Raw genomic sequence first — 57,671 nt, forward strand, 5'->3', positions numbered from 1 at the left:
AAAGCGAATACGGCAGGGAAGATTGCAAGTCCTGCGAGTAATGCAAACCCTGTATCTGCCATACTGACGCCTACTGCAGCGGTAGGGAGTTTCACGTTCTGTGGTACATAACTACCATACGTAATCATCGTTCCCATCCCCAAGCTGAGTGAGAAGAATGCATGCCCTAAAGCAACCAGAACAGCTTCAGCATTTAGCGCTGAGAAATCTGGTGAGAAGAGGAATGAAAAACCTTCTCCTGATCCTGGTAGTGTTAAGCCGCGAATTGCTAACACAACTAGGAGTATTCCTAATGTAGGCATCAAGATTTTATTCCACTTTTCAATACCTTGTTTAATCCCTTTAACAACAATAATGATAACGAGTCCCATAAATAATAACTGCCATATAATTGGACCTAGTGATGCTCCGATAAAGCCACCGAAATGGTCGGCCATTTTTTCAGCAGGTACAGCGAGAAGATCTCCGCTAATAGCTTTCGTCGTATACGACAGGGCCCAACCTGCAACGACACCATAGAATGATAGAATTAAGAATGCAGACATAACACCGAATATTCCTGTAATAAACCATGGCTTTCCAGGTGTTAGTTCTTTAAATGATCCAACAGCATCTTTTTGGGTATTTCGACCGACTGAAAATTCGGCAAGCATGATCGGAATACCGATTAGTGCGATACAAATTAAATAAACGATAATAAATGCGCCGCCACCATTTTCCCCAGTAATATACGGGAATTTCCAAATGTTACCTAGTCCAATTGCCGACCCCATTGCGGCAAGCATAAACCCTGTGCGTGATTTCCATTGCTCACGCCCCTGTTGCTCCAACCCTTGACTCATGTCCAATCCCCCTAAAAGATAGTATTTTTCTCCTACATTTCTATCATACATTATTATTTAACAGAAAATTAATAAAATTTAATATTTTTATAAATATTTTTTGTATAAGCCTCAAAATGATGATCGCAAAACACCTAATCGTACTATTTGAGGGAGATTAACGATATACTGATGAAGGTGTCTTACAAGCTATACATAATTAGAAAAACAGGAGGTTACTTATGAAAGAACAAAATTACGAAAATCATGCAAAGATTGATCCGAAGTACCATAGAGTTCTTACGCTTCTCGCACTTGTAACGCTTATTTTATCGATTACGTACATCGTCAGAAATATCGGGAGTGAGTTGCTGCTTAGTCTCGTGATCTTATTTATGCTCATCACGCTGATTTTAGTGGCAGCGATTCTAAGGTTATACGCGCTTAAAGTACAGGACCGGGTGATCAGGGACGAAGAAAATTTCCGTTATTACCGGTTAACGGGGAATCTTTTAGACCCAACTCTTTCAACGAAACAGGTCATTGCGCTTCGTTTTGCTTCAGATGAAGAATTCCCGGCATTAGTCGAACGCTCGATGTCAGAGAATCTTTCACCGGACGAAATCAAGAAGGCGGTACAAAATTGGCGTGCCGACCATCATCGCGTATAATTGAGGTAGAATCTAACAGCTCTTAAAGGGCTGTTTCTTTTTTAGTGGGACATGGGAACAGGTACCTCGTCCCAATAGGAGGCTAGTTATGCAGAATGAAACAATGGTAGATGTGAAAGGTCTTGTGAAGCGTTATGGCTCTTTTGTAGCGGTTAATGGGGTCGAGTTTCAGGTGAAAAAAGGAGAGATCTTCGGACTGCTTGGCCCGAATGGTGCAGGCAAAACGACAACGATTGAAATGTTGGTTGGTCTCCGAAAGCCTGATCAAGGAACGGCGACGCTCGCAGACTTTGACGTCCGAAAACAAGTGAATAAAGTCAAAGAGGTCATCGGTGTGCAATTGCAGTCCACCTCTTTATTTGAATTATTGAAGGTAGAAGAGATCCTTCATTTATACGCAAGCTTTTATCCAAGTCATGTCGATATCAATCAGTTAGTTGAGGACATGCTGTTGACAGAAAAACGGAACGACAGAATTAAAGGACTATCTGGCGGACAAAAGCAGCGTCTCGCGATTGCGCTTGCGCTCATCCATGATCCGAACATCGTGTTTTTAGATGAACCGACAACTGGACTTGATCCACAAGCAAGACGTACATTGTGGGACATCGTGCTTCGTTTAAAGGAGCGAGGAAAGACCGTTCTGCTCTCCACACATTATATGGATGAGGCTCATGTGCTCTGTGATCGCATCGGCATCATGGATCAAGGGGAACTGATTGCGCTCGATACACCGACTAATTTGGTGAAGAAATTGCAGTCAACGAGCACCGTAGAATTCCGATTGACCAATCCACCGGAAAACGAATGGTTCATGGAAATGGATGGGGTTGAAGAAGTATCCATTAAAGATACGTTCGTGCAGCTTTATACGGACGATCTTCAGCTCGCATTAACCTCTCTCATCCAAGTTTCTTCAGAACACAATCTGAATATTGAGGATTTACAAACACGAACAGCGACACTTGAAGACGTCTTCATACATATGACAGGGAGGAGTTTAAGAGAATCATGAGAGCTTATTGGCAGTTAACATTAGCGCAACTACGCATCTTTGCTCGGAACAGACAAGTCATCTTCTTCACCTTACTCTTCCCGGTTATTTTAATGCTCGCCTTAGGCTCATTTGTTGGCGGAGGGAATTCACTATCCTTAACAGTGGGAATGGTCGATCTCGACGAAACAGATGCATCAAAGGATTTGAAAAAACTCTTCAAGGAAAATGAAGGAATTGAAACAAATCCATATGAAAAAGTGGAAGAAGGTAAGAAAGCTGTTGAAAACGGGGATATTCAGCTGCTCATTGAAATCCCTAAAGGCTATGAAGCGAAAACAAAAGCAGGAGAAGACCCTTCCTCGATACCCGTTTATTATAATGAGAAAAATTTAACGACCGCTGAACTTGGTCTTACGGTCGTGAACGGTATTATCGATCAATATAGTAAAGAGCTTGTCGACTATCAACCTGTTGTGACCGTTGAAAAAGTCGGGATAGAAGCACTTGAAATCCGTTACATCGATTTCCTTGTACCAGGTATTGTTGCGATGATGATTATGAGTAACAACATGAACGGTGTCGCAGGACAAATTTCTGCTTGGCGCGAGCGAGGTATTTTACGAAGAATGCAAGGAACAAGGTTAAAAGCATCGACCTTTATTGCAGCTCAAATTACAGCACGCCTGTTTTTGAATGGAACCCAAGCGTTGTTAGTCGTCCTGATTGCAGACCTCATCTTTAACATCAATGTGGTCGGATCCTGGGTCGCACTCATCTTCTTCATCATGCTCGGTACACTTGCGTTTATGTCGATCGGGTTCATTATTGCGGGGATTGCGAAAAACCCGGAAAGTGCTGGACCGATTGCTGGTTTCATATCGTTCCCGCTGCTGTTTTTGGGAGGCGTATTCTTCCCAATCAGCAATATGCCAGGTTGGATACAGCCGATCGTCAACGTCCTACCAATCGCCCATCTAAGCTCCGCACTCAGAGAAACGATGAACCTCGGGACATCAATTCTCGAGTTAGGAACCGAAACCATGGTTCTAGGCGTATGGCTTGTAGGTGGTTTTGCGCTCGCAAGCTACGTGTTTAAGTGGGAATAGTACAAAGACTGAGTTGAGCCATTCAACTCAGTTTTTTATATGTGTTAGAGTAGATGAAAACGGAAAAAGTAATACTAAAGAGCGCTTTAGAAATCAATTTTAAAGCAAAGGAGCGGTAAATGATGACCCAACAAGGATGGCAGTTTGATAACAGTTACGCACAATTACCGAAAGCATTTTTTTCAAAAATAGAACCGAACCCAGTACGTGAACCGAAACTGATCATTTTTAACGAAAAATTAGCAGATAAGCTTGGTTTAGATCAAGAAGCTCTTCAAGGTGAAGAAGGCGTAGCGGTGTTTGCAGGAAACGATACGCCAGAAGGTGGATTACCTCTTGCCCAAGCGTATGCAGGGCACCAATTCGGAAATCTCACGATGCTAGGGGACGGACGGGCAATGATGATCGGTGAGCACATCACGCCTGATGGAAAGCGTTTCGATATCCAGTTAAAAGGATCTGGTCGAACCCCATACTCTAGAGGTGGCGATGGACGAGCATCCCTTGGACCGATGCTACGCGAATACATCATCAGTGAAGCGATGCACGGACTTGGAATTCCGACAACTAGAAGCCTTGCGGTTGTCACAACAGGAGAACCGGTCTACCGTGAGACTGAACTTCAAGGAGCGATTTTAACACGTGTTGCTTCTAGCCATATTCGTGTTGGGACTTTCCAATACGCTGCAGGTAAAGGCGATATGGACGATCTTAAGAAGCTCGCTGAATATACGATTGACCGTCATTACTCGTATATAAAAGAAGAAGGGTCGGACAGATATCTTGCCCTTTTAAAAGAAGTGATGAAACGTCAAGCTGAACTGATCGCGAAATGGCAGCTCGTCGGATTCATTCATGGCGTAATGAACACCGATAACATGACACTAAGTGGTGAAACGATTGACTACGGACCATGCGCATTTATGGATACATTCGATCCAGCAACCGTCTTCAGCTCAATCGATACACAAGGACGATATGCGTATCGCAACCAACCAGCGATTGGGGCATGGAATCTCGCAAGGTTTGCGGAAACACTACTCCCACTCCTACATGAAGAACAAGAAGAAGCAATCAAGATCGCAGAAAATGAAATCGGAAAATTTGCCGACTACTACTATACCCACTGGCTAGCAGGCATGCGGAAGAAACTCGGGTTATTTAACGAGGAAAAAGAAGACGAAACCCTATTCGAAGACCTGCTTAATCTCATGAAAGAACATGAAGCAGACTATACGAATACATTCCTAGCTTTAACATTTGATGAGGAATATGAAGGAACAGAAAATCTATTGAAAAGCTCAGCATTTGAAGAGTGGAAAAAACGCTGGCTGGAAAGACTCGGAAGACAGGAGCAATCAAAAGAAGACGCTCACCAACTAATGAAAGACAACAACCCAGCACTGATTCCGAGGAATCATCGAGTAGAAGAAGCTTTGGAAGCAGCAGTTGAGCAAGGTGATTACAGTGTAATGGAGAGGTTGCTTGAGGTTTTATCAGAACCATATGCTCACACCAAGCAGCAAGAAGAATATTGCAACTTCCCACCAGATTCAACACGTGCGTATCAAACATATTGTGGGACTTGATTTAATAATATGATGGGGCTGACATCAAAAGGACGATTTAACGTCCATTTGTATCAGCCCCACCTTTATTTGATTTTTGGTGTAGAAGAACCAAAGAAGTGGAACGCAAGGAGCGAGAAGTGGAACGCAAGGAGCGAGAAGTGAAACGCAAGAAGCGAGAAGTGGAACGCAAGGAGCGAGAAGTGGAACGCAAGGAGCGAGAAGTGAAACGCAAGAAGCGAGAAGTGAAACGCGAGGAGTGAGAAGTTAAATGCAAGGGGCGAGAAGTGAACGCACCTTAACAATGTTAGAATGGTACTAACAAACAACCTAAAAGGAGCTCAATTTTCTATGAAGCTTAACTGATTGGCTTTTAAAGTGTAGAGATTGAAATGGACTTTTGTTCTGGGAAATGTTCATAAAGAAAACCCTTCCTTAGCAATGGAAATTTAATGGTATAATCTTACTGATCAAGTCTTTTTTAATTCAATTTGCATTTGAGGGATTTTATTATGATTAAACAGGAGAAACTCATCGTTAATTCTGAGTCTACCAATCTTTTAAAAGAGTTAGTGTCATCATTAGAAACGTGTGCTTGATGCTATACAGGAAGCAAAAATAAGAGGTGTAGAGGGTCAGATTATTACATCTACCTATTTAAACTTTACAGATCCTAAAGCATTAACTAAATTACGTGAGTTTGAGAATGTTGATTTAAGAGTATTTGTGACAGATCGTCATGTTGGTTTTCATACAAAGGCATACATATTCGAATACAAAGACTATTATAAGGTAATGATAGGGTCATCAAACATTACTCAGTCTGCTTTAAAAAGTAATGTAGAGTGGAATGTAGAAATTATTTCTAAGCAAGATGAGTTATTCATGAGACAAGTTATTACGGAGTTTAAGCATTATGGGCAAGAAGTGCAGTAGCTGATGAGCATTTCATACAAGACTATGAAAAATTTTTGAAAAATGTTAAACAGGTCGCAGCTACTACTCCTCAAATCTATGAAAAAGCTGAATATATTGTGCCAAACAGCATGCAAAAGAGAGCGATGGAAAATCTAGAAAGATTAAGAGATCATGGGGAAAATAAGGCACTTGTAATCGCTGCAACAGGTACGGGTAAGACCTATATGTCAGCCTTTGATGTGAAGAATCTTAGACCTAACAGATTATTATTTATCGTACATAGAGAAGAAATTTTAGCGAAAGCAAAAGAAACATTTAAAAAGCTATTACCGAATGAAGGAATTTCATTCGGAATGCTTACCGGTAATCGAAAAGAGAGTCACTGTGACTATATTTTTGCAACCATACAAACCTTATCAAGGTGTTACGAAGAATTTGATTCTCATTCCTTCGATTACATCATTTATGATGAAGCGCATCATGTCACAGCGGATTCCTATCAAAATGTTATAGAATATTTCAAACCGAATTTTATGTTGGGGATGACTGCAACCCCTGAAAGAGGAGATAGTCGTTCTATTTTTGGTATATTTGATCACAATGTTGCACTAGAAGTAAGGCTACATGATGCATTAGAAGATGATATTGTTGTGCCTTTCCATTACTTCGGTATAACGGACATTGACAACATTGACTTGAGTGATGTATCCATCAATGATTTTGATGAAATTACAAAACGGTTGAAGGTAAATGAACGAGTTGAATTTATTATTGAAAAAATGAACTTTTATAGCTTTGATGGCGAGAAGAGAAAAGGCTTAGGTTTTTGTGCAAGTCGAGAACATGCTCGTTACATGTCAGATGAATTTAATAAAAGGGGAATTTCAAGTACAGTCTTAACAGGAGAAGATTCAGTTTCAGTTCGGCAAGCACAAATACAAGCATTGGAGGACCATCGAAATCCACTCCAATTTATTTTCACAGTGGATATTTTTAACGAAGGAGTGGATATTCCCTCTGTTAATACTGTATTAATGCTTAGACCTACAAACTCGCCAATTATCTTTATCCAACAACTTGGACGAGGTTTAAGAAAACACCCGGGTAAAGAATTTCTGACAGTTCTTGATTTTATTGGGAATCATACTAAAACTTTTTTAATTGCAATCGCATTAAACGGAGAGAGGTATTACGATAAGGAAAGTCTAAAAGTAGCCATATCAACAGGGTTTGCTCATCTTCCAGGTGCTACCCATATACAAATGGATCGAATTTCGCAGGAGCGAATTTTAGCACAGATTGACAATGAACAATTTACTTCAATGAAATATTTAAAAGAAGAGTACTTTGAATTTAAAAAAGTAAGGGCAGGGCGAATTCCATACTTACTGATGGATTTTCACAAGTATGACGGTGCACCAGATCCAATTAAATTTATAAAAAAGGATGGTACCTATCTTCAATTCGTAGCCAAAGTAGAGAAAGATCAGGAATGAAGGGATTACTAGTATATGAACAGTTTGAGAAATCGTTGAAATGGTTGTCTAGTATGTTGCCGATTAAACGCATTTATGATTTTTGTATATTACGCTATTTAATCGATTATGAGAATATCTCTTTTGAACAAGCAAAAGACGAAATAATGAAATGGGTAAATGATGTGGATGATGATAGTGTCTATCATTCCATGGAGTTTTTAAATCAAGATTATTTTGATTCCGGACAAAAGTCTAGAATTCCAGCATTATGTGAATATCGAAGGGGGAAGTTGTATCGTACTTCTGTGTTAAATGAGTTGCTTCGAAACCCAAGACATAAAGAAATGATAGAAGACGTACTTGAATACGGATTATTTAGATATGATCGAGAGTTTGGTGAATCATATTTTGGCTTGCCACATTTTAAACTTTACGAGCAATATCAAATGATGGATTCAGCACTCTTATCCAATTATCGTAAAAGTCACTCAGCTTTCAGAGGGTCAGGGTTGCTGGCAAATGGTAATGATTACTTCCTGTTTGTTGATTTACATAAAGAGGCAGATATTGATGAGCGACTGAACTATAATGACAAAATCATAGACCGTAACTCATTTCAATGGGAGTCGCAAAACAATACGACACAACATTCAGAACGTGGGAAAAACATTATTTTTAATCAGGAGCGAGGAATTAACCTTCATCTTTTCGTTCGAAAATATCGTGAGATCGAAAAAAGTAATATAGAACCGTTTATTTACTTGGGTAAAGTAAATACAAGATCGTTCAAAGGAGAGCGTCCTATTGAAGTACAATTTGATTTAGAGCATACAATTCCACAACAACTTTACATTGAATTAACTGAGAAAGTGTAGTCTTGAATAAGAAGACTACACTTTTTCTTCTATTAGTTGGTTAACTGCAGGGATATCTGCTGGTGCCCAAACCAATGATTTGAGGTTTTCTCTTTTGAGCCAAACAAGTTTGGAGTGCTCACTTTTTGTTGGATTACCATTAATTAGCGAAGCGTTTAGGACAATGAGATGGATAATAAAATTATCATATTCGTGTACGGTTTCATTAAAAACATCATGAGCTTTAATTTCACAGGAGAGTTCTTCTTGAATTTCTCTCTCCAAAGCAGATTGTAGGTCTTCGCCTTCTTCAACTTTCCCGCCAGGAAATTCCCACATGTTCGGAATTGCCATTTCTGGGGCACGTAACGCACATAAAATCTCTTCATTTTGATTTTTAATAATAGCTGCAACTACTTTTACTGTCTTTTTCATGCTTCCCCTTCCTTTCTCTACCCCATCTTAGCATAGCAAGAAATGAGAAGTAATCTTTAGAAGATCTATTGAATTATGCTTTTTGAAATAGGTCTTCTGATATTATGAAATTACATCGGGCAACTTGCTTAAATAAATGGAAAAGGAAGTTGTATCTTTAAAAAGGTGGTGATTGTATGAAAGCAGGCTGGGAACGTTCTCACGAATTGATCATGCCAGAACTGGAGACAGTTCGTAATTTAGCATTTTTCAAACATAAAGAAGTTCATAAAATCTCCCCGTTAAGTGGCGGTTTGAATAATTCGAATATAAAGGTGACGACGGATGATGGAGTCAATTATGTGCTGAGAATCTACAGTCGTAATAAGACAAGTTTACATATTGAGCGGGAACTTATAAAAGGATTTAGTGGGGAGATTCCTGTTCCTCAGGTGCTTTATTTTGATGATTCATGCACGGACTTGGAACATCCTTTCCTCATCATGAGCTGGGTGGATGGTGTTCAGCTTTCGGAACTAATGTACCAGCAGAATAAAGAGAGAATCGTAACTGCAGCCAGGGATGTCGGTATGTATTTAGCGAAGATCCATCAAGTGAAATTCCCGCAATCCGGATTTTTCGATGAACAATTGTACATTCAAGAAACCGTTGAATTCGGTTCCGACTTATTCTTATCACTAATTGAAGAAATGCTAATCAATGGACACGCGGACAGGCATATTGGTAGAGATTTGTGCAACGAGGTTCTGCATTTCTGTCAAAATCACGCGCATCTAATGGATGAACCAGGTGAACAAAGTACGCTTGTACATAGTGATTTCAACCCATTGAATATTCTTGTGGATCAAACAGGAGCCGTTACAGGAATCCTTGATTGGGAGTATGCGATGAGTGGTTCGCCAATGATGGATATCGGCAATATGTTGAGATATGAAAAGGTTTCAGACAGTACCTTCATGTCTCCGTTCCTCTCGAGTTATGTGGCTCATGGTGGCTATTTACCGGAAAAGTGGCTACAAAAGGCAAAGCTTCATGATTTGGTCGCATTAAGTGGATTAGTCAACAAAGAGGAGTGTGGAGAGGCGAGAATTGCAGATATCAAAAGGCTAATTCTTCAAACAATGGAAGAATGGGATTTGTATGAAGACGTTCAGAAATAAGCTGTCGAAAAAAGAAAGTGGACTATAGTCAGCCTCCTGCCGATCTGTGTCGCAAATGTGCTAGGAAGTATTTGTTATTTCCCTCTGAAATTACGTTTTTTTGTTGGAAGGAGAGCGTATTTGACATACGGAAAATGGGTGAAACAACAACAATTTCATCATATCCGTATCCGTGTTAAAAGAAATCCATGCCCCTTACTTTGAAAGAGTGAACACTTCATTTCATCAAAAATCTCTCATGCATGTCTCTTTTCCGACTTTGCTCATACACTTAATGTGGGGGCGATGTTATGAGCGAGAAGCGTAGGGGTATGCTTGCCATTTATACGGTTTTGTTTTTAATGTCTTTGAGTTTACATATACAGTTTCCAATTTTTACGCCTTTTGCGGTGGCGCTTGGAGCGACAAGCTTTGTAGTAAGCATATTGATGAGTGTGTCTTCGTTTGCGAACCTATGTGGGAATTTAACCGCTGGTCCTCTTATTGATAAAATAGGCAAAAAACAGTTCATTGTCGCCCCGCTTTTTATATCTGGATGTTTAATGATCGGACATGGATTTGTGACGGAGATTGATAGCTTATTAGTGCTGCGCCTTTTCAACGGTCTGATCCTCGCGTTTATGACACCTGCTTGTTTTGCGTTACTGTCTGGTTATGCGAAAAATAGCCAACAACAAGGGCGGAACATGGCATTTAACGGGTTACTAATTACGATTGCGCATATCGTAGCACCAATTATTGGCGGCTATTTAGTTGAGTTTGCTGGTTTTAGAGGCACGTATTTCATTATCGGTTCAGCGATTTTACTTACGGGAATCTTTGCGCTCTTGTATATTAAAGAATTTGAACCGATCGTCTTACATAAAAAAGGTGCGAGTAAAAACAGTGGGTTGAAGCTGGATCAACAGCTGGTGGCTGTCTATTTTGTGGCGTTTTCCTTAATGTACGCCCAAGGAACCCTTGCATTTGAGCTGCCCTTTTTGATCGTTGAAGAAGGGATGTCATCAAGTTCAGCTGGTATGTTGTTTAGCTATGTTGGAATGGGCACGCTAATTGTCGTCTGTATGACCTGGGTTAATAGAATTTCAGCATCGATTCGATCGATGTTTGGCCTATTCATATTAGCAATTTGCTTTTATCAAATGTTTGTTCCTTTCGTACCACTCAAGCTCAGTCAGGTGTTATTTGTCGTAGGGATTGGTTTAGGTGTGCTGTTTCCTGCTCTTACAACACTTCTTACTGAGAAAATTGATAAAAGTAAGCACGGGACAGCGTTCGGGATTTTATCAGCCGTTTTCTCTTTAGGGATGATCTCAAGCTCCCTTATGGCAGGTGCTTTTAGAGACGTGATTTCACCTTACTTCTTCACCTTTATTGTGATTGGTATCGCCATCACGGTCATCGGAATGTACCTCATTAAACTAAATCCAAAGCCTGTACTCGATTAATAGGTAGAAGGGATCCACATGTGGTAAACATCCAATGTGGATTTTTATTTATTTTGATCTAGTAGGAGGATGAGCCATCGATCTAACGAAGTTGTAAGGCAAGTGAAAGCATGCAAGGAGCGGTTTTTTAGAAAAGGTGGTACATATATGAATAGCAAACGATTGTTAGAAGCGATAACGAAAACAGAGTATCAAATTATGGGTCATACCCGTCGAGACACGCAAGTTCTTCAAAAGGCTTTAAATCAGTTGGATGGCCCACTAGATAGTGATATGTACGGTCGGGGTAAGGTCATTGAGGACTTCCAGGAGAAGATGGCGAATTACCTTGGGAAGGAAAGCTCAGTCTTTTTCCCGAGTGGGACGATGGCGCAGCAGATTGCGCTTCGGATTTGGTGTGATGAAAAGGATTTGAAAAAAGTGGCCTATCATCCGTTGTGTCATTTAGAGATTCATGAGGAGGATGGCTTGAAAGAGCTGCATCAGATCGAACCGATTTTGCTTGCGGAAAAAAGCAGAGTGATTGACTTAGATGATGTTGTGAACATGGATGAGGACATCGCATGTTTATTACTAGAGTTGCCCCAGCGAGAGATAGGTGGGCAACTACCAAGCTATGAAACACTAGCATCTATTTCGGATTACTGTCGGGAAAAGGGCATAAGGCTCCATTTAGATGGTGCTAGATTACTAGAGATTCTCCCATACTATCAAAAAACAGCTGCTGAAGTTTGTGCGCTATTTGATAGTGTTTATGTTTCTTTTTACAAAGGAATTGGTGGAGTAGCGGGAGCGATCCTTGCTGGTAATCAAGCTTTCACCGAGCAGTCGAAAATTTGGAAAAGACGTCATGGGGGAGACCTGATTAGCCTTTATCCTTACATTATCAGTGCGGACTATTATTTTGATCAACGTGAATCGAAAATGGAAGCGTACTATGAAGAGGCAAAAGAGCTAGCGGATAAGTTCAATCAATGTTCGCTGATTTCAACCGTTCCGGAGGTGCCAGTATCGAATATGTTTCATGTGCACTTGCAAGTAGCGAAAGACCGGGCTGAACAAATATTAGCCGAGGTGATGGAAGAGACGGGTCTAGGATTAGCAAGCTATGTCAGACCGACAAGTGAAACTTCGTGCACTTATGAGGTCAGCATTGGAGACAGATATGCGACGATCCCAAAAGAACTTCTTACAAGTACATTTGATATGCTAGATGAAAAGTTAGCATCCAAATAGAAATATGTACGGTATGATCAAGTTGGTCATACCGTTTTCTTATTTTTTTTGGCAAGAAAAAGAAATTGCAAAGCATCAGGATAAAAAAGCTCGTAAAAAACAATCCGGGAACCATGATAAGATCCGCCCCGTCAGTTGCCAGTCCGCCAAACAAATTTCCGATGACAGCTGAAACGATGAACTCTGATGCAATAATAATGAAAATCAAGTATACTGACAAACTCGAACGTAACCGAAAGGAGATAGCGAGGACAACACAAATGATGAAAGGCACAAGAAGATATATATATGAATCGGCTCTAGAAAGCTAATCCAATAAGTCATTTTTATGTTCTCCTTTGTTAGTTGGCTTTTTATATAAAAAGGGAAATTTAACAATTAAAGTATAGCATAAGGTGTCAAAAAAACACTGAGGACTATAGTAATCCTCCAGACGGTTTTTGTCAGATTAAAGATGTAATATTTTTTGTCATCTAGTAACATATTGAAAGGTTTTCAACTTCATTTAAAGAATATGTCTTTTAATAGAATGTGGAAAATAAAACGTTAGCGAGGGATTTCTATGTTTGACCCTACGATTTTTGATAATTTGAAGGTTTCTTTTGAGAATTACGTTTATGATCTGGAGGATAACCTATCTGGCGAAGTGAAGGTAACAAACCGGGTAGACAATATGGACTTTGCGACGATGTCTCGTGAGTTTGTGCTTCAGTTCAAGCATAAGGATGCACCGGATGTAACAATGGATATTGTGTTGAAAACGGGTTTGAAAGATTTATCAGCTGAGATTTTAGAAACGATCGGTAAAGAACCCGGCTGTACGTTATTGGTCCGTTTTTACAAAGAGGTTTCGGAAGTTGAGAGGCAGTGTGCGCAAATTGAATCGACCCTGCATGATATTTGGCAACAAGAAAATTTACCGAAGCAAACGTTATCTACTGTATATGGTAGTGATCAGAACGTGTATATGAACACGATTGAAGTGACGCTTGACCAACGGATTAATGAGGATCAAATCAGTGATATCCCAGACCTTGTGGAGCATATACTAGATTCAGCTTTCCAGTTGGAAATAACCTAACACTAATCGAAAAAATGTTAGATTAAATTTAAGGGAGATTGCCATGCGCAAACAAATGACTTTCGTTATGCTTTTGATGCTTATCCTGACGGGATGTTCACTAGCTTTAACAAATGATCCAACGCAACAAGCCATTGATCAGTTTACTCCACAACACGCGAATCAGTATCATATCGTCGTTTTCTATGATCAGGAACCACCTGAAGATAAGGACGTAATCAAAGAGATTGAAGACAACTTGGCGTCGAATAATATTAGTAGCCAGGTCACTTATCAAAAAGTGAAGGACGATGCAGACTATAGTGAATTGCTTGATGTAACGGGTGGAGACATTCTTGTGTTCGATTATGATGGTATTAAGTATAATTCGGTGTCTCCTGAAAATCTATTAAAGTTGATCAAAGATACGATTGAATAAAATGACGAAGTGGGACGACGGACCTGTCCCCGTGTCCCAAAAAAAAGACACCTCCGAATGATCGGAGGTGTTTCTATTAAAGGGGAGTACGCTGTTCTATATTATTTTTAAAGCTTGTCCTTATAGAAAGGACGCTACAATAATACAGGTTTGATCTGACCTCGGATTTCACCTGTCGGGTTCTGTTCTGTGTGGACGTTGACGTAAGCTTTCTCTCTTTCCATTAAACGGATGAGATCGGCTACACATTCAACACCTGCATCGTTTGGAAGGATGTCTTTATCTGAGATGACACCTCGCACAACGCCTCGACGTGTTGAAATTCCGTTTTGTTCTTCAAGTGTCAATAGATCAGCTCCAAACAAGAAGACCAATACCGGACCGTTTTCTCCTCGAGCCCCAGCGTGGATATGGGCTTGGACAAAATTACGGATGTCGTTCACTTCCATTTCGAACTTGATGCGTGTTCGAGAACGGTTAGCGGCGAACTTCGCCATACCACTAGCATCTGTGTTGACCGGTGGTACTTCTTGTCTACCAGTTAGGTTGGCAGCAAAATATTTATACATTCTATCACCTCCTATTAAAGAGATATAATAGTTTATTCAACAAGAGACGTTTTGGTATAGATAGAATCACTAGTACTGTTTGTCCGGCATGCACAAACGCCTAGACCATTCATATACTGACTTATGAGTTATAAGGACGGAGGCGTAGGGCATGAAGTTCACAGTTCATTACATTCCGCTCAGTAAAATTAAACAAGGATCTAAGGTCAATATCACCGAGCGGATTAAAAGACTGCAAGGGATTGTTTGGGATTGCATGTACCTTATAGTCGTCAAAGAAAACCAAAAAGACGGCAGCTACACCCTCGTTAGCGGTTTAGAGCGATATGATTATTTGAAAAACTTTACGAAAAATGTGTACGCACCATGCCTCGTAGATCAAAGTACACCTACCGGCTGGAAAGGCTGGTTCTACCGCCTTCGCAAAAAGGATCAGAATGGTGATTATCCACTCATTCCAAAAAGCTGGTCAATCGTACGCACCTTTTTAAAACAAGAACCCCGCTTCAAGGATTTATCCCGATTCCAACAAATACGCGTCCTTTATCTAGGCGCAAGATACAAACGAACCGTCATATTAACGATGCAAAAACGAGTCAATCAACTAATGAAATGAGAGAGGGACAAGGGGACAGGTACCTTGTCCCAAAGCAGTAAAAATGGGTCGAGGGACCTGTCTCTATGTCCCATTTATCTGAATATTGTGTTAAAATAAAGTGAGTTGTAATCACTCGTTTGTTGTGAGGGAGGGATTGAATGGGACGTATTCACGGTGGAATGGCTGGTATCAATTCAGTCATGTATTACGGAAATGACAAGAAAGTGAAGGCGAAAAGGGGGCAGGACGGACAGATTGTTGTTAAAGAACAACGCCTTGTGCCAAATCGGTTTTTGAAAATCAAACAAAAACTCGAGAAAATTCCTTTTGTTCGTGGCGCTTGGATGATCATGAAAACGATGCTCATGACGTGGAAGGTTTATTTAGGCGTGTTAATGGTGTTTCTGTTACAGAAAATGAGTGGTGATTTAGTCAGCAGCTCAAAAGCAGAAGGACTGTTCACGAACGGGTTGGCAGTTTTCCCTGAACAGACACATCATATCGTAACGTTTGGTAGCTTCATGCTTTTGTTTGCTATGCTCGTGAAATTCACATCTCTCGGAAAGTACCACGGGGCAGAGCATATGGTGGATAATGCCTACAGTCAAACCAAAGATCTTTCAATAGAAAACGTAATGAATTTTTCAAGGATTCATAACAAATGTGGTACAAACTTAGTCGTGTTCATTTTCATGTTCTATTCTGTTCTTTACTTAATGATGAATAGCATACTCGCAATCTTGTTAGCTTTTGTACTAGGATACGAGGTGTTCATTCTTCGGAATAAAAAGGTGAACCATCTGCTAAAGCCGATTTACAAACTTGGTCATGCTGCGCAATATGCACTCTTCACGGCACAACCAGACAAAGAGCATGTTGAAGTGGCTGTCGCTGCTTATGATGGTATTGTTTTAGAAAAATAACCTGTAAGGTTTAAGAGGCTGACTCAAAAGGATGTTCTTTCGTCCTTTTAGGGTCAGTTTTTTGTTTCAGGTAGAACGATGATAAAAAATACAAGAGTATTACTAATGCAGATCGTTTTTTGCATTTCTCTAGCACTTATAGATACCTTCTTATAAGATAGAATGAACGAAAAGATCGAAAGAAGGGCAGTTATATGAAGCTTCGTGTGCAAATTCCATTTTTCATCATTGGGTTGATTCTATTTAGCTACGGGATTGCAGTCGCGATCCAGGTCCAACATTTAGGGATTCATCCTTGGGACGTCCTCAACATTGCGCTATTTGAAAAATACGGTTTTACAATTGGAACTTGGGCAGTGCTCGTTGGACTGTTCCTTGTGGTGATTTCCTACTTTCTTGATAAAAGATATATCAATATCGGAACCTTCCTGAACGCCTTGTCGGTCGGTCCTTTAGTTGATTTATTTCTATATATGAATTGGACACCGCATCCATCTTCTCTCACTTCGAGTATCTTCGTGTTAATTCTAGGTGTCGTTGTAATGGGTGTAGGGGGTGGCATGTACTCGGCTGCTAGGATTGGAGCAGGTCCGAGGGATGGCTTCATGCTATCCATTTCGGATAAGCTCGGAACGTCCATTAGTAGGGTTAGAATTGTGGTGGAAAGCCTTGTCCTTGTGCTTGGCTGGGTGCTCGGTGGACCTGTATTCATCTTTACTTTCATTTATACGTTTATCCAGAGCCCAATTTTCCAATACGCTTACCATTTGACGACAAAATGGGTGGAAATCTTATCAGCACCACTTAAAACGAAAGAAAAAGTAAGCTGAAAGTGGGACAAGGGACCTGTCCCCGCGTCCCATATTTGTAAATCTAGTACTTGTACCTATTCCTTTTTGGTGCTCGTTTAATAGAATATAGTATTCCCTTATAGAAAGGAGGGAATACGGATATGGGTTGCTCATGTTCCAGCTACGTTTCTTCTTGTAACTCTTGCTCAAAATCTTATTCCAAATCATGTGATGGATGTGCTTGTGATTTCTTTCGTGATTTGAGACCAGGTACAGTTGTACTATTATCTCTTGATGGGTCGACAATAGCCATTCGTTTTCTTTGCTTTGATCCAAAGAGCTGTTGTGTGACGGGTCAAATTGCTAAAGCAGCAGAAGACGAAGTCACCCTTGATAGTCGTGGTGTTATTACTTTCGACTGTCGTAAGGTAGGTTTTGTAGGCTTAGCTTAAAAACGTACAAAAGGACTGTCCGTTAAATAATGGACAGTCCTCTTTACGTTCAACTTGAAAACAAAGCTTCTAAGCATTACACATACGCATGTCTTTTCTATAGGGTGTCTATAGGTTCACCCACGAATATTCTGCGCCCCAGCTTTCTTTTGCGAGGTTTTCGATTCGTTCAACGATGTCATCCTCAACTGCGAAAGCATCGCCTTGTTCATACGGGTTGTAATGGAAGGCGTATAATCTCGAGACGAATTCGTGGAATGGTAAGGAAGACTCTCCTTCACGCTCACCATTTCCTGTTACGCTCGGTTCAATGCCTTGTCCCCAATTTTGTGATCCATCGTTATTTGGATTGTAGAAGTAGACACGATGATCACCACTCGGTACGCGGTCGATTCTCAAAATTGATACGGCGTGGAAGCCGAGTAATTTACCGTGCACATTCGTAATGAATATACCGACTGGATTCGGATAAATCAATTCGTAATCGTCGTTATAGTCTGGATGATGCGTCGCGTAAAATAAACGTACATATCCTTGGTAGTCAGATACTGTTCCCGTAATTGGCTCAATCACTGTGCTGAAACCACGCTGCACCCAGTTTCCGTAAAATTCAGGATTCACCCATTTGTGTCCATCTTCACCACGGAGAGCGACACGGACCATCATCTCGTTATAAATTCTATCGAGATGAGGGACCAATACGAGTGAGACAGGATCAAGCTCTTTGTGAAGCTCTGGTGCAAGTCCACCTGTCAAATCCTTTGAATGGATGGGAACACCTTCAAAGGTTAAGTCGATATCTCCATCACGTGCTGCACGTGGAATTAATTCCAGTAAGTAGCCAGGCGCATGTTGTGCCCAGAGGCTGATGCCTCGAGCGGATTGACAGGTCGGGTTCAAACCTTGACTGACACCGAGCGGTTGGCCAAGCACACTGATGACACCTGCAACTAAAATTGAGTTCGCGGTGAGACCAGAACGGTATTCATATGCATTAAATAGCTCTTTTCGAACTTCCGGTCTTATATCAAGTTCGATTAAACGGCGTAATCCTGGTGCAACAGGACTTGACGATAACACGCCACGGTCAAGCATTCGGGATAATCCGTAAATCGTTTGCGCAGTCGCAGGATAAACCGCGACTTTGATGAGTTGCTTAACGAGTTCAATATGTTCTTCTAAATTGGCTTTACCTTTGTCGGTCAGCATTAAAGCTTCTGATAGCAACTCCGGCTTGCTTTTGTTCAACGCGCGCAACAATATCGCGTGATGTGGTGCAACGATCCCTGTTTTTTGCATCGATTCAGCAAAAGCGTTTGCTTCAGCTACGAGTTCATCTCCAACGACGTTTTTCAACTCTCTCCTATAGTCATTGATGTTTGAAAACCGCTTGCTCAGTGGGGACGGCCCTTCGACAGCTTCAATATAGTCCTGAAGATCTTCAGGCTGATTTTCACCGGGCTCTGACTCGAGTAGTTTTCTTGCTGTACGGATCATAGAAATGATTCGTTTGACCATAATTGGTCGTTGTCCAGTCAGTTGGTTAATTTCAACGAGCAACGTTTTCGAGAGAGAAGATGAGGAGAGCTGTGTGAATAAGAACTGGAAGAAGCGTTGAGCACGGTCGTATTGCTCAGCGTTTTCCAATTTCTCTATACGCGTTTCTTCAGAGCCATTTGGAAACAGTAAATCTAAGTTCAAGGCCATGATTTCATTTAGAAATTCTTCCGCTTCGTCTTTTGTAACTGAATTGTGACTATACATTCCTTTTGCAACGGCAAGCATGCGCATGTCACTCATCACTTCGATGATGGAAGCAAGACCTTTAGATTTTAAAGAACCTGATACAAGAGGGGCTTGTAATTTAGAAGCATCCTCCCAAGGTCCTGAACTGAATACACCAGCTTGGTCAAAACGATGAGCGAAACTAAAGAGCGTCTCCATACCTTCCACCGTTTCCATCAATCGACCCGCTTCTTGGTAGACATCTGTTTGGTACATTGATTTTGCAAAAGTTGCAGCTTGTTCGAGCTCATCCAGTGCACTTGAGAAACGTTCTACATTTTTCTCCGTCAATTCTGAAGTCATAGTCCAACTCCTTTACTACAAAGATTCTCTTCAATTAGACGTAGAAATCGTACTTCTCATACTTTTTCAGAAGGTCGCGCATTTCTTCGCTATCCTTCCCGTAGAAGAAGATTGTACCGTAATGGTTACCGAATCCGATCCGGTCAGATACCTTTCCTTGTTCAGGTGTAAACATATCGTGTTTTTCGAAAATGGGATGGTCTTCTAGTTCTTTGGGTACGTTGAGGTCTTGGATGAAGTTTCTATGAGGATGTACCATTAAGCAGCCAGCATAGCCTTCAGGAGATTGGCTGTCGTCTGGGAAAAATGCTCGAAGTTGTTCTTCTGTGGTGTTAGGGTCGCTACATAAGATTTGTGCCTGATAAGCATTAAAACCATGAGCACGTTCAATCAAGTCGAAGATATGTCCACCAGGTACACGCGCAGCAACTTCGCCGAAATGTAGCGTACCGTCTGGTGTGATGAAATACTCTGGATGGATGACACCATACTCGATTTCAAACGCATTAATTAAATGTTCAATCGCCTGACGTATTTGAGGACGTTTTTCCTCAAGTGTTGGTGAGGCTGGAACAAAGTTGGAGTAACCGAGTTTGACGTACTCCGTAATATTTAGAAATTGGATTTTACCATTATGGATGAACACTTCACATGAAAATTCTTGACCATCCAAGTGGCTCTCCATTAGTAACGGAAAATCTTGATCATTCAATGCTTCGATTTCTTCTGGATTATCAATCGCTCGATGACCGACAGATCCAGCTTTATCAAGCGGTTTAACATGGATCGGATCGTTCTTATCGCCTTCAACTTTTAACAAAGCTTCGTTCACACGCTTCAAGAAGCGTTTAACATCATCCTTATTATGAGCTTCTTCAAAAACGCCTACCTTAATGCCGGCGATTTGTGCTTTCCGTTTCATCATGCCCTTGTCTCTTAGTAAAAGAGAGCGGTTAAACACGCGTGGTTCTTGACGGAAACGGGAGTTAAGCGCTCCAGCCCATTCGACACACTCCTCATAGAGCGGCACGGCCACTTCAGCTCCGAGTGCTTTCAGCTTTTTAAAAAGTAGATCAGAGCCTTCATTCAACCGATCGAAATCCCATCCGATGAATTGAATATCGTTTTTCTCAGCAAAATGCTCGAAATCTGGTGGTCCGACAACAACGAACGGCTTCTCTAATTTAGCGCAAGCTTCAATTGCCGGTAAGCTCCAGCCGATTAATGCTGTTAAATAAGGCTTCGTTTTGTCTTGATCATCTACTTTCATCGTACCAGGAAGATCCATTTGTTCCAGTTCCAAAGTCATCTCTCCTTTACATTCTTAGTAGTTTCATAACTTTAAAAGATTCATCTCTTTCATTATCACAGTAAAATTCTGAAAATTCAAATGAGAACTAGTGCTAAAAACCATATTATGGTCAAGTTGTGGTCTAAACGTTGTGAATTCGATTCCTATCCTCGGATTTTGTCGCTTGCTCCCGAAAGTTATGGGTGGAGTCAACAAACACAGGGGAGGAAATTGAACATGAATAAAATGTTAAAAGCGATGTTGATGGTTTTTGTATCTGCAGCTGTATTGATGGCAGCACCGTCATTTGCATCGGCACAAGTAGGCGATCGCACGTTACATAAAGGCAGCTCTGGTGAAGACGTTGCTGAACTACAAGACTATTTGATGACAAAAGGGAAGTTCCCTTACCATACTGCAACAGGATATTATGGACCAATTACAGAGGAAGCTGTGAAAGATTTTCAAGCTTCTCGTAACTTAAAGCAGGACGGAGTTGCTGGGCCAAATACAAACCATGCCATTCAAGTGCTTCGATATGGAGACATCGGTAAACAAGTCATCCATATTCAAACGCAATTGAAAAAGGCAGGTCATCATCATACAAGTGTTGATGGACATTATGGATCAAATACAATTAATTCAGTAAAAAGCTTCCAAAGTGCAATGGGATTAGAAGCTGACGGAATTGCTGGACCGAAAACACGAGCAAAGCTTGATCAAAAAGCTTCTCGCACAAATGCTGCTGCTGGAAAAGAAATGACCGTAGAAAGCACATCTTATACAGCAGACTGTGAAGGATGTTCTGGTGTAACGAAGATGGGTATCAACTTGAAGAAGTACCCGGATGCAAAAGTGATTGCTGTTGATCCGAGCGTTATTCCACTAGGATCAATCGTTCACGTAGAAGGCTATGGCTATGCAATTGCAGCTGACATCGGTGGCGGTGTGAACGGAAAAGCAATTGATGTATTCATCGCAGACCGTGACGAAGCCCTACAATGGGGACGAAAAGACGTTAAAATTAAAATAGTTGAATAGATTGTAAGATGAGAAGAAGCTGACGCAAAGGATACATTAATACCTTTGCGATCGGCTTTTTTTGTGTAAATCTTTAGTGTTGTTCCTTCAATTGAAGAAAAGCAAACGAAAACGTGGGATAACGTGTTTGAAGTAAAGCTGTTTGATCAAAATGGTAATGAAGTGATGTGGGAAGAACAGTAACAGAAGTGCCCCCGCTGAGCCAAATCGGTTTAAGAAGGAGAAAATTTCATTTAACAACTAAAATAAACAAGATAAACTTCCTATCTTACCCTCAAATCGTGCATTCCTCGATTTTGGGAGAGGATAGAGCTCCTATCTTACGCTCAAATCGTGCATTCCTCGATTTTGGGAGAGGATAGAGCTCCTATCTTACGCTCAAATCGTGCATTCCTCGTTTTTGGGAGAGGATAGAGCTCCTATCTTACGCTCAAATCGTGTATTCTTCGATTTTGGGAGAGGATAGACCTTTTATCTTACCCTCAAATCGTGCATTCCTCGTTTTTGGGAGAGGATAGACCTTTTATCTTACCCTCAAATCGTGCATTCCTCGTTTTTGGGAGAGGATAGAGCACCTATCTTACCCTCAAATCGTGCATTTTTCGTTTTTGGGAGAGGATAGAGCACCTATCTTACCCTCAAATCGTGCATTCTTCGTTTTTGGGAGAGGAAAGAGCTCCTATCTTACGCTCAAATCGTGCATTCCTCGATTTTGGGGGAGGATAGGCCTTCTATCTTACGCTAAACACTCAATTTTACTTATATTCATTCAATAAAAATAGGAGGTGCGAATTAGGGTTCTAATTCGACCTCCAATGGCTTTGTTTAGTTATGAACGGTCTTAGTTTCCGTACCAAGCTTTGTGAGCTTGGATTTCATCATCATGGTCTTGATCCCAGTAGTCGACACTGTATGAGTAGTCATAGTTCATGATGCATTCGATGCCACTACCTTGTGGGTCATGTCCTAGTCCATAGTTATGTGAGAATTCGTGTTGAGCAGCGTGCCAAGTGTTTGTTGCCCCTTGGTCAAGGTTAACTGAAACTGCGCTATTGCTCGGAGAAGATGGATATACGTAAGCAATTCCACCTGCATTGAAATTAGAATCTTTTGTAAATCCGACTAAGAAGTCATCTCCAGTACCGTTCCAGTCTCGATCTAAGTCTTGAAGGATTTCAGATGCATTCGCACCTTGGGAAGACCATTCACCTAGACCTTTTACTTGGAAGTCGATGTTGTGGTCACGTTGGAATCCGTTGTCAGCGTTCTCAACGATATCTTGGGTAAGTGTTTGCCAGTCGCTGTGTGCAGCACGGTATTCTTCGTCAGCTGCGATAAATACAGTTACGACACGTGTTGTACCAGGATCTGTTCCGCCGCCATCATCGCCGCCGCCTGGATCATTGTCACACCAGAACAAGATGCAAATACCTTCTTCACTTTGCGCCTTTTTCTTGTCATTCTTTTTTGCTTTTTTATCTACGTTCTTATTAAACTTCTTTTCTCCAACTTTGTTCTTGTTCTTATCGAAAACTTCTGCAGTAGTAGCTTGTTCAACTTGAGCAGGTTGATCGAATTTTTCTTTTCCTTTGTTCTTTGCTTTTGGTAGTGCCTCGATACTTACTGAATCGCCATGTGTATCAGTGCTTTCTACGACTTTCGCATCCGTAAGTGATGGTGCGAGTGTTAATGATAGAGCTAACGTTAATGCTACAAAACCTTTACGTTTCATTATGTACCCCCTGAGTAGTTTATTGCGCGCATCTACTAATCTAGCACAATAACTGTAAATTTATCGGGGGTCTATAGACTTGATTATCCAAAAGGTGTCTAAGAGAAAAGACCTTATTTTCTTTACGAAACCTTTACACTTAAGGTCTTGCATTCACTTCGTGTGCGGCTCTTACACCTGATTGGACAGCGCCTTCAATCCAGCCTTGGAAGTCAGAGGCGTGCTCTCCAGCAAAATGAATGCGTCCCTCTGGTCTACGAATATACGCTGGAAACGTCGCAGCTTGATTCGGTTTGAAAAGGGTAAAACATCCGGCAGAAAAGGGATTTTGACTCCAACTAAACGAAGCTCCATTCAAGAATTCATCATACACTTGATCTCCGTGGATTTTCGCGAGATCCTGAAGGGCTTGGCGAATCCGTTCGTCTTCCGTAAGTGCGTTCCAAAGCTTAGCATTATCACCCCAGCTATAGCTTGCAAGTACGACACCGGTTTGCTTTTCTGTATCAGGACTAGGGGTATACGTAAAACGATTCGGAAAGTCGGTAAGAACGTTTGCTCCAGCCAATCCTTCCTCTTCCCAGAACTTTTTATTAAACTCAATTCCGATTTTAACTGCCGCAACATAATGCAGTTCTCGAATCGCCTTCCATTTCTCAAATGAAAAGGTCTCAAATGGAGTAACTTCAATGAATTGAAAGACCGAAAAAGGTATTGTGACAATGAGTATATCGCCTGTATACGTTGTTAACTTTCCTGATTTTGTGTTCCGCGCCTGCACAGAAACGCTGTCTTTGCTTGTCGTAATTTTATTTACTTTCTCGTTGAAATGGATGTTCGGTTTCAAGTCTTTATAAAACGATTTCGGCAACTGATCGTTTCCACCTGTTATTTCATTAAATTTTAAATCCTCATTAAAGACTGTATTGACGACATCAAAAAGGATGTTAATAAAAGACAGCTCGGCAAAACCTTCAATGCCTAGCATTACTTTTACCATTCTGAGTGCCTCAGGTGAAAGGGAAGGACCAATCGGGTTGAAGCGCAAATAATTTTCAATTGAGTATCGATCAAATTGTTGTAGTAGAATCTTTCGCTGTTCAGGACTGCTGTTGTTATAGAGGGTTAAGAAAGGTTGAACAGCACTCATCAGTAATTGTGATGCCGTTTTTCCTTTTTCATGGGGCTCGACAGGATACTTAAGGATGTCTGGATTTTTATTATATTCTGCTCGTGTAGTTTTCACGCCGTTTGCATAAATGATGTCTTGATCCGTCGTATTAATGAACGAATTAGTAGGGAGATCGAACTTTTTGATTAACTCATTTACAAGATAATGGTTTTCAGGAATTCTCATTGCTCCCATGTCTAAATAATTTTCAGGTGAGAAGGGTTCACGTAACGTATACACACGACCACCAATCCGATCGTTTCCCTCAAGTATTGTGACCTTGTGACCTGCCTTCTTTAACAAATACCCCGATACTAACCCTGCCATCCCTGCTCCGATAATAATGACATTCTTAGGATTATTAGCATTTGGTAATCCATCCTCTATGATTGGGATCATATCTTGAGGATACTTTAACGGTGTATATCTCTTATATCGTTTATGAGGAGGATAAGGATTCCGTGCATATGGATACCGTCTCATGTCATCCCTCCTTAATTTCTACTCACTATAACTAAAGTATTAATAGAGGGAGGTGCATATACCATATGGTGAAAAGTAGAAAAAATGAGATCCTTCTTAACTTTATTTTTAATTACATGTCGAAATAATGAAGAGGACTATAGTCTGTCTGCCGTCGATTAATGTTAGATGAGCATGTCGTAAATAACTACTTTTTATCATGTTTTGCTGAAATTAAACAAAAAAAGCGGTTTGTAGTTTGAATATTCAGATATAATGCTAATCCTCTATTATACTTTATTGACCTTAGGAATAATACGATTTTCAGGTTGGGAAAACAGGCTTGTCGAATGCGATATTAATTGGATGTATTTACTTTTACTTTCCCAATACCGTTTTGGAAGGAATATCCTCCTATATCACTGAATTGGTTATGTAATCTATGTGAGGAGGAATTTTGATGAATTTCAAGAAACTGGCTACATTGTCACTTGCAGCAACGATGGCACTATTTCCAATGGTAGGGGAGGCTGCTACTAGCGATCAACTAGAAGCGCCGAAGAAAGTGTCCACAGTCAATGTCTCTGATGTCAAAGGTCATTATGTACAAGGAGAGGTGCTCGTCAAGTTTAAAGACAGTGCGAAGAGTGCTAGCGTAAAAAGCGCGCTAAAGAAGGTAGGCGCAAATGAACTTGCTGATACCGATGTTGTAAAATCTGATTACAAAGTACTGAAAGTCGGAAATGTAGAAGCGGTTTCCAAAGCTTTATCAAAGAATCCAAACGTTGAATACGCAGAGCCGAACTACACGTTCCAAGCGACATGGACACCAAACGATACGTACTATAGTGGATATCAGTACGGTTTCCAAACGACTGATACCGATTTAGCTTGGGACATCACGAAAGGTAGCAGTGGACAAGAAGTTGCGGTCTTAGATACTGGTGTAGACTATAACCACCCAGACTTAGATAGTAAAGTATTGTTAGGCTATGACTTCGTTGATAATGATTATACGCCTTATGACCTTCACGGACATGGGACGCACGTAGCTGGAACGGTTGCTGCTGAAACGAACAATGCACAAGGTGTTGCGGGTATGGCTCCAAATACGAAAATCCTTGCTGTACGTGTATTGAACGCACAAGGTAGTGGTTCAACAGCTGATATCGCTGATGGTATCCGTTACGCGGCAGACCAAGGTGCAGAAGTTATTAACCTATCACTTGGTTGTGACTGTGCTTCTCAAACGTTAAAAAGTGCGGTGGATTACGCTTGGAATAAAGGATCTGTCGTTGTTGCAGCAGCAGGTAACGATGGTGTAAGTACTACATTTGAACCAGCATCTTATACGAATGCAATAGCAGTTGCAGCTGTTGATCGCTACGATCAGCTAGCATCGTTCTCTAACTGGGGAGCATCTTGGGTGGACGTTGCAGCTCCTGGTGTAGATATTGCTTCTACATATCCGAATAACGGTTATGTTTATATGTCTGGTACTTCCATGGCTGCTCCTCATGTTGCAGGACTAGCTGGATTGTTAGCTGCACAAGGCCGAAGCGCTTCTCAAATCCGTGCAGCAATCGAGAATACTGCAGACAACATCAGTGGTACTGGTACGTACTTCAAGCACGGTCGAATTAACTCTTATGACGCAGTGAATTACTAAAATTAACTTTTAATTTAATAAATATAAAGCAGTTGGCTTTCAGGGAGTTAAACCTCTCTAAAAAGTCAGCTGCTTTTTTTCGTTGCATATCTTAATAATCCCTTAAATATAATACTTTTGGTTGTTTGCGTAATACAAAAGTATTACACTTAACTTAGGGTTTGGAAAAAAATGAAAAAAAGGTTTGGGGGAAATCAGATGAGGTTGTTACAACTGTTTATGGAACGGAAAATCATTGTAGGGTTGTTGTTCGTTTTCGTACTAATCACAGGTACGTTCGCAACACTCAAACTCGATAAGGAATTGATGCCGCCGGTTGACTTTGATGGTGCGTTCATTGATGTGATGGCAGGGGAGATGAATGCTGCTGAAGTCGAGCGGATCATCACAAATCCGATCGAGCAGAAGCTCTCTGGAATTGAAGGGGTAGAGGATGTGAACTCGGAAACGAACATTGGTCGAGTGAGCATGCAGCTTTCTTTCGAAAGTGGACGAGGCGATGAAGTGTATCGAGAGGTAGAGTCAGCAGTCAATGCGATGAAACCTCAACTAACTGGTGTTAAAGATATTCTTACATATAAGATGTCTACGAACCAGCCATTTGAATTTTATATGGATCTTTCCGACGGTTCAATGGAAGAGATGACAGCATTTGCAGAGGATGTGTTGAAGCCACGTCTTGAAGCATTACCGGAGGTTCGGGAAGTTGACTTTATGGGTCTCGAGAAAAAGGAAGTTCTCGTTGAGCTTAACCGAGATAAATTACTAGAATATCAGTTGGATCCTAGTCAAATCCTTGGTCTGATCCAAAGCGAGAACTCAGAAGCTACTCTTGGAACACTTTCTAATGAAGAGAACGAGCCGACGCTTCGTTGGAATACTACTTTTACAAATATAGATGAGTTAAAAAATCTGCGTATCCCTACCAATAAGGGCGTGGAGACGCTTGATACGTTTGCAAATATTAACTTGCAGCCAACTGAGAATACGACATCAGTATGGAAAGAAGGATCGGATGAATTTCTTTTTATTCAAATCGGTCGTGTGTCAGATGCAACACAAATTGAGATGGCTGAGGCTGTACGTGTAGAAGTATCAAAGATTCGTGATGATCAACTTGTGAAAGGCTTTGAACTGAACGAAGTGGTTGCTCAAGCGGATTACGTTGAAGATGCAATCAACGGTGTAACAGACAACATATTGATTGGTGCGGTCGTAGCACTCGCAATTCTGTTGATATTCCTTCGCAATATACGGGCAACAATCATCATCGGGTTGTCAATTCCAACATCGGTATTGCTGACGTTTTTATCAATGTGGTTGTTGGACTATAGCTTCAACATGTTAAGCCTGATTGCACTCGGGTTAGGAATTGGAATGATGGTCGATTCATCGATTGTCATACTTGAATCCATTTATCGTAAAAAAGAACAAGGATACGAAAACATGCAAGCTGTATTGGAAGGAACTAGAGAGGTCGCTACTGCTGTATTTGCTTCCATGCTGACAACCATTGTCGTGTTCTTGCCTATAGGACTTATGGGTGGAGAAGTCGGAAAGTTTATGATTATCCTTTCTGTCGTCATAGCGGTAACGCTAATTAGTTCCGTCTTGATTGCGTTCACGCTCATTCCAACGCTTTCTGAGAACTTCTTACGATTGAAGAAAGAGAAGGTCGGTAAGAAGGAGAACGGGTTAGTGCGAGGATACGGAAAAACGGTCGCATGGATGGGGGCGAAGAAACGAAATCGTTTCGGAATGCTAGGATTGTTCTTCGTCGTACTTGTCGGCTCTTTATTCCTTGTGACGAAAATTCCAATGACGATTATGCCAGATATGTATAATCGATACTCAGAGATTGTTGTGAACTTAGAACCTGGTGTTTCGATAGATGATCGTCAAGAGATCGTCAAAAGTATCAATGAACGATTAGAGACGGTAAAAGATGTAGAAAGTCATTTCGTTATTGATAATGGAAACTTCTTCTTCGCATTAATTAATATGACGAAAGGAGACGATATCACGCGAGAACAGGATAAAGTAAATGAAGACATCATGAAATCTCTTCGCACATTATCGGATGACCTTCCTGTAAAAGATGTTGGTGCAATGATGGGTACTGGCGGTTCGCCGGTTAAGCTCAATGTAAAAGGAGAATCATTCGAGGAATTAAAAACGATTACAGATGACCTTACTAAAAAATTGAATGAGATCGAAGGTATCGTTGCCATTACCACTACGAATGAGCGGAAGTCCATTGAGCAGCAAATCGTGTTAAAAGAAGACGCGATTGAAAAAGATGGCTTAACGTCTCAACAGATTAAACAATCGATTGAGCAATTATCGATGACGATCCCAGTCGGTGAGATGACATCTGACGGTGATACGTTACCGATCAAGCTAGGTATGAATGAAAAGCTGACGACTCAAAAAGACTTACTTGAATTGGAAATACGCACCCCTGGTGGTATGGAGAAACTGTCCAAATATATAAAGTTTGAGAATGCTGAGGTGCCGAATCAGATATCGCATGTTGATGGAGAGCGTTACGTCACCCTTTCGGCAGACATCGAAAACCGTGACCTCGGATCCATCAATCGTGACGTTCAAAAAGTGATTGATGATTATAAAGCTCCTGCAGGCTATACCGTTTCAACGGCAGGTGATCTCGAGCAGCAGCAAGAGCTGATTCAAGAGATGCTGATGATTTTGTTTATCGCGATCTTCCTCGTGTATGTTGTGATGGCGATTCAATTCAACAATCTAGTACATCCACTAGTCGTCATGTCGGTTATTCCAATGACAGTCGTTGGTGTCATTATCGGACTCTTCATCACACAGAGTGAGCTGAGTACGATGTCTGGAATGGGTGTCATCATGTTAATCGGTATTGTGTTAAATAACGCAATCTTGTTGATTGATCGTACGAAACAACTTAGGAATGAAGGGTACGATGCCGCAGGAGCGCTTGTTGAAGCTGGTAAAAATCGTATGAGACCAATTTTCATGACGACGTTAACGACCGCAGGGGCGATGATGCCATTAGCATTTGCATCTGGTGCTTCAGGGAATTACCAAGCGCCACTTGCCATTGTCGTCATCTCTGGATTGTTGTTCGCAACGATGATAACTCTTGTCCTAATCCCAGGTGTATATTTGTTATATGCAGACATCGGAAGAGGATTTAAGAAGATTTTCAGACGCAGAAAAAAAGGCGAAAAGCGCAGTAACAATTTAAAAGCAAGTTAATCTTAGTAAATTTTCTTAACCCACACTATTTTTAGTGTGGGTTTTTGTTTATACACATTTCAAAACAAAAACCGATAAAAGTATAGAGGTGATTAGTAGATGGAAATTAATAATGAAGTAATTAAACAAGTTAGTAGCAATGTTAAGAAACTCAATTTATACTTACTCCCTCAGTACATATGGTTGTCTTTATTATACTAATTTTTATGAATTAACAGGTCCATTTTTCCCAATTGTACCTGTCATTGTAGTTTTAATAAAAGAAGGGTGGGGGAAAATAAGGAACAAAAAATAAGTATTTTGTAATTTCCCTTCTAAAAATTCCACCTATAATGCCCAGCAATCGGGGTCCGGAACGAAGAAAGTTTCACTTCGGCGGCGAAGGGTTGATTGTTATGAATGACGTAAGGTGTTCCGTCCCGAGCTCGTTTATCTGAGATAAGTGCTACATGATGGAAACCGTCAAGAAACACGACGATATCGCCAGGCTGCCACTCCTTGAGATTCTCTACATCACCAGGGATTAATTCAGTCGTTAAAGACTCTGCAAACCGCTGGAAGTACACATTTTGATTGGGTACTCGTCTGAAGTCGATGTTCGAATCAGGCTTGCCATTCACTCGTGGGTAAAGTTCAGGATTTGCTGCAATGTCCTCATCCATCAAATCCTTCAATGAAATATCTGCACCAAACAGTCCTCTCCAGACAACATCCGTACAAACACCTTCATCATCGGGTGGATAACCCCCTGCATAGTAGTTACTTTCATAGGTTGTACGTTGAGTCACTTCTTTTCTGGCTGCTTTCACGACATCGACCGGGTCTGCAACCCCGTTGTTGTTCCGATCCACTGTCGAATATAGGTGAGGAACATCAACTGTTTCTATAAAAGGGTTATCAAAATGGAAGCCTAACGAATCAAGAATAATTCCGTCTCGAAATTGGAATATGAAAACTCCCACTAATCCCACAAGGAAAATCACGGTTAGAACCACTTTTCTCAGTCGAGTCATCTAGGTCACCACGCCTTAATATCTATTTTTTACCATTATAATCGATTCATCAATGTATTGGGATTCTTTTAATAAATTTCACTCAAAACTATCATTTTATTCTATTAAACTAGTCTTTTCGCCGTTCCACATCTCTTAATTCTATCTATACTAATACTAGTCAAACATAAAGGAGGCTTGAACGTATGGGCTTTTGGAATCGTAATGAGAGAGTTCGTGCTGTCATTGACCAGGCAGTAGAATCCGCGATGGAAAACATTAAAGAGGGTTCAGATGCATCAGCTGCGGTGGTGCAAGAAGATGATATTATTGCTGCGGTATCCGTTGCGATAGGGGATGACTTATCAGCATCAGCATCAGCTGCAGTAGCGGATGAAGACATTATTCCTGCTTATGCAATGAATGTTCGGACGATTACAGCACCTCCATCTTTATAAATCTATTATATAATCCATTTTTAATAGAAATGGACAAGCGCCGTTTCTATTAGATTGATGCGCAATATACTAATAGAGCAAGGAGGTGATTGTATGGGACGAAATAACAACGATGTAGCTGGTGAAATGATGAATAATGGCCGCAGAAAAGGAGCGGCAGCAGCGGCGGCGGCAGCTTCAGGAAGAGGAGCAGCAGCGGCAGCAGCGGCAGCATCTGGTAGAGGTGCGAAAGCAACCGCAACAGCATCAGCAGGACGAAGAAGAATGATGGACGACGACGCTATGGAAGATATGCTAGATGAAGAAATGCTGAATGAAAATGACTTTGATTTTGCTGACGATATGGAATAGTAATTGGACGGGACAGGCTCCTTTTGAGCCCGTCTTTTTGTTTGGGAGCTTTGAATTATATGTGTAGAAGGCTTAAGGGAAATGAAGTACACATCTAATCATTCTTTAGGCAAGCTTGAATGCATATTCTTTTACATAGTACTTTTTTTGAGGAGGTCAATTCGTGAGTAGCCTATCACTCAAGAAAACTCCTGTCGTGTTTGTTCCAGGATTGTTTGGGTCGATGAGCAATACCATTGTTCCTGGTACAGGTGATTGGAGTTTCGGTTTAGCTGGAATGGTTTATGAGCCGTTCATCTTAACGCTCGAAACGATGGGGTATCGAAGGAATCACAATTTATTTATTTGCTTTTACGATTGGAGCCAACGAATTGAGCATTCTTCAAGCCATTATTTATTAAAAACGATTGCTCAAGCAAAGGAAAAAACAGGTTCAAATCAGGTGAATATCGTCTGTCACAGCATGGGTGGACTCGTTTCTCGTGCTTATGTTCAAAGCACGACGTATAAGAATGATGTAGATAAGCTAGTTATACTTTGCACGCCGAACGCAGGATCACCACCAAATTATAGCTATTGGACGGGTGGGGAACTACCACTAAGCACGTCAGGTAAGTTTAATTTTGTCCATTTCTATATGAAGATGTATCTTACCTACTTAAGTAAACGCTACAAATCGAACAAGATCGAAGTCATTCACACCCATTTTAAAGGTCTTCAAGATATTATGCCAAGCGTTGATTATGGTAACTATTTGATTATGAACAATAATGGGGATAGGACGTTTGTTGATTATTTCGGTATGAAATCACAAAACAAGTGGCTTGATCAACTAAATGCAAATCGAGACATCATCCAAAATAGGAATATTGATGTCACACTAATTGCAGGAACGGAAGAAGAGACGATCAAGTACTTAGAAGTTGTCTCGTCCCAGTCAATCATTCAATGGGCAGACGGAAAGGTGATTGGAGGAGCTTATACCAATATCGGTGATGGCGATGCGGTTCTCGATAGTGTTTTTCTGTTAGACGGAGATCAATATACGGTTGAAGGAACGCATATTGAGACGCTATATAAGAGTGAGTCGATACTCCGCAGTAAACTTCGACAATAAATACTACTATTACAAAAAGGAAAATCATGACATATGTCGTATTTTATCCATATGTATATAAAATGACTTTGGAGGTTCCCATGCTTGCCGAAAAGCTTTTGCTGCATGTTTTGATTTTTCTTGCTCCTGTTTTAGTCTATGGTGTTTTATTTGAGAAAAGTAAGGACAAGCAATATCCCTATATTTATGGCATCCTTCATGGTGCAGCTGCTTGTCTCTGCATGGTCTTTGCTTATTTTAGTTATGATTTGTTTTGGGACTTCCGTTATGTGCCGCTTGTGCTTGCAAGCCTGTATGGAGGACCGATTTCTGGTGCAATCGTTTTTGTCGTCATCATTATCACTCGAACAGTACTAGGAGGAGATGCGCTCCTATTCGGATACATAAGTGCTACGATTGCAGCAATCGTTCCTTTTGTTTTCTCAAGGAAATTCATGAACGACCAGCCAAAGAAAAGGGTACGGATGGCGATTATCGTCGGTGCCTGGCCAGCAATAGTGATGCTCGGAATTTTAGTTTCGTATTTGTTGACTGCAGGATTTGAGACTAGTAATGAAATATGGGTGAACATCACACTTTTTGGGGCAATTCAGATCATCGGCATTGGTTTTGCTGCCATGTTGAATGAGATGGTTATTGAACGAAAGCTAATGAAGGCGGAAATTCAACGATCGGAGAAGCTGAATACCCTAGGAGAATTAGCTGCGTCGATTGCCCATGAAGTTCGTAACCCACTCACTGTCGTGAAAGGATTTCTTCAACTGATGAAAAAGGAGAATAAAGATGATCATACGCAATATATTCCACTTGTGTTAAGCGAGCTTGGCCGAGCGGAAGCTATTATTAATGATTATTTGAACTTTGCAAAGCCTGAATTCAAGAAAATTGAGGAGTGCCAGTTATCTGACATCATTTATGAAGTGTTATTTCTGATGGAGCCGCTAGCTTTAAAGCAAGGGGTGCAACTAGATATCGATCTGGATACAAGATGTACGATTAAAACCGACCGAAATCAACTGAAACAAGCCATCGTAAATTTCGTGAAAAATGCGATTGAAGCGACGGATGATGGTGGTATGGTTTCGATTAAGCTGACCAACCATCCCCAATATGCACGATTGTCTGTAAAGGACACTGGAAAAGGAATGACACCTGAACAGGTCAAGCGAATTGGTACGTTGTTTTACACGACGAAGGATAAAGGAACAGGCTTAGGAACGACGGTTTCATTAAGGATTATTGAGTCGATTGGTGGGCGAGTGAAGTATGAAAGTAAGCTTGAAGTCGGAACTGAAGTGACCGTATTTTTACCTATTATAGAGCCTACTGTCGAGCTAGTATCTGGAAATTAGGTTTGTAATTCGTATAGAGGGGTATTTATAGAGGTAACTTAAGTGAGTCGACCCATTACTTTTTACAAATGAGTACATAGCCTTTACACTATAGAAAGGATGGAGGAAATGACGCTTCCGTCTCCAAATGAGTTAAAGACGAAACAATCGGATATCTCTAGTTATGTAGGTAAATTATTACGAGATCACTTTGGTAAAGGACCAGGTTCGGTTTATGTATCTATTTCCGATCCGTTTGTCACTATTTATGTGAAAGGTTTCTTATCAGCGACAGAACGTGTTCTTTATAGTGAAAATCACGAGAAAACGTTAAAGAAAACACGGGATTTCGTGATGGACAAGATTGGTGATGAAATTAGCGCCTATATTGAAGAGGTCACAGAGATAAGTATTGAAGAATTATATTATGATTGGTCATTAGAAAATCAATCTGGTATGTTCTTAGGTGTAGGATCACTTTCAGCTGAAGACTCTCAAGACACTTTTCCTGGAAAAGACACCGTCCATGATGAGGTCATCTTAATGAGTGAACAAGTTGAGAAACGACCTGAACGAATAAGATCATGGAAAATCAACTCTCGGACGTTGATTGTTTTAAGGGAAGGCATCCTTGTAGAGATCGAAAAGCAGTTGATAAAAGATGGTCACCGAGAAATACTACGTAAATCAAAGGATAAGATTGAAAAACATATGCTGAATGTCAAAAATATCTCATCTCAGATTGAATCTGAGGTTGAAGATTACTTCATAGATTGGAACTTTAATAAAGATCAAAGCTATACTGTATTAATATTAAAGCCAAACGAATAGATGGTGGAAATGAGCCAGACAATAGAGCTGGACATAAGCCGTAGAGGAGTACAATTCCTTTGCGGCTTTTTTTGTTTTTTGAAAAAGTATGATGTTCACACCAATCCGTAGCAGTGTAACTAGGGACCGACCAGTAAAAGACATTGCTTTGTTTCGTCAAAACAGAATATACAATTGAAAAAGGGGGCTATTATGGCGAAGTATTTAATCGACCATAAACATAAAAGGATTCATCGAAGTGCGTTCGTAGGGGATAAATGCGACCTCCCGCAAATCCCATTAAACAAACGAACAGGTGAAGATTTTGAGGAAAAAATAAATATATTAATGGTAAAAGGCTACGAATACTGTCAGTTCTGTTACGATGGACCACCATTATTAGTCAACGAAGTGCATGAATAGGGACATGCACTTATTTTTTTGTGAAAAATAGCCGCTCACTTGTGTAACTTTCATGTGTACTTGGGGAACTTTCTGGTCCATTTGTGTAACTTTAATGAGTACTTGGGGAACTTTCAGCAACACTCGTGGAATTCAGTACTTTTATACTACGCAAAAGCAACATTTGGTCGAACGTGTGTTTTCAGTTAAACTAAAGAGAGATGAAATTGTTCGGTGAGGGGTATTCGCATGACTAGACAAATCCGCATGTCAGTACGGCCGTTGGTAGAGTATGTATACCGGAGTGGGAGCATCGATAATCGCTTTCGTTCTGCGAGCACGATGACGGACGGAACGATTGCACATCAAAAAATTCAGAAGACCTATCAAGACACAGATGAGAAAGAGGTCATGCTAAAAACAGCCATTGAGTATGCTGGCCTCAATCTCCAAATAGAAGGTCGGTGCGATGGCCTATTAAGAACGGAAAATGGCACGATCACAATAGATGAAATCAAATCGACACGTGGCGAATTGTCCGTTATTGAAGCGGATTCCAATCCTGTCCACTGGGCACAGGCGAAATTTTACGCGTACATTTATGCACTTGATCATCAATTAGAATCAATAAACGTCCAGCTAACCTATGTCCATGTGGAGACGGAAGAGAAAAAGCAATTCGTGCAGCAATACTCTTTTCAAGCGTTAAAAGATTTTGTTATGGATGTCATTGGCAAGTTTGAACCTTATGCAACACTCCTATTAGATAAAAAAGAAAAACGGAATGAGAGCATCCAACAGCTAGACTTTCCTTTTGGTGCTTATCGCGCAGGACAGCGGAAGTTTGCGGGTACGGTTTACAAATCGATTGCTGATCAGCAGGACTTGTTTGCGAATGCACCGACTGGAACAGGTAAAACAATTTCGACGATTTTTCCAGCGGTTAAAGCGATGGGTGAAGGGCACCTTGAGCGTATGTTTTATTTAACAGCAAAAACGATTACACGAACAGCAGCAGAAGACACCTTAAGGCTCATGAAAGAAAAAGGACTTGAGCTAAGTTCTGTCACAATTACAGCCAAAGATAAAGTCTGTTTCAAGGAGAAGACGATCTGTCAGAAAGAGTATTGCGAGTACGCAGATGGTTATTATGACCGGCTGAACGGTGGGATTCTCGATATCCTCGCCCACGAAACGTTGATGGACCGCCAGACAATTGAAGTATACGCTCATAAACATAAGTTGTGCCCCTTTGAATTTTCGCTTGATCTCGCGTACACTGCTGACGCAATGATTGGTGATTATAATTACATATTCGATCCGCGCATCTCTTTAAAGCGTTTGTTAGAGGAGCAGAAGAAGCAAACAGCCTTACTCGTAGATGAAGCCCACAACCTTGTTGACCGTGCTAGAAATATGTTTTCTGCAGAGCTGTTTAAGTCCGTCTTTCTACAGTTGAAGCGATCATTTAAAGAAGCGAATCCCGGAATCTACGAAACTGCCAAATCGATTAATGAAGAGCTACTTGCAATAAAAAAACGCTGTGGCGACAAGCGTTCCAGTGTGGCTGAGGAACTCCCAGAAGATTTTATCGTTCTCCTGGATACGTTTGTGTCAGAAGCGGAAAAAGAGCTTATCGAACAAAAGACAGGTGAAGAGCAAGAAGAGCTGCTGGAAGCATATTTTTCTGCGAAAAATTTCGTCCGAATCGCGGAGCTTTACGATGAACGGTACGTGACTTTCGTTGAATATGAAAGAAGCGAAGTGAAGCTGAAGCTTTTTTGCATAGACCCCTCACATTTGCTACAGCAGTTCGGCAAAGGTTATCGTTCAAAGGTTTATTTCTCAGCGACATTATCACCCATTTCTTATTTCAAAGATATGCTAGGGGCGAAAGAAGAGGACTATGTGGTTTCGATCCCTTCCCCATTCGCAAAAGAAAATGCAGACGTGTTCATCCAACCGCTGTCCACTAGGTATAGAGATCGAGACCGTTCCGTGCAACCCATTTTATCAATGTTGAAGAATTTAATTCAAACTCGGCCAGGGAATTACCTCACCTTTTTCCCGTCCTATGCGTATATGAATCTCGTTTTGGATGGACTTGAAGAAGAAGGGGACTTCGATTGTCGCTTGCTCATTCAAAATAACAGCATGGACGAAGCGGAGAGGGAGGAATTTCTTGCTCAGTTTGAAGAGGGAAAAGATGAGTCTTTACTCGGTTTTGCCGTCATGGGCGGGATATTTTCAGAAGGTATAGACCTGAAAGGTGACCGGCTGAATGGTGTGGTAGTAGTCGGTGTTGGTCTACCTCAGTTGAATGATGAGCGAAACATTATTAAGGACTATTTCACGAAAAATGAAAAGAACGGCTATGACTACGCATATGTGTATCCTGGAATGAACAAGGTTCTTCAGGCTGGTGGACGTCTAATCCGTACAGAAGAGGATTACGGGACGATTGTGCTCGTGGATGATCGATTCCTCACACCGAAATACCAACAGCTCATTCCTCCAGAATGGATGGATTTTAAAGTGATTCGATAGCAGGGTTTTCCATCTTTATGGACAATTATATAAGTAATAGCGTGCGATAAGGAGGCAAAGTATGTGTTGAATATCGTTCAGATCTTGCTCGTTGCGGGTGGTGCATATGTAGCCTATACAGGGCTCAATTTACTTAAGGATATAAAAGAATTGCTCGAAGAACAGACCGAACAAAACGAACAAATCATCGAAATGCTAGAGGAGCAGACTCCAAGTAAGGAGAAATGGTAGAAACAAAAAATAGAGCCTGCTTTCTAGCAGACTCTATCATTTCAACCTACATCCTGATCGGAGAATAGTTCGATAGATGACTTTCCTTCTTTATTGCGATAGATTCGCTCAATGTAATCGTCGGTCATCGCCCGTATTTCTTTGTGTAAGAATAGTAGAGGGATGACGTTGCAGACGAGTACAAATGCGAGTAACAGATCAAGGAACTGCCAGACGAACTGTAAGCCGCCTATTGCGCCGACATAGATTGCTCCAATATAGATGAATCTCATCCATTTTGAAAATTTCAGCCCAAATAAATATTCAGCCTGTTTTTCACCAAAGAAGATCAGGACGCCTACTGTAGTAATGACGAAGAATAATAGAAAGATTGCAATAAAGCTACCTCCTACAGAATCACCCATCACAGTTCCAAACGCAGTTCCGATCATATTTGAAGCATTGCTTGGTTCAACTTCAGTCCAAGTGCCCGTTACCAAGACGGCAAGACCCGACACAGTACAGATGACGATTGTATCAACGAATACGCTGAAGATACCCCATAGTCCTTGTCTTGCTGGATGATCAGTCTGGGCAGCAGCATGTGTGATAGGTGCAGTTCCTAATCCAGCTTCGTTTGAGTAAAGGCCGCGTGCAATTCCCCATCGTAGAGCTTGTGCTAGGCCTGCACCGGCAAATCCCCCCGTTGCGGAAATAGGTGTAAATGCAGATGAAAAGATTAAGCCAAATACATTTGGAAGTGCATCAACATTTATAAAAATAACAACTAAAGCACCAGTTAAGTATGTAAGTACCATGAATGGGACAAGCTTGTCTGTTACTTTTGCAATTCTTTTAATACCGCCAAAGACAACGAGAGCGACGAGTACGCACATGATGATGCCCGTGATTTCAGTAGGCCAGCCAAAAGCGCCTTCGACTTGTGTTGTAATTGAGTTAGACTGAACCATTAAACTAGGGATGGCTTCAATCATTAGGAAGAACGCAAATGCTGCAGCTACCTTATCCCAACCAAGTGCTTTCTTGATATAATATTGTGGTCCTCCGACCCATGTCCCATTTTTACTTTTCTCCCTATACTTTACGCCAAGCATAATTTCAGAGTATTTGGTTGCCATTCCGATCAATGCAACAAGCCACATCCAAAATAAAGCACCCGGACCTCCTAAGGCTATAGCAACAGGAACACCTACGATGTTTGTTGCACCAGCTGTTGAAGCCAGAGCTGAGGTGAAGGCTTGGAATGGAGTAATTGTACCTTCGTGCTTTCTTTTCTTGAAAATCTGTCCGATTGTTTGATTCAAGACATGTCCGAAAAAGCGAAATTGAAAGAATCTAAGTCTGATTGTAAGGAATATGCCGGCTGAAATAAGTAACGCAGCCAAAATGTATGTCCATAAAAAATTTGAAATATGACCAACCCAAGTTTCTAACCATGTAAAAAGATCCACAAAATTACTCCTTCCATTATCGTTCAAAAATATTTTTCTATTTACATACCCGAAAATAAATTTATTAAATACATGAATGCCACAAAATAGTAAAATCGAACGAAATATATAAGAATAAAAATAGAATTGTACATAAAAAGTTCAAGCACAATGCCCTCATATTTGTGATAAAATTAAGATAAAGAAAACGTAGTAAAGTCGAGGCGTGCCGAAGACTGGACTTTAGTTGCTCTTGTGCTGAACCTATAAACTTCTTCTTCAACGCCCATTAACTACTGAAAAAAACTTATAGAAAAGCATGCAACTTTTTCAACGTTTCATACGTATGCAGTAAAAGAGTTTCAAGAATCTTAGAATTACAGGGTTAACCGTTTGCTTTTGGGGTATACAAACATTAGAGATACAAACTGGACGGCTAAAAATCTTCTAAAATGATTGGAGTGTTTGAGAGGCATGACGAGTACAGACATTCATATCGAGAACCTAAGGAAAAAAGGCATTGATGTTCAAAAGGTCATTTCGAAGACAGTCAAGCTTGCTAAAGAATACACGGAGAAACGAAAGAAAGAGACGATTCAACCTGAATAAAAGTAAAAGAACCTTCTCGCAAATTTGAGAAGGTTCTTTTCTTTTAATTCGTATCAATTCTCTGTTTGTATTGTTTGGATGGAATAAAATCATCTTCCATTAGAATATATGGATGTGTTTCCATCAAAATCTTTTTGAGGAAGTCTGGCATTCGATCACTTTCATAAGCACAAGTTAACGGGAACGATAGGTGTTTTACGGCGTCGTCTACAGTTCTTTCAAGATCTTCAATAATGTGCAGAGGTTCATCAACACTTGCCCATTCTACGTGAGCCCATGCTCGAAATGAAGTATTATTATCTAAGTATGGCTGTATCACTTGATTGAAATATTCAACAATCGCTGGTGGATGGTAACTTCCGCTTGAGAAATAGAAATCAAAACTGTTTACACGATGGACAAATTGCATGTGTTCTTTCGGTAGCTTTTGCTTTAATTCTTGTTCAACCATTCGATAGACTGGATCATTTTCAATTAAAATGACGTAGTCTCCAGCACGAATTCCTTCTTGAATAAAATTGACAACTTGCTTGATGTAATTTTCTCTACCAGAATAAGCATACAAAACATGAATACTCTTTTCCTTCTTAAAAACTTCATTCATCGTAATCTTCACGTAACATCCCCCCTATACCCTATTAAATACTTAATGAATAGAATTCGGGAAGGAGAGTCATATACCTTTAAAAACTTTTGTGTCGACACCATTTCTAGATTTCCGAATCATATGGTCTGATCATTGCATCTTCAATTCATATGGTTTTACGAGTGCATATAACGTTTCGATATGCGGGAGCTTTAAACCTTCTTGTGCAGCTAATCGCAAGGCCCCGCCAAGCAGATGATCGGCCTCAATTTGCATGCCTTTCCTACGGTCTTGATGCATAGAAGACGTCGCCTCACTTGGAAATCCACTTAGTAATTCCTTCGCTTTTTCAATGTGATCGTTATTCAAATTAACCCCTTTCGCAATGGCGAGGAGTTTAACTTCATGCAAGACCTCTTCTGCTAACCGCATCGTATTCGATGTTTCTCTGATTGTACCGAGCGTTAAATCGCCGGCTGTTGTTACACCAGAAAAAGCGGTAATGACCATATATTTATTCCACAAACCGAGTAGAATATTGCTGCTTAATACACCAGCCATGTTAGCTTGGTCGAATACCGTTTCAAGTTCATTACACAGTTCCGTCTGAGAGGGATGGAGTGGACCGAATATTAAATCATGTTGAGCGCTTGAATGAATGACATGACCGTTGTCATCTAAGGTTGAAATGATGTAGGACAACCCTCCTAGTACGTTCTCTTCACCTAGTTCATCTTGTAAAAACTGAATATGCTCGATTCCGTTCAAGAGTGGAAGTACACGAGCCCCTTTCTGGACGAGTGCTTTCAAATTCGACAGCAATTCTTCATTCAAGTGATATCCTTTTACCGCAAGGATGACAACATCCGCTTGCTCAATGTCTTTTGTGTCTTCGACGATATTCAGGTTTGATACTTGATAATCTCCATTAGGGCTTTGAATTTTCAAGCCGTTCTTCCTTAACTGTTCGGCACGATTATATCTTACGAGGAATTGCACAGGATGACCTGCTTCCTCACACCTTGCTCCAAAATAAGCCCCAAGCGCACCTGCACCTAATACAACGATATTCATTCCTTTACCCCTCCTTTTAGTATTCCTGTACCCGTTATTACTTCTTGTAAAAACTTAGTTCACCTTTGTTATGTACCTTTTTTATCCTCTATGAACTGTGACCCTATCCATAAAGAGAGACATGGTGTAGGCTAGTAATGAAGCGGTTTGTATGTGAACTTGGCAAACTGCCTAGAATAGAACTGGAACAATCCCTTTCAGTAGAGGAGAAATGAAAATGTCAAATACATTAGAAACATTGAATATAACCAATCCTTTTTTACAAAAGGCATGGGAAAAATCTCAATTTAAAGAACCTACTAAAATACAAACAGATGCAATCCCGGAAATTTTGGATGGTGGCGATGTCATTGCTGAATCACCTACCGGAACAGGAAAAACACTCGCATATTTGCTACCGATTCTAGAAAAAATAGACCCTAACCAAAAAGATCCTCAAGCTTTGATCATGGCTTCTTCTCGCGAGTTAGTCATGCAAATCTTTGAAGAGGTACAGAAGTGGGCAGAAGGTAGCGGAATTTCAGGTGCATCGATGATCGGTGGCGCAAACGTGAAGCGCCAAATTGAAAAGCTCAAGAAGAAACATCCGCAAATTATTATTGGGACGCCTGGTCGTGTAGAAGAATTGATTAAGACGAAGAAGCTGAAAATGCATGAAGTGAAGACGATCGTACTGGATGAAGGTGATCAACTTCTCGTTCCCGAGCATAACAAGACGATCCAGTCGATCATCAAATCGACCTTAAGTGAGCGGCAAGTGTTGTTGTTTTCTGCAACATTACCACCAAAGACAGAGGAAGTCGGACGTAGTTTCATGAAAGATCCTCAAGTGTTGAAGGTCAATCGTACACCGCAAAAGAACGGTAAAGTCGATCACGTGTATGTCGTATGTGATCGCCGAGATAAAGTGAAAAACCTTGAAAAGCTGTCAAGATTGAAAAACATGAAAGGTCTCGCTTTCGGTAAGGACATCGGAGAACTATCGGTTATGACTGAGAAGCTTGAGTACAACCGCATTCCAGTGGATGTATTGCATAGTGAAATGAAGAAGATTGAACGCCAAAACGCCTTGCAACAATTTCGTGACGGGAAGTCGAACTTATTGCTTGCAACGGATGTTGCCGCAAGAGGTCTTGATATTAAAGGATTGACCCATGTGATCCAAGTGGATACAGCTGAGGATGAGGATCAGTATCTTCATAGAGCGGGGCGCACAGGGCGAGCTGGAGCAAGCGGAACAATTGTATCACTCGTCACACCTGGTGAGGAGAAAGTATTGAAGCGAATTGTGAATAAGCTTGACCTTACACTAGAGAAAAAGACGTTCTACGCAGGTGAACTCGTCGACGAAAAGTAGTGGAAAGGGGAGAAGCTTGTGGAGAACAAGTTTTCAGTGATTGCGCATCAAAACCATCAAATTTGTAATCCAGTTAGTCAGGAAAAATTATTGAAGGTACTAGAGCGGATCCCTTTTAAGAAAGATGCTGAAGTACTCGATATCGGTGCTGGAAAATGTGGGATCTTGATCGATATCATAGAAAAACATGAATTGTTTGGAACAGCAATTGAAATTGAAGAAGCATTTATTAAAGAGGCGCGTGAAATAGCATGGCCTCGTATTGATACCGGAAGATTGACGATATTAAATGATGATGCCAAAAAGGTGATCCATCAATACGATGAAGCATTTGATGTAGCGATTTGTATAGGAGCGACACATGCAATTGGTGATTATCAATCCACCTTGGAGCAAATGTATGCCGCAGTTAAGCCTGGTGGATCCATTCTCGTTGGAGAAGGCTATTGGAAGAAAACACCTCATGCAGCATACTTGGACGCACTTGGCGCAAAGGAAGAAGAGCTCTATACCCATGCAGGAAACATACAAGTCGGAGAAGATCTCGGATTAGTGCCAATGTGGGCATCTGTTACGAACGAGGATGAATGGGATGCTTATGAATGGTTGTATTCATCATCCATCGAAAAGTATTGTCTTGAAAACGAAGATGACAGCGATGTTGATTGGATGAGTGATCGAATTAGCAAATGGCGCAATACGTATCTACGGTGGGGACGAGACACACTCGGATTCGGATTGTACTTATTTCATAAAAAGTAACCAAGAAAGCTGACCAATTGGTCAGCTTTCTTCTGTGTTGATGATCTCTTTTACGCGACCGACTTGACCGTCTTGAAGACGTACTTTGATACCATGTGGATGTGAGCTTGATTTAGTAAGGATGTCTTTTACCGTACCTCTCGTAAGCTTTCCGGTCCGTTGATTCTGCTTAAGGACGATATCGACTTCAATTCCAGGTTTTATGTTTGTGCGGTTTTGCCCGTTCATATTGATTAACACCTTTCTGCATACAATAGTTTCTGGACATAGTATATCATGGAAACCCGGTTCAAGTATTTCATAAGTGTGATTAAGGGATGGTATAGTTAGTGTGAAGCTTTTATGGAGGTTAATGACTTGAACATACATTTGAAGCAAGAAGCAGTAGAATTCATCACGAATTGTTATACAGAGCTCGGGAAACCTGAAGGGGAAATCGATGAACGAATAGATAAAGTGATGACCGAGATTGAGTTGAGCGGTCATTATGAACATACATATGAAGAGCTAGAATACGGAGCTCGAGTTGCTTGGCGGAATAGTAATAAATGCATTGGTAGGCTATTCTGGGAAAGCTTGAAAGTCATCGATGCACGCGATGTGGAGACTGCCGTTGATGTGAGAGACGCGCTACTTGAACATATCGATTATGCGACAAACGGCGGGAAAATCCGTTCAACAATTACGATTTTCAAACCTCGTAAAAATGGTGCCGATCAAGTTCGGGTATGGAATCATCAACTCTTACGCTATGCAGGTTATGAGACGGAACATGGTTTCATCGGTGATCCAGCATCCATTGAATTTACGAAAAAATGTATAGAGCTTGGTTGGCAAGGTGAAGGGACACATTTTGATGTCTTGCCTCTCGTTGTGCAGACCGGGGAGGATGAGCCTCAATGGTTTGAGATTCCTAGGGACAAAGTGCTCGAGGTCCACATTCGCCATCCACAGTACCCAGCTTTTGAAGATTTGAATGTGAAGTGGTACGGCGTCCCGATGATCTCCGATATGAAGCTTGAGATTGGTGGCATCGAGTATGTGGCAGCACCATTTAACGGTTGGTATATGGGGACGGAAATTGGAGCACGAAATCTCGCAGATCAAGATCGATATGATTTGTTGCCAAAGGTCGCTTCCATATTGGATTTGGATGTGAGTACGAACATTACGCTTTGGAAAGATCGTGCATTGGTTGAGTTGAATGTAGCCGTGCTCCATTCGTTCAAGGCAGATGGCGTGAGTATCGTTGATCACCATACTGCCGCACAACAATTCAAGAAGTTTGAAGAGAAAGAACAATCGAGCGGTAGAAACGTGACAGGTAACTGGGTTTGGCTCATTCCACCCGTTTCTCCAGCTACAACCCATATTTTTCATAAACCTTACAAGAACAAAATTGTCAAACCCAACTATTTTTATCAGGATCAACCATATATATGACAAACGAAGCACTCATCCCGCAATGTGGTGGGTGCTTTTTATATTCTTAAAATGAAAATAAACACTAAAATGCTTACTGTTGCGGGGATTTTTCAGTGTAAACAGATTAATATATCCTCTTAATGCCACAGCAACCTCTTTACAGTGTTCCTCTGATAGACTTGGAATTGGTTTGAAGAACTCAGTTTTTCTCAAACCGATTCAGCACGATTAATAAACAAAGATTCATCAAGGAGGAATTCAATGTTTACATCAAGATCGTCTGCAAGAAAATATGTGATTTCATCGGCTTTAGTCACGACTATGGCGCTATCCCCCGTTTTAAGTAGCGGTGTGCTGGCGAATGCTGACTCAATGCCTACCGAACAAAAGGATACTAGCAAAGATGTAGAAGAAACAACGGTTCTAGAAAATGGAGATCGGAGTGAAGCAGTAGAAGATCTTCAGACTGAATTAGAAGCGCTAGGTTATTATACATATAACCTTGATGGCATTTATGGACCGATTACAGAGGATTCAGTAGAGGATTTCCAAGCCGAAAAAGGTCTGACGACAGACGGCGTAGCAGGTCCTGAAACAATAGAAGCTTTATCTTCCGCATCATCTTCAAATTCAGTTGAACTTGAAGACACTACCAACGAATCAGATGACCAAGCTTCAGAATCTGACGTTGTTGAAATAGCTGAAAGTGTAATTGGAACACCATATGTATGGGGAGGGACAACCCCAGAAGGCTTTGATAGCAGCGGCTTCATCCAATACGTATTTGGAGAAGCAGGAGTTGATCTCCACCGAGTTGAAGATGACATGTGGAAATACGATGGTGAAACAGTAGATTCACCAGAAGTCGGGGATGTTGTCTTTTTCGAAGGCACATATGATACAGAAGGTGCTTCCCACAGTGGTATTTACATTGGCGACGATAAGATGATTCATGCTGGGTCTGATGGAGTAGAAGTGTCTGATTTAAGCATCGATTATTGGCAGGATCATTATCTAGGCGTCAAATCATTTAAATAAAAGTAAAACACGAGTCTTTCGCACTCACCACGCAATGTGGTGGGTGTTTTTTTGTTTTGTACTCCACCTTTTTGTCCAACCCTTCCTAAAACGGATGCCACACTACGCCTCAAGTCTTAGTGAAAGTTAAAGCTGAGGCTCCTTATACCTAAACAGTAACCGAGGTACGATAGAAACAAGAAAAGAAGGAGGGAACAGAAACGATGAAAAAGATTGGACTCTTTATCCTAGGAGCAGTCGCTGCAATCATCGCATTCGCAAATCTCGGTCCTATGATCGGGCTTGCGATCAGCCTTGTCGTCCTATACTACTCAGTCAAACAATTCACCAAAACAGATCAAACATCCAAGAAAGTACTCTGGGCGGTAGTAGGATTCATAGCATTATGTGTTGCGGCTTCCAACGTACCTGCCATCTTAGGACTCGCTGCCCTGTACATTTTATATATCGTGTACAAGGAATGGAAGAAAGAAGACAACGTACAATCACCACCACCTGAAGATGAGGACCCATTTACAAACTTTGAACGCGAATGGGCGGAATTAAACCGAAACTAATAAAAGGAGAGAATGAAACGATGGCGAAACTTTTTAAACGAATCAAAAACACGGTCGAAGCTGACTTTCATGAAATGTTAGATGAAAAGGAACGAAAAAATCCAATTGCGCTATTGAACCAGTATTTGCGGGATTGTGAAAAGGAAGTCGAGAAGGTCCGTAAGCTCGTTGAACGGCAGTATCTACTAAGTGAAGAATTTACACGCGAGTATGTAAAAGCGGCTGAGCTCACGGAAAAGAGAAAGCATCAGGCGGAGATTGCCTCCAAGGCTGGTGAAGAGGAGCTACACCAATTTGCTTTACAAGAATACCAGCAGTACAGTGCGAGAGCTGAGCGACTGAAGGCTTCGAAAGACCAAGCGGAAAAGCACCTCGAAGAGCTTGAGCAAAAATATGAGGGTATGAAGCATAAGCTGAAGGACATGTACATTAAGCGCATGGAGATCATGGGACGCGAAAACATGACGCGAGCAAATCACCGCATGGACAAAGTGCTGGCATCAGACGAGCCAAAGAGCAAATCATTTTCAAAGTTTGATGAAATGGAGAGATACCTTGACCGCCTAGAGCATCAAGTGAATACAGGCTATCACAGGCACACGATTGATGCTCGAATTGCCCAGCTTGAAAAAGAATTAAATAATCAGGAAAATTCTACTACAGTTTAAATGAATAATGGTATGCTAATAAGAAAGGCGTGGTACTGCTACGCCTTTTCAATCATCTCGCTTTTTTACACATAGATATAGATGGGAAGGGGGCCTGACTAATGAATTGGACAAAAACAGACCAAATGAGCTGGTTGATGATCATCGGAATCGTTTTGCTATTACTTGAGATCTCCTTTCATGGAACAGGTCCACTTTTCTTACTGGCATTAGCCGCAGGAGCCATTTACGTTGGTCGAAAGAAGTACGCTTCGAAAATCGGCAAGCTGCTATTTTGGGGTGGATTGATTTGTTTTTCGATTACACTCCTGAATACACTCGCATTTAAATTTCTACTTTTCGCTGTATTAATTTACGCAGCGATTCGGTTTGCACAGTCTAAGCAAGCACCGTCCTATATTGAACCAGTGATCCATGAAAACCCAACGGTTGCGAGCGACGGTCCAACGATAAAGCGTACACCATTTTTGAAGAATACCATTTACGGAAGACAGACGACGTCGGATCAGGTATATGAGTGGCAGGATGTAAATATTCAATGTGGGATAGGCGATACGGTTATTGATTTAGCTAATACCGTACTACCAAAAGGCGAATCGGTCATTGTCATTCGTAGTTTCATAGGGAATGTGAAGATTCTTGTGCCTTACGAAATGGACGTTAGTGTGAGTCATTCCGTGATTGCTGGAACCGGAAGCGTGCTCGGATACAACGAGCCAAAGATGGTGAATCAAACGGTATCCTTTCAGACAGAGGGTTATGATCGTGCCCAGCAAAAAGTGAAGATCATCACCTCGATGATCGTCGGAGATCTTGAGGTGAAACGATCATGAGCATCATCCAGCGCCAAGTCGTGTTAGGCTTTACTCTCTCTTTCACACTGTTCATCGTTCTGTTGAGTGTGTTTATTCTTGTATTTCCAATCGGAGACTGGTCCCTTTTTTGGACAAGAAAGATCTTTGATTTACCGTTTATTTTATTCGCACCTGGACTCAGTATTTTAGTCGGATTAGTATTCGGATTTAGCTCTGGATATTATTTGCGGAAGCAACTAGAGGCTCTGACGGCGGCTTTGACACAAATGGGACAAGGTCGCCTGGTGGAAGAACAGCAATCGAGCACACAAGAGATTAATGTGATGTGGAAGCAACTTGATAAAGTACAGCAACATGTTTCAGAACAAACCCGTTTATCGCAAAAATTAGCCAATGAACGTGCTGAAGATCAAGAGAAGCGTATTCAAAAAGTCGTGAGTGAAGAACGGAACCGCCTTGCACGTGAACTACATGATTCAGTGAGTCAGCAGCTGTTTGCAGCGTCTATGCTAATGTCAGCAGTCAATGAATCCGAAACGGGAAAAAGTGAGAACGAGCGTAAGCAATTGAATTTGATTGAGGAAATGATTCATCAATCCCAGCTTGAGATGCGCGCCTTGCTTTTACATTTAAGACCTGTCGCTTTGAAAGGGAAAACCCTTGAAGAAGGCATTAAGGAATTGTTGACCGAACTCGTGCAAAAAGTGCCGCTTGAAATCCAGTGGAAAATTGAATCGATTCCCCTAAAAAAGGGTGTAGAAGATCATTTGTTCCGAATTTTACAAGAGTCGATTTCGAATACGCTCCGACACGCGAAAGCGGATTCGCTTGAAGTGCTTTGTATTGAGCGCGATGGGACGGTTTTGCTACGCGTAGTGGACGATGGTGTCGGATTTGACATTGAATCAAGTAAGACTGGATCTTACGGATTGCAAAATATGCATGAAAGGGCATTGGAGCTTGGTGGCACGATGAAGATTGTAAGTGTACCAAAAAAAGGAACGCGTCTAGAAGTGCGCATACCACTTATTCGAGAGGAGGAGGAAGGCAATGATTAGGGTCGTATTTGCTGATGATCACGAAATGGTGCGGATCGGTGTATCGTCTTATTTATCCAACCAGAAGGATATCGAAGTCGTTGGAGAAGCAAGCGATGGTGCAGAAGCAGTCGATTTAGTGCTGGAGTTGCGCCCTGATGTGATCTTGATGGATCTCGTCATGAAAGAAATGGATGGAATTGAAGCGACGAAAAGGATCGTCGATCAATGGCCAGAAGCGAAGATCATAATCGTGACAAGCTTTCTAGACGATGAAAAAGTGTATCCAGCGCTTGAAAGTGGCGCAACGAGTTACATGTTGAAGACGTCGAAAGCAAGTGAGATAGCGGATGCCGTTCGCGCAACACATAATGGTGAGATGGTTTTGGAACCCGAAGTTACAGGGAAAATGATGACGAAAATGCGGCGTGGGAATGCGCGTCCTCCTCATGAAGAGTTAACGAACCGCGAAATTGAAGTGTTGATGCTCATGACTGAAGGAAAAACGAATCAGGAAATCGCGGATCAGCTCGTCATTGCACTGAAAACGGTGAAAACACATGTCAGCAACATATTGGAGAAGCTCGAAGTGCAAGATCGGACGCAAGCAGTGATCTACGCATTCAAAAATTCACTCGTGAAATAAGAAGATCTGCTCAGAAGCTGAGTGGATCTTTTTTTGTGCATAAAATCAATTTATCGTGCAAATATCAAAATTATCGTGCATAAATTCTGTTTATCGTGCAAATATCAAAATTATCGTGCATATAATTCGTTTATCGTTCATATCTGAATTTCCCGACCGATTCAACCAAAATCAATTCGGAAAAAATCGCTCTAATGAGCGATTTTCACATTATTAATTTGACAAACTAAATATACGTGGTACGATTACATCGAAAAATAATTTAATAGACGATCCACTAGGGGTGCCTTCTCATAAAGGCTGAGATTAGAGTATAGCTTTAAGACCCTTGGAACCTGATCTGGTTGATACCAGCGTAGGGAAGTGGTGGTTAGAAGTTACATACCGACTTATGCCGAACAAACTTACAACCACTTTCCTGAATATGGAAAGTGGTTTTTTATTTGCTAGAAGCTTTTTCTAGCTCCTTGGATCACTTCAGATAACTTGTTGCCTCCTCGGTGTTCTTCGAGTGACCATCAAGCTAGTCAGAGTGATTGCGTCTTTCGGTAATAGTGGGTCGTCTGGATAAAAGGAGAGGTTTCATATGTCTTTTTCACAGTACGTTAGGAAAGTAGCAGACCCAATCTGGGAGGCTAGCTTCAAGCATCCATTCGTAACTGGAATTGCAGGTGGGTCATTACCACTTGAAAATTTCCGTTATTACGTACTACAGGATGCGTATTACTTATCTCATTTTGCAAAAGTCCAGGCACTCGGAGCCGCAAAGTCTCAAGACATGAAGACGACCGCTTGCATGGCGTCTCACGCCCAAGGCACATATGAAGCTGAGCTTTCACTTCATGAACAATTTTCAAAACTGCTCGGTATAACGGATGAGGAACGAGCAAGCTTCAAGCCTGCTCCGACAGCTTATGCGTACACGTCCCATATGTACCGTGCTGCTCACAATGGACATCTCGGTGACATTATCGCTGCCATTTTACCGTGTTACTGGTTGTACTACGAAATTGGCGAGCAAATGAAGGGCTTCAAGCCAGAAGAACCGATCTACCAAGAGTGGATAGCAGCTTATGGTGGTGAGTGGTTCCGCACATTGGTTGAGGAGCAGATCAACCGTCTCGATGAAATCGCCGAAACGGTGACCGAAGCAGACCGTGAACGAATGAAAGAGCACTTTATTATAAGCAGTCAATATGAATTTGAATTCTGGGATATGGCGTACACGTTAGAAAAGTGGCCAGTCGATATTGAGGCGCAACTTCCAATTGGTAAAGGAGAATAATCATGAATAAAGGACTGAAGCTAACAGATATTCTCGTGACGATCGTCATCGCTATTGTGTTTGGGATTGTGTATAAACTTTGGGGGCCGCTTTATTATTTTGTAAAACCGTTCGGACTCCACGCTGATCAGCTCATTTATGGAATGTGGTTTATGGCCGCAACAGTGGCATTCCTAATTATCAGGAAGCCTGGTGTTGCTTTCCTAGCAGAAGTGGCAGCAGCATCAGGGGAATTCCTCGTCGGTTCTGAATGGGGATTGGAAGTGCTATTGTTCGGAGTCGTTCAAGGACTTTTTGCAGAACTCGTTTTCGCAGCATTCCGTTATAAACGTGCGGATGTGCTGGTCGTCAGTTTAGCGGCCGTCGGTTCAGCGATCGGATCAATCATCATGGATTACTATAAAGGTTACATCGAGGACTTAGCGCTTTGGAATTTATCGTTATTCCTAGGATTTAGAATCATCGGATCCATCTTAATTGCTGGTGTGGCAGCTTATCTACTCGTAAAAGCACTCGAAAAAACTGGGGTGACGAACCTAGTGAGACCAGCTTCCAAAGAGGATTACGAAGCGTTAAATCAATAAGCGGGGTGAGTGACGATGCTTAAGTTAGAGAAATTGCGCCTTAAGTTTCCAGGTGATCAGGAGCTACTTTTCAAAGACCTCTCGCTTCAAATAAATGAGGGGGAAAAGGTATTGTTGCTCGGTCCCTCTGGGTGTGGAAAATCGACATTCCTTCAAGTTCTCTCAGGGATTATTCCAAATTCCGTAGAGGTACCGATGAAAGCTGAATCTATCAAACTACCGGAGTCTTGGGGATATGTTTTCCAAGACCCAGATTCACAATTTTGTATGCCGTATGCTGATGAGGAAATAGCCTTTGTACTTGAAAACCTGCAAATACCTCGTGAGGAAATGCGTCCCCAAATTAGACAGCTTTTAACGAGTGTAGGGCTTGAGTTTGATGACATCCATCAAAACATCCACACATTGTCTGGTGGGATGAAGCAACGTCTCGCAATCGCGTCAGTGTTAGCACTGGAGCCAGACGTCTTGTTTCTCGATGAGCCGACAGCGTTACTCGACCAAGAAGGAACGGCAAGCATCTGGAATACGGTAAAAAAGGTCAGCGCAGACAAGACGCTTATCGTCGTTGAGCACAAGCTGGAGCATGTGATTGACCTCATCGACAGAATCATTCTCTTTGACGAAAAAGGAGAGATGATTGCGGATGGTCCGAAAGAACAAGTTCTCACTCTTCACAAGGAAACGATGAGAACGCAAGGGATTTGGTACCCAGGTGTTTGGAACGACTATCATTCACCTGAAAAAGTAAACCCTCAAGATGAAGAGATTCTTCATCTTGAGCAATTCAAAGGGTACCGGCAAAAAGAAACGAAAATCGAGGTTGAGAACACTATCGTAAAAAGAGGCGAATGGATTGCGATTACGGGTGAAAATGGAGCAGGGAAATCAACCCTTCTTTACGCACTCATGAAGTTCATTAAGACTTCAGGAACTTACGAGCTCTTCAGTAAAAAAGTGAAGAAACTTCCTGAAGCGTTGACGTTCGTCTTTCAAAATCCAGAATTTCAATTCGTGACGAATTCCGTGTATGACGAAGTGGCTTATAGTTTGCGGCTGCAAAATCGTCCTGAACAGGAACTGGAAACGAGAGTGGAGGCGTTGCTCGCGCGTTTTCATCTTTCATCGCTCGACAAGCACCACCCATATCAGCTTTCTATAGGTCAAAAACGACGGTTATCCGTCGCAGCATCCATCATACGCGATCAGCAAGTCCTCTTGTTAGATGAGCCGACCTTCGGACAGGACTCTAAGAACACGTTCGCTTTACTAGAAATGTTACATGGCCTTCAGCAAGACGGAGCAACGATTCTGATGGTGACGCATGACAACAACATTGTCGATCACTTTGCAACACGCGTTTGGACTATTGAAAATGGAAAGTTAGTAGATGATCAAGTGGTCAGGTCAAATGAACAAGAGGAAGTATTGGAGTGTTTACTATGAATCTAGATTTTCAATACGCGGAAACCTGGCTTCATAAAATTAATCCGACGCTTAAACTCTTCCTCATGATTGGTATGTTTATTTTCGTTCTGTTCATTCATCAGTTGAACTGGTTGGTCTATTTGACGGTTGGTTCGTTCATATTATTTTGGTTCTTTTCCGGTCATCCGAAGAAAAGGCTCGCATTTATTCTTATTCCTTTTTTCGTTGTTTTTATATCAACGGCGTCATCCATGATCTTTTTCGGAAAAGGGGAGACGACTTGGTTGAAATGGGCGCTCATTCACATAACGGAGGAGAGTTTTTATCGAGGCATTCATCTCGGGTTTAGAGCACTTATTTTCGCGACACTCGGTTTGACGTTCACACTGACAACAAGACCTGTCAATCTCTTCTACTCGTTAATGCAACAAGCGAAGTTGAACCCTAAATATGCTTATAGCTTTATGGCCGGAATGCGGTTAATTCCGATAATGATTGAGGAGTTCTTCACAATCCGGAATGCGATGAAGGTAAGAGGGGTCCAGCAACAGCGTGGTTTTCGGTCGTTATTCTTTAAACTGAAATCGTATTCAATTCCTTTATTGTCTCAGAGTATTCGTAGAGCACATCGCATTGCCGTAGCGATGGAGGCGAAAAGGTTCACAGGTGAAGGAAAGCGGACCTATTATTATCGAATCGGTTTTTCGACGAACGATGGCGTCTTCGTATTCCTATTAGTTGCAATGATCCTCTTATCCTATTACACAGCGGAAGTGTGGCCGATGTTTCCGGTCGAGGATGTTCGCTACGAAAGTTGAGTTTACTAGGGAGGTGAGAAGAGTTGTTGAAACCGACCATCCATGTCATATCTACAGGTAAACAAACAAAAGAAGAATTTTCAGAGATAACGCGCATCATTCATGAATACGTCGACTTCATTCATATTCGTGAAAAATCGAGAACGGCTTTAGAGGTAGCTGAAATCGTTGAAACGTTAATTGGCAAAGGGGTGCCACTTAGAAAAATCATTATTAACGACCGCGTTGATGTGGCTGAAGTGACAGATGTTTATGGCGTTCAGCTCGCGTACCACAGTTTAAGCGTCCATCATGTTAAAAAGAACTTCCCTAATTTAAGAATCGGGAAATCCGTTCATTCCGTAGACGAGGCAATCATTGCTGAAAAACAAGGAGCAGATTATCTCTTGTTCGGACATCTATTTCATACAGCATCCAAACCAGACCTTTTTCCGAGGGGCGTTTCGCAGCTCAAACAGCTAACGGAACAAGTGAACATTCCTGTCATTGGCATTGGTGGAATAACGCCTCATCATTCTCCACACGTCTTTCGAGCAGGTGCTAGCGGCATAGCAGTCATGTCAGGAATTTTACAAGCCGACGATCCTTTGGCTGATGTAAAAGAATATCGAAATCGTATTGAGGAGGTGCAGTATGGAGCAGAGCTTTGATGCAATTATAGTTGGCGCAGGCGTGATTGGAAGTTCGATCGCATACAACCTATCCAAACGAGGAAACAAAGTACTTGTGTTAGAAAAGGGGCAGGTCGCTGGAAAAGCATCTAGTGCAGCGGCGGGCATGCTCGGCGCGCAAACGGAGCTTGAGGACAATAGCCCGTTATTTCGACTAGCCAAAGCAAGCCGATTGATGTTCCCCGATCTGGCTGAAGATTTGAAGCAATTAAGTGGCATAGATATTGAGCTTCAGCAAAACGGTATTTATAAGGTGGCTACGGCAGAGCGAGAAGTGTCAAAGCTTCAACGATTGATTCGGATTCAAAATGAATTAGGAGAAGAGGCATACTGGGTGACGCCTACTGAACTTCGCGATCAAGAACCAGCACTCTCCCTCCTAACATTCGGTGCGATGTATATGCCGAATGACGGTCAAGTTTCAGCACCAGCACTCACGACAGCGCTTGCTACATCTGCAGTCGCTCTTGGCGCGGAAATCCTTGAGCATACGGGTGTCGAACAACTGCTTGAAAAAGACGGCAGAGTCGTCGGTGTCAAAACAGCTGTTAGACAATTTTACGCAGATAACGTGATTGTCGCTGGTGGTGCTTGGAGTGAAGCTCTTTTGAAAGAAGCGGCAGTAACGCTTGAAACGTACCCTGTAAAAGGCGAGTGTATGTCAGTAAAAACGACCACGCGGGTTGTAAATGGAACTATTTTTTCAGACGGCTGTTATATCGTTCCGAAGGCTGATAACAGACTGATTATTGGTGCTACTGAAAAGGCGGACACGTTTGATGAAACGGTGACACTTGAAGGGATAGCGAAATTGATGGAATGTGCAATGCATATTATTCCTGAACTGAAGAGGGCTGAGTGGGATAGTGCGTGGGCTGGTATTCGTCCACAAACGATGGATGGTGTCCCTTACCTCGGAGAGCATCAGGGTAAGAAAGGGCTCTACATTGCAACAGGACATTACCGCAATGGGATTCTGCTCGCGCCTATTACAGGTAAGGTCATTGCAGATTTAATAGATGGAGTAGAAATGGATTCTGAGTGGAAATCAGCATTCCAAATCAATCGAAAAACGGGAGTTGATCTTTCATGAAATTACGTATAAATGGTGAGCAAGTATCGGTACCGGAAACGGTTCGATGTGTGACAGACTTAATTGAACATTTTCAATTAGGCGAGCGTGTCGTCATGATTGAGCATAACGAAGAGATTCTTGAAAAAGGTGCCCATCCTGAAACGAAAGTGAAGGATGGAGATACGATTGAAATCGTACAATTTGTAGGAGGCGGATGATATGTTGAAAATCGGTAACTTTACATTTGAGTCGAGATTACTATTAGGAACCGGAAAGTACCCAAACTTTGATGTGCAAAAGGAAGCAGTAGAAGTGTCAGGAGCAGAAATACTGACGTTCACAGTAAGACGTATGAACATCTTCGAACCGAGCCAACCGAACTTTCTAGAAAAACTAAATCTAGAGAAGTATTCACTGCTCCCAAATACGGCTGGAGCGAAAACGGCGAAGGAAGCGGTTCGTCATGCTAAGCTCGCTAAAGCATCGGGTCTTTGTGATATGGTAAAGGTAGAAGTAATTGGCTGTGACAAAACGTTGTTACCGGATCCAGTTGAAACGTTAAAAGCGACTGAAGAGCTCTTAAAGGAAGGCTTTACAGTACTTCCGTATACATCAGATGATGTCGTTCTTGCCAGAAAATTAGAAGAATTAGGGGCACATGCGATCATGCCTGGCGCTTCACCAATCGGTTCTGGTCAAGGCATCATCAATCCGCTTAACTTGAGCTTTATTATCGAGCAATCTCATGTACCGGTCATTGTAGATGCGGGAATTGGTTCTCCAGCCGATGCTGCACTTGCGATGGAATTAGGTGCGGACGGGGTTTTACTCAATACTGCCGTCTCGGCTGCTGAAAATCCAGTGAAAATGGCTGAAGCGATGAAGCTCGGAATTGAAGCTGGAAGACTTGGCTTTGAAGCGGGGAGGATTCCGAAGAAACGTTTTGCAACAGCAAGCAGTCCAATGGAGGGAATGAGCATAGGTTGAACGACCGTTATTCAAGACAAACGTTATTTGCACCTATTGGTATAGATGGACAACAGAAAATTAGGGAGAAGCACGTACTTCTAATAGGAGCTGGGGCGCTTGGAACTGGCAATGCAGAAGTGCTCGTTCGCGCTGGAATTGGTAAACTGACAGTGATTGACCGAGACTATGTCGAGTCGAGTAATTTACAGCGCCAACAACTTTATACTGAAAAAGATGCAAACAATCGAATTCCGAAAGCTATGGCTGCGAAAAATCGATTGGAAGACATCAATTCAGATGTAGAAATTGAAGCACTCATTCTTGATGCAACACCTCAAGAATTAGAGCGAATAATTGAAGGTGTCGACCTC

At 41.5% G+C, this 57,671-nt stretch carries 60 protein-coding genes and 1 riboswitch (2 of these 61 cut by a window edge); of the genes, 48 read left to right on the plus strand and 12 right to left on the minus strand.

Annotated elements, in window-relative coordinates; translation table 11 throughout:
- Nucleotides 1-842, minus strand: the 5' portion of a protein-coding gene (locus L2716_RS15730; RefSeq protein WP_236337957.1) for a sodium-dependent transporter. The gene continues 514 nt to the left of window position 1, outside the view; the window shows 842 of its 1,356 coding nt (coding positions 1-842); its start codon is at nt 840-842; its stop codon lies off the left edge, out of view.
- 221 nt (nt 843-1,063) lie between these two features.
- Here L2716_RS15730 and L2716_RS15735 point away from each other — a divergent pair, with 221 nt between their 5' ends.
- The 8 genes from L2716_RS15735 (at nt 1,064) to L2716_RS15765 (ending at nt 8,434) form a co-directional block, all read left to right on the plus strand.
- A complete protein-coding gene (locus L2716_RS15735; protein WP_236337958.1) occupies nt 1,064-1,492 on the plus strand; it encodes a DUF6526 family protein in 429 nt (142 codons plus the stop codon).
- Between the two features lie 88 nt (nt 1,493-1,580).
- Nucleotides 1,581-2,507, plus strand: a complete 927-nt coding sequence (locus tag L2716_RS15740) for an ABC transporter ATP-binding protein (protein ID WP_236337959.1) — start codon at nt 1,581-1,583, stop codon at nt 2,505-2,507.
- Entirely contained in the window at nt 2,504-3,595 is a 1,092-nt protein-coding gene (locus L2716_RS15745; protein ID WP_236337960.1) for an ABC transporter permease, read from the plus strand. The genes L2716_RS15740 and L2716_RS15745 overlap by 4 nt, the downstream gene beginning before the upstream one ends.
- A 122-nt stretch (nt 3,596-3,717) precedes the next feature.
- Nucleotides 3,718-5,184, plus strand: a complete 1,467-nt coding sequence (locus tag L2716_RS15750) for a protein adenylyltransferase SelO (protein ID WP_236337961.1) — start codon at nt 3,718-3,720, stop codon at nt 5,182-5,184.
- 119 nt (nt 5,185-5,303) lie between these two features.
- A complete protein-coding gene (locus tag L2716_RS18360; protein ID WP_268964078.1) occupies nt 5,304-5,426 on the plus strand; it encodes a hypothetical protein in 123 nt (40 codons plus the stop codon).
- Between the two features lie 328 nt (nt 5,427-5,754).
- Entirely contained in the window at nt 5,755-6,099 is a 345-nt protein-coding gene (locus tag L2716_RS15755; RefSeq protein ID WP_236337962.1) for a phospholipase D-like domain-containing protein, read from the plus strand.
- 35 nt (nt 6,100-6,134) lie between these two features.
- Nucleotides 6,135-7,577, plus strand: a complete 1,443-nt coding sequence (locus L2716_RS15760) for a DEAD/DEAH box helicase (RefSeq protein WP_236337963.1) — start codon at nt 6,135-6,137, stop codon at nt 7,575-7,577.
- Nucleotides 7,574-8,434 carry a DUF3427 domain-containing protein gene (locus L2716_RS15765; protein ID WP_236337964.1) on the plus strand — a complete coding sequence of 287 codons (861 nt, stop codon included), beginning with the start codon at nt 7,574-7,576 and terminating at the stop codon, nt 8,432-8,434. The genes L2716_RS15760 and L2716_RS15765 overlap by 4 nt, the downstream gene beginning before the upstream one ends.
- Nucleotides 8,435-8,449: 15 nt before the next feature.
- Here the strand turns inward: L2716_RS15765 and L2716_RS15770 are convergent, their stop codons facing one another.
- Nucleotides 8,450-8,848, minus strand: coding sequence for a (deoxy)nucleoside triphosphate pyrophosphohydrolase (locus L2716_RS15770; RefSeq protein ID WP_236337965.1), 399 nt, complete (start codon nt 8,846-8,848; stop codon nt 8,450-8,452).
- A 176-nt stretch (nt 8,849-9,024) separates the two neighbouring features.
- On the opposite strand from L2716_RS15770, the gene L2716_RS15775 reads away from it, so the two are divergent.
- The 6 genes from L2716_RS15775 to L2716_RS15800 all read left to right on the plus strand — a co-directional run bounded on the left by L2716_RS15775 (nt 9,025) and on the right by L2716_RS15800 (nt 14,191).
- Nucleotides 9,025-10,008 carry a phosphotransferase family protein gene (locus L2716_RS15775; protein WP_236337966.1) on the plus strand — a complete coding sequence of 328 codons (984 nt, stop codon included), beginning with the start codon at nt 9,025-9,027 and terminating at the stop codon, nt 10,006-10,008.
- Nucleotides 10,009-10,298: 290 nt separating this feature from the next.
- The gene (locus tag L2716_RS15780; RefSeq protein WP_236337967.1) at nt 10,299-11,456 is read left to right on the plus strand and encodes an MFS transporter; all 1,158 of its coding nucleotides are present in this window, start codon (nt 10,299-10,301) and stop codon (nt 11,454-11,456) included.
- A 147-nt stretch (nt 11,457-11,603) separates the two neighbouring features.
- Complete coding sequence (locus L2716_RS15785) at nt 11,604-12,692, plus strand: threonine aldolase family protein (RefSeq protein WP_236337968.1); 1,089 nt, start codon at nt 11,604-11,606, stop codon at nt 12,690-12,692.
- A 13-nt stretch (nt 12,693-12,705) separates the two neighbouring features.
- Nucleotides 12,706-12,864, plus strand: coding sequence for a hypothetical protein (locus L2716_RS15790; protein ID WP_236337969.1), 159 nt, complete (start codon nt 12,706-12,708; stop codon nt 12,862-12,864).
- Nucleotides 12,865-13,254: 390 nt separating this feature from the next.
- Nucleotides 13,255-13,773, plus strand: coding sequence for a hypothetical protein (locus L2716_RS15795; RefSeq protein ID WP_236337970.1), 519 nt, complete (start codon nt 13,255-13,257; stop codon nt 13,771-13,773).
- Between the two features lie 43 nt (nt 13,774-13,816).
- A complete protein-coding gene (locus L2716_RS15800) occupies nt 13,817-14,191 on the plus strand; it encodes a hypothetical protein (protein WP_236337971.1) in 375 nt (124 codons plus the stop codon).
- A 134-nt stretch (nt 14,192-14,325) separates the two neighbouring features.
- Here L2716_RS15800 and L2716_RS15805 read toward each other — a convergent pair whose 3' ends face one another.
- The gene (locus tag L2716_RS15805; RefSeq protein WP_236337972.1) at nt 14,326-14,760 is read right to left on the minus strand and encodes a CHRD domain-containing protein; all 435 of its coding nucleotides are present in this window, start codon (nt 14,758-14,760) and stop codon (nt 14,326-14,328) included.
- Nucleotides 14,761-14,911: 151 nt separating this feature from the next.
- Between L2716_RS15805 and L2716_RS15810 the strand changes: the two genes are divergently transcribed.
- The 4 genes from L2716_RS15810 (at nt 14,912) to L2716_RS15825 (ending at nt 17,524) form a co-directional block, all read left to right on the plus strand.
- Nucleotides 14,912-15,376: a hypothetical protein gene (locus L2716_RS15810; RefSeq protein WP_236337973.1), complete on the plus strand. Its 465-nt coding sequence runs from the start codon at nt 14,912-14,914 to the stop codon at nt 15,374-15,376.
- 140 nt (nt 15,377-15,516) lie between these two features.
- Complete coding sequence (locus tag L2716_RS15815; RefSeq protein ID WP_236337974.1) at nt 15,517-16,281, plus strand: DUF1385 domain-containing protein; 765 nt, start codon at nt 15,517-15,519, stop codon at nt 16,279-16,281.
- A gap of 194 nt (nt 16,282-16,475) precedes the next feature.
- Nucleotides 16,476-17,111, plus strand: coding sequence for a YczE/YyaS/YitT family protein (locus L2716_RS15820; RefSeq protein WP_236337975.1), 636 nt, complete (start codon nt 16,476-16,478; stop codon nt 17,109-17,111).
- Nucleotides 17,112-17,332: 221 nt separating this feature from the next.
- Nucleotides 17,333-17,524, plus strand: coding sequence for a hypothetical protein (locus tag L2716_RS15825; protein WP_236337976.1), 192 nt, complete (start codon nt 17,333-17,335; stop codon nt 17,522-17,524).
- Nucleotides 17,525-17,632: 108 nt separating this feature from the next.
- Here the strand turns inward: L2716_RS15825 and L2716_RS15830 are convergent, their stop codons facing one another.
- Nucleotides 17,633-19,612 carry a hypothetical protein gene (locus tag L2716_RS15830; RefSeq protein ID WP_236337977.1) on the minus strand — a complete coding sequence of 660 codons (1,980 nt, stop codon included), beginning with the start codon at nt 19,610-19,612 and terminating at the stop codon, nt 17,633-17,635.
- A gap of 34 nt (nt 19,613-19,646) precedes the next feature.
- Nucleotides 19,647-20,915 carry an ATP-grasp domain-containing protein gene (locus L2716_RS15835; protein ID WP_408005338.1) on the minus strand — a complete coding sequence of 423 codons (1,269 nt, stop codon included), beginning with the start codon at nt 20,913-20,915 and terminating at the stop codon, nt 19,647-19,649.
- A gap of 225 nt (nt 20,916-21,140) precedes the next feature.
- Here L2716_RS15835 and L2716_RS18430 point away from each other — a divergent pair, with 225 nt between their 5' ends.
- Nucleotides 21,141-21,944: a peptidoglycan-binding protein gene (locus L2716_RS18430; RefSeq protein WP_329610141.1), complete on the plus strand. Its 804-nt coding sequence runs from the start codon at nt 21,141-21,143 to the stop codon at nt 21,942-21,944.
- An 841-nt stretch (nt 21,945-22,785) separates the two neighbouring features.
- On the opposite strand, the gene L2716_RS15855 is transcribed toward L2716_RS18430, so the two are convergent.
- Both L2716_RS15855 and L2716_RS15860 read right to left on the minus strand, forming a co-directional pair.
- Nucleotides 22,786-23,676 carry a zinc-dependent metalloprotease gene (locus L2716_RS15855; RefSeq protein WP_236337979.1) on the minus strand — a complete coding sequence of 297 codons (891 nt, stop codon included), beginning with the start codon at nt 23,674-23,676 and terminating at the stop codon, nt 22,786-22,788.
- 139 nt (nt 23,677-23,815) lie between these two features.
- Entirely contained in the window at nt 23,816-25,330 is a 1,515-nt protein-coding gene (locus tag L2716_RS15860) for a flavin monoamine oxidase family protein (protein ID WP_236337980.1), read from the minus strand.
- A 439-nt stretch (nt 25,331-25,769) separates the two neighbouring features.
- Here L2716_RS15860 and L2716_RS15865 point away from each other — a divergent pair, with 439 nt between their 5' ends.
- Nucleotides 25,770-26,978: a S8 family peptidase gene (locus tag L2716_RS15865; RefSeq protein WP_236337981.1), complete on the plus strand. Its 1,209-nt coding sequence runs from the start codon at nt 25,770-25,772 to the stop codon at nt 26,976-26,978.
- Between the two features lie 198 nt (nt 26,979-27,176).
- The gene (locus tag L2716_RS15870; protein WP_236337982.1) at nt 27,177-30,227 is read left to right on the plus strand and encodes an efflux RND transporter permease subunit; all 3,051 of its coding nucleotides are present in this window, start codon (nt 27,177-27,179) and stop codon (nt 30,225-30,227) included.
- Between the two features lie 314 nt (nt 30,228-30,541).
- Here L2716_RS15870 and L2716_RS15875 read toward each other — a convergent pair whose 3' ends face one another.
- Nucleotides 30,542-31,210 carry a DUF1287 domain-containing protein gene (locus tag L2716_RS15875; protein ID WP_236337983.1) on the minus strand — a complete coding sequence of 223 codons (669 nt, stop codon included), beginning with the start codon at nt 31,208-31,210 and terminating at the stop codon, nt 30,542-30,544.
- Between the two features lie 215 nt (nt 31,211-31,425).
- Here L2716_RS15875 and L2716_RS15880 point away from each other — a divergent pair, with 215 nt between their 5' ends.
- The 8 genes from L2716_RS15880 (at nt 31,426) to L2716_RS15915 (ending at nt 38,466) form a co-directional block, all read left to right on the plus strand.
- Nucleotides 31,426-31,677 carry a hypothetical protein gene (locus L2716_RS15880; RefSeq protein WP_236337984.1) on the plus strand — a complete coding sequence of 84 codons (252 nt, stop codon included), beginning with the start codon at nt 31,426-31,428 and terminating at the stop codon, nt 31,675-31,677.
- 93 nt (nt 31,678-31,770) lie between these two features.
- Nucleotides 31,771-32,028: a hypothetical protein gene (locus L2716_RS15885; protein WP_236337985.1), complete on the plus strand. Its 258-nt coding sequence runs from the start codon at nt 31,771-31,773 to the stop codon at nt 32,026-32,028.
- A 163-nt stretch (nt 32,029-32,191) separates the two neighbouring features.
- Nucleotides 32,192-33,145 carry a lipase family alpha/beta hydrolase gene (locus L2716_RS15890; protein ID WP_329610142.1) on the plus strand — a complete coding sequence of 318 codons (954 nt, stop codon included), beginning with the start codon at nt 32,192-32,194 and terminating at the stop codon, nt 33,143-33,145.
- An 80-nt stretch (nt 33,146-33,225) separates the two neighbouring features.
- Nucleotides 33,226-34,497 carry an ATP-binding protein gene (locus L2716_RS15895; RefSeq protein WP_236337986.1) on the plus strand — a complete coding sequence of 424 codons (1,272 nt, stop codon included), beginning with the start codon at nt 33,226-33,228 and terminating at the stop codon, nt 34,495-34,497.
- A gap of 108 nt (nt 34,498-34,605) precedes the next feature.
- On the plus strand, nt 34,606-35,307 hold the full coding sequence (locus L2716_RS15900) for a Na-translocating system protein MpsC family protein (protein WP_236337987.1): 702 nt from the start codon (nt 34,606-34,608) through the stop codon (nt 35,305-35,307).
- Between the two features lie 192 nt (nt 35,308-35,499).
- Complete coding sequence (locus L2716_RS15905; protein ID WP_236337988.1) at nt 35,500-35,709, plus strand: hypothetical protein; 210 nt, start codon at nt 35,500-35,502, stop codon at nt 35,707-35,709.
- Between the two features lie 228 nt (nt 35,710-35,937).
- Entirely contained in the window at nt 35,938-38,235 is a 2,298-nt protein-coding gene (locus L2716_RS15910) for an ATP-dependent DNA helicase (RefSeq protein WP_236337989.1), read from the plus strand.
- Nucleotides 38,236-38,298: 63 nt separating this feature from the next.
- On the plus strand, nt 38,299-38,466 hold the full coding sequence (locus L2716_RS15915) for a hypothetical protein (RefSeq protein WP_236337990.1): 168 nt from the start codon (nt 38,299-38,301) through the stop codon (nt 38,464-38,466).
- Nucleotides 38,467-38,507: 41 nt separating this feature from the next.
- On the opposite strand, the gene L2716_RS15920 is transcribed toward L2716_RS15915, so the two are convergent.
- Nucleotides 38,508-39,917, minus strand: a complete 1,410-nt coding sequence (locus L2716_RS15920) for an alanine/glycine:cation symporter family protein (protein ID WP_236337991.1) — start codon at nt 39,915-39,917, stop codon at nt 38,508-38,510.
- Between the two features lie 453 nt (nt 39,918-40,370).
- Between L2716_RS15920 and L2716_RS18370 the strand changes: the two genes are divergently transcribed.
- Nucleotides 40,371-40,505: a hypothetical protein gene (locus L2716_RS18370; protein ID WP_268964080.1), complete on the plus strand. Its 135-nt coding sequence runs from the start codon at nt 40,371-40,373 to the stop codon at nt 40,503-40,505.
- A 43-nt stretch (nt 40,506-40,548) separates the two neighbouring features.
- Here L2716_RS18370 and L2716_RS15925 read toward each other — a convergent pair whose 3' ends face one another.
- Nucleotides 40,549-41,121 (minus strand): MEDS domain-containing protein, encoded by a 573-nt coding sequence (locus tag L2716_RS15925; RefSeq protein WP_236337992.1) that lies wholly within the window; start codon nt 41,119-41,121, stop codon nt 40,549-40,551.
- A gap of 120 nt (nt 41,122-41,241) precedes the next feature.
- Nucleotides 41,242-42,165 (minus strand): ketopantoate reductase family protein, encoded by a 924-nt coding sequence (locus L2716_RS15930; RefSeq protein ID WP_236337993.1) that lies wholly within the window; start codon nt 42,163-42,165, stop codon nt 41,242-41,244.
- Between the two features lie 217 nt (nt 42,166-42,382).
- On the opposite strand from L2716_RS15930, the gene L2716_RS15935 reads away from it, so the two are divergent.
- Nucleotides 42,383-43,522 (plus strand): DEAD/DEAH box helicase, encoded by a 1,140-nt coding sequence (locus L2716_RS15935; RefSeq protein ID WP_236337994.1) that lies wholly within the window; start codon nt 42,383-42,385, stop codon nt 43,520-43,522.
- 18 nt (nt 43,523-43,540) lie between these two features.
- On the plus strand, nt 43,541-44,284 hold the full coding sequence (locus tag L2716_RS15940) for an SAM-dependent methyltransferase (protein WP_236337995.1): 744 nt from the start codon (nt 43,541-43,543) through the stop codon (nt 44,282-44,284).
- A gap of 21 nt (nt 44,285-44,305) precedes the next feature.
- Here L2716_RS15940 and L2716_RS15945 read toward each other — a convergent pair whose 3' ends face one another.
- Complete coding sequence (locus L2716_RS15945) at nt 44,306-44,512, minus strand: YwbE family protein (protein ID WP_236337996.1); 207 nt, start codon at nt 44,510-44,512, stop codon at nt 44,306-44,308.
- Nucleotides 44,513-44,626: 114 nt separating this feature from the next.
- On the opposite strand from L2716_RS15945, the gene L2716_RS15950 reads away from it, so the two are divergent.
- The 16 genes from L2716_RS15950 to L2716_RS16025 all read left to right on the plus strand — a co-directional run.
- Nucleotides 44,627-45,727 (plus strand): nitric oxide synthase oxygenase, encoded by a 1,101-nt coding sequence (locus L2716_RS15950; protein WP_236337997.1) that lies wholly within the window; start codon nt 44,627-44,629, stop codon nt 45,725-45,727.
- 243 nt (nt 45,728-45,970) lie between these two features.
- On the plus strand, nt 45,971-46,747 hold the full coding sequence (locus tag L2716_RS15955) for a C40 family peptidase (RefSeq protein ID WP_236337998.1): 777 nt from the start codon (nt 45,971-45,973) through the stop codon (nt 46,745-46,747).
- Between the two features lie 203 nt (nt 46,748-46,950).
- Nucleotides 46,951-47,304, plus strand: a complete 354-nt coding sequence (locus L2716_RS15960) for a lmo0954 family membrane protein (RefSeq protein ID WP_236337999.1) — start codon at nt 46,951-46,953, stop codon at nt 47,302-47,304.
- A gap of 20 nt (nt 47,305-47,324) precedes the next feature.
- Complete coding sequence (locus tag L2716_RS15965) at nt 47,325-47,972, plus strand: PspA/IM30 family protein (protein WP_236338000.1); 648 nt, start codon at nt 47,325-47,327, stop codon at nt 47,970-47,972.
- Between the two features lie 101 nt (nt 47,973-48,073).
- Nucleotides 48,074-48,805 carry a cell wall-active antibiotics response protein LiaF gene (gene liaF / locus L2716_RS15970; RefSeq protein WP_236338001.1) on the plus strand — a complete coding sequence of 244 codons (732 nt, stop codon included), beginning with the start codon at nt 48,074-48,076 and terminating at the stop codon, nt 48,803-48,805.
- Complete coding sequence (locus L2716_RS15975) at nt 48,802-49,845, plus strand: sensor histidine kinase (RefSeq protein WP_236338002.1); 1,044 nt, start codon at nt 48,802-48,804, stop codon at nt 49,843-49,845. The genes liaF and L2716_RS15975 overlap by 4 nt, the downstream gene beginning before the upstream one ends.
- Nucleotides 49,838-50,470, plus strand: a complete 633-nt coding sequence (locus tag L2716_RS15980) for a response regulator transcription factor (protein WP_236338003.1) — start codon at nt 49,838-49,840, stop codon at nt 50,468-50,470. Before L2716_RS15975 ends, L2716_RS15980 begins: the two co-directional genes overlap by 8 nt.
- Before the next feature lie 269 nt (nt 50,471-50,739).
- Nucleotides 50,740-50,849, plus strand: a riboswitch (TPP riboswitch).
- A 207-nt stretch (nt 50,850-51,056) separates the two neighbouring features.
- On the plus strand, nt 51,057-51,755 hold the full coding sequence (gene tenA / locus L2716_RS15985; RefSeq protein ID WP_236338004.1) for a thiaminase II: 699 nt from the start codon (nt 51,057-51,059) through the stop codon (nt 51,753-51,755).
- A 2-nt stretch (nt 51,756-51,757) separates the two neighbouring features.
- A complete protein-coding gene (locus tag L2716_RS15990) occupies nt 51,758-52,339 on the plus strand; it encodes an ECF transporter S component (protein ID WP_236338005.1) in 582 nt (193 codons plus the stop codon).
- Between the two features lie 15 nt (nt 52,340-52,354).
- Nucleotides 52,355-53,785 carry an ABC transporter ATP-binding protein gene (locus L2716_RS15995; protein ID WP_236338006.1) on the plus strand — a complete coding sequence of 477 codons (1,431 nt, stop codon included), beginning with the start codon at nt 52,355-52,357 and terminating at the stop codon, nt 53,783-53,785.
- Entirely contained in the window at nt 53,782-54,585 is an 804-nt protein-coding gene (locus L2716_RS16000) for an energy-coupling factor transporter transmembrane component T family protein (protein ID WP_236338007.1), read from the plus strand. The genes L2716_RS15995 and L2716_RS16000 overlap by 4 nt, the downstream gene beginning before the upstream one ends.
- 26 nt (nt 54,586-54,611) lie before the next feature.
- A complete protein-coding gene (gene tenI / locus L2716_RS16005) occupies nt 54,612-55,235 on the plus strand; it encodes a thiazole tautomerase TenI (RefSeq protein WP_236338104.1) in 624 nt (207 codons plus the stop codon).
- Nucleotides 55,219-56,349: a glycine oxidase ThiO gene (gene thiO / locus L2716_RS16010; protein ID WP_236338008.1), complete on the plus strand. Its 1,131-nt coding sequence runs from the start codon at nt 55,219-55,221 to the stop codon at nt 56,347-56,349. Before tenI ends, thiO begins: the two co-directional genes overlap by 17 nt.
- Nucleotides 56,346-56,549, plus strand: coding sequence for a sulfur carrier protein ThiS (gene thiS / locus L2716_RS16015; RefSeq protein WP_236338009.1), 204 nt, complete (start codon nt 56,346-56,348; stop codon nt 56,547-56,549). Before thiO ends, thiS begins: the two co-directional genes overlap by 4 nt.
- A 1-nt stretch (nt 56,550) precedes the next feature.
- A complete protein-coding gene (locus L2716_RS16020; protein ID WP_236338010.1) occupies nt 56,551-57,318 on the plus strand; it encodes a thiazole synthase in 768 nt (255 codons plus the stop codon).
- A protein-coding gene (locus L2716_RS16025) for a thiazole biosynthesis adenylyltransferase ThiF (RefSeq protein ID WP_236338011.1) crosses the window boundary here: on the plus strand, nt 57,315-57,671 show its 5' end (the start). The gene runs 663 nt beyond the window's last position; 357 of the gene's 1,020 nt are visible here — the first part of the coding sequence; the start codon lies at nt 57,315-57,317; its stop codon lies beyond the right edge, outside the window. Before L2716_RS16020 ends, L2716_RS16025 begins: the two co-directional genes overlap by 4 nt.

Source organism: Pseudalkalibacillus berkeleyi (genome assembly GCF_021608225.1).
Lineage (GTDB): Bacteria > Bacillota > Bacilli > Bacillales > Fictibacillaceae > Pseudalkalibacillus > Pseudalkalibacillus berkeleyi.

Coding starts and splice junctions, on each gene's coding strand:
- L2716_RS15735 (WP_236337958.1), top strand. CDS start 1,064: ATGAAAGAACAAAATTACGAAAATCATGCAAAGATTGATCCGAAGTAC.
- L2716_RS15740 (WP_236337959.1), top strand. CDS start 1,581: ATGCAGAATGAAACAATGGTAGATGTGAAAGGTCTTGTGAAGCGTTAT.
- L2716_RS15745 (WP_236337960.1), top strand. CDS start 2,504: ATGAGAGCTTATTGGCAGTTAACATTAGCGCAACTACGCATCTTTGCT.
- L2716_RS15750 (WP_236337961.1), top strand. CDS start 3,718: ATGACCCAACAAGGATGGCAGTTTGATAACAGTTACGCACAATTACCG.
- L2716_RS15765 (WP_236337964.1), top strand. CDS start 7,574: ATGAAGGGATTACTAGTATATGAACAGTTTGAGAAATCGTTGAAATGG.
- L2716_RS15770 (WP_236337965.1), bottom strand. CDS start 8,848: ATGAAAAAGACAGTAAAAGTAGTTGCAGCTATTATTAAAAATCAAAAT.
- L2716_RS15775 (WP_236337966.1), top strand. CDS start 9,025: ATGAAAGCAGGCTGGGAACGTTCTCACGAATTGATCATGCCAGAACTG.
- L2716_RS15780 (WP_236337967.1), top strand. CDS start 10,299: ATGAGCGAGAAGCGTAGGGGTATGCTTGCCATTTATACGGTTTTGTTT.
- L2716_RS15785 (WP_236337968.1), top strand. CDS start 11,604: ATGAATAGCAAACGATTGTTAGAAGCGATAACGAAAACAGAGTATCAA.
- L2716_RS15790 (WP_236337969.1), top strand. CDS start 12,706: ATGATCAAGTTGGTCATACCGTTTTCTTATTTTTTTTGGCAAGAAAAA.
- L2716_RS15795 (WP_236337970.1), top strand. CDS start 13,255: ATGTTTGACCCTACGATTTTTGATAATTTGAAGGTTTCTTTTGAGAAT.
- L2716_RS15800 (WP_236337971.1), top strand. CDS start 13,817: ATGCGCAAACAAATGACTTTCGTTATGCTTTTGATGCTTATCCTGACG.
- L2716_RS15805 (WP_236337972.1), bottom strand. CDS start 14,760: ATGTATAAATATTTTGCTGCCAACCTAACTGGTAGACAAGAAGTACCA.
- L2716_RS15810 (WP_236337973.1), top strand. CDS start 14,912: ATGAAGTTCACAGTTCATTACATTCCGCTCAGTAAAATTAAACAAGGA.
- L2716_RS15815 (WP_236337974.1), top strand. CDS start 15,517: ATGGGACGTATTCACGGTGGAATGGCTGGTATCAATTCAGTCATGTAT.
- L2716_RS15820 (WP_236337975.1), top strand. CDS start 16,476: ATGAAGCTTCGTGTGCAAATTCCATTTTTCATCATTGGGTTGATTCTA.
- L2716_RS15830 (WP_236337977.1), bottom strand. CDS start 19,612: ATGACTTCAGAATTGACGGAGAAAAATGTAGAACGTTTCTCAAGTGCA.
- L2716_RS18430 (WP_329610141.1), top strand. CDS start 21,141: ATGAATAAAATGTTAAAAGCGATGTTGATGGTTTTTGTATCTGCAGCT.
- L2716_RS15855 (WP_236337979.1), bottom strand. CDS start 23,676: ATGAAACGTAAAGGTTTTGTAGCATTAACGTTAGCTCTATCATTAACA.
- L2716_RS15860 (WP_236337980.1), bottom strand. CDS start 25,330: ATGAGACGGTATCCATATGCACGGAATCCTTATCCTCCTCATAAACGA.
- L2716_RS15865 (WP_236337981.1), top strand. CDS start 25,770: ATGAATTTCAAGAAACTGGCTACATTGTCACTTGCAGCAACGATGGCA.
- L2716_RS15870 (WP_236337982.1), top strand. CDS start 27,177: ATGAGGTTGTTACAACTGTTTATGGAACGGAAAATCATTGTAGGGTTG.
- L2716_RS15880 (WP_236337984.1), top strand. CDS start 31,426: ATGGGCTTTTGGAATCGTAATGAGAGAGTTCGTGCTGTCATTGACCAG.
- L2716_RS15885 (WP_236337985.1), top strand. CDS start 31,771: ATGGGACGAAATAACAACGATGTAGCTGGTGAAATGATGAATAATGGC.
- L2716_RS15895 (WP_236337986.1), top strand. CDS start 33,226: ATGCTTGCCGAAAAGCTTTTGCTGCATGTTTTGATTTTTCTTGCTCCT.
- L2716_RS15900 (WP_236337987.1), top strand. CDS start 34,606: ATGACGCTTCCGTCTCCAAATGAGTTAAAGACGAAACAATCGGATATC.
- L2716_RS15905 (WP_236337988.1), top strand. CDS start 35,500: ATGGCGAAGTATTTAATCGACCATAAACATAAAAGGATTCATCGAAGT.
- L2716_RS15910 (WP_236337989.1), top strand. CDS start 35,938: ATGACTAGACAAATCCGCATGTCAGTACGGCCGTTGGTAGAGTATGTA.
- L2716_RS18370 (WP_268964080.1), top strand. CDS start 40,371: ATGACGAGTACAGACATTCATATCGAGAACCTAAGGAAAAAAGGCATT.
- L2716_RS15930 (WP_236337993.1), bottom strand. CDS start 42,165: ATGAATATCGTTGTATTAGGTGCAGGTGCGCTTGGGGCTTATTTTGGA.
- L2716_RS15935 (WP_236337994.1), top strand. CDS start 42,383: ATGTCAAATACATTAGAAACATTGAATATAACCAATCCTTTTTTACAA.
- L2716_RS15945 (WP_236337996.1), bottom strand. CDS start 44,512: ATGAACGGGCAAAACCGCACAAACATAAAACCTGGAATTGAAGTCGAT.
- L2716_RS15950 (WP_236337997.1), top strand. CDS start 44,627: ATGGAGGTTAATGACTTGAACATACATTTGAAGCAAGAAGCAGTAGAA.
- L2716_RS15955 (WP_236337998.1), top strand. CDS start 45,971: ATGTTTACATCAAGATCGTCTGCAAGAAAATATGTGATTTCATCGGCT.
- L2716_RS15960 (WP_236337999.1), top strand. CDS start 46,951: ATGAAAAAGATTGGACTCTTTATCCTAGGAGCAGTCGCTGCAATCATC.
- L2716_RS15965 (WP_236338000.1), top strand. CDS start 47,325: ATGGCGAAACTTTTTAAACGAATCAAAAACACGGTCGAAGCTGACTTT.
- liaF (WP_236338001.1), top strand. CDS start 48,074: ATGAATTGGACAAAAACAGACCAAATGAGCTGGTTGATGATCATCGGA.
- L2716_RS15975 (WP_236338002.1), top strand. CDS start 48,802: ATGAGCATCATCCAGCGCCAAGTCGTGTTAGGCTTTACTCTCTCTTTC.
- L2716_RS15980 (WP_236338003.1), top strand. CDS start 49,838: ATGATTAGGGTCGTATTTGCTGATGATCACGAAATGGTGCGGATCGGT.
- tenA (WP_236338004.1), top strand. CDS start 51,057: ATGTCTTTTTCACAGTACGTTAGGAAAGTAGCAGACCCAATCTGGGAG.
- L2716_RS15990 (WP_236338005.1), top strand. CDS start 51,758: ATGAATAAAGGACTGAAGCTAACAGATATTCTCGTGACGATCGTCATC.
- L2716_RS15995 (WP_236338006.1), top strand. CDS start 52,355: ATGCTTAAGTTAGAGAAATTGCGCCTTAAGTTTCCAGGTGATCAGGAG.
- L2716_RS16000 (WP_236338007.1), top strand. CDS start 53,782: ATGAATCTAGATTTTCAATACGCGGAAACCTGGCTTCATAAAATTAAT.
- thiO (WP_236338008.1), top strand. CDS start 55,219: ATGGAGCAGAGCTTTGATGCAATTATAGTTGGCGCAGGCGTGATTGGA.
- thiS (WP_236338009.1), top strand. CDS start 56,346: ATGAAATTACGTATAAATGGTGAGCAAGTATCGGTACCGGAAACGGTT.
- L2716_RS16020 (WP_236338010.1), top strand. CDS start 56,551: ATGTTGAAAATCGGTAACTTTACATTTGAGTCGAGATTACTATTAGGA.